Source organism: Pseudomonadota bacterium (assembly GCA_026388275.1).
In the GTDB taxonomy this organism is placed as follows: domain Bacteria; phylum Desulfobacterota; class Syntrophorhabdia; order Syntrophorhabdales; family Syntrophorhabdaceae; genus JAPLKB01.
In genome coordinates, this window is sequence record JAPLKB010000016.1 from 1 (window position 1) to 57,671 (window position 57,671).

The 57,671-nt window shown below is 43.4% G+C and carries 55 protein-coding genes and 2 tRNA genes (1 of these 57 running past the window's edge); 27 read left to right on the forward strand and 30 right to left on the reverse strand.

From position 1 onward, the window contains the following. Positions 1-393: 393 nt before the first annotated feature. Complete coding sequence (locus tag NT010_04230) at positions 394-708, forward strand: transposase (GenBank protein MCX5805264.1); 315 nt, start codon at positions 394-396, stop codon at positions 706-708. 253 nt (positions 709-961) lie between these two features. Here NT010_04230 and NT010_04235 read toward each other — a convergent pair. The 5 genes from NT010_04235 to galT form a co-directional block, all read right to left on the reverse strand. Beyond that, positions 962-1,036 (reverse strand) — tRNA-Ala (locus tag NT010_04235). A gap of 73 nt (positions 1,037-1,109) precedes the next feature. Beyond that, entirely contained in the window at positions 1,110-1,472 is a 363-nt protein-coding gene (locus NT010_04240) for a response regulator (GenBank protein ID MCX5805265.1), read from the reverse strand. After that, entirely contained in the window at positions 1,469-3,277 is a 1,809-nt protein-coding gene (locus NT010_04245) for an ATP-binding protein (protein MCX5805266.1), read from the reverse strand. The genes NT010_04240 and NT010_04245 overlap by 4 nt, the downstream gene beginning before the upstream one ends. Beyond that, the gene (gene glgA / locus NT010_04250; protein MCX5805267.1) at positions 3,195-4,652 is read right to left on the reverse strand and encodes a glycogen synthase GlgA; all 1,458 of its coding nucleotides are present in this window, start codon (positions 4,650-4,652) and stop codon (positions 3,195-3,197) included. Before glgA ends, NT010_04245 begins: the two co-directional genes overlap by 83 nt. 9 nt (positions 4,653-4,661) lie before the next feature. Beyond that, positions 4,662-5,663 carry a galactose-1-phosphate uridylyltransferase gene (gene galT, locus NT010_04255; protein MCX5805268.1) on the reverse strand — a complete coding sequence of 334 codons (1,002 nt, stop codon included), beginning with the start codon at positions 5,661-5,663 and terminating at the stop codon, positions 4,662-4,664. Positions 5,664-5,864: 201 nt separating this feature from the next. On the opposite strand from galT, the gene NT010_04260 reads away from it, so the two are divergent. The 5 genes from NT010_04260 (at position 5,865) to NT010_04280 (ending at position 11,010) form a co-directional block, all read left to right on the forward strand. Continuing rightward, positions 5,865-6,398, forward strand: coding sequence for a rhomboid family intramembrane serine protease (locus NT010_04260; protein MCX5805269.1), 534 nt, complete (start codon positions 5,865-5,867; stop codon positions 6,396-6,398). Further along, complete coding sequence (locus tag NT010_04265) at positions 6,395-7,738, forward strand: radical SAM protein (protein MCX5805270.1); 1,344 nt, start codon at positions 6,395-6,397, stop codon at positions 7,736-7,738. Before NT010_04260 ends, NT010_04265 begins: the two co-directional genes overlap by 4 nt. Before the next feature lie 25 nt (positions 7,739-7,763). Continuing rightward, a tRNA-Leu gene (locus NT010_04270) sits at positions 7,764-7,845 on the forward strand. A 449-nt stretch (positions 7,846-8,294) separates the two neighbouring features. After that, positions 8,295-9,089: a monofunctional biosynthetic peptidoglycan transglycosylase gene (gene mtgA, locus NT010_04275; protein MCX5805271.1), complete on the forward strand. Its 795-nt coding sequence runs from the start codon at positions 8,295-8,297 to the stop codon at positions 9,087-9,089. 22 nt (positions 9,090-9,111) lie between these two features. After that, on the forward strand, positions 9,112-11,010 hold the full coding sequence (locus tag NT010_04280; GenBank protein ID MCX5805272.1) for an ATP-binding cassette domain-containing protein: 1,899 nt from the start codon (positions 9,112-9,114) through the stop codon (positions 11,008-11,010). A 72-nt stretch (positions 11,011-11,082) separates the two neighbouring features. On the opposite strand, the gene NT010_04285 is transcribed toward NT010_04280, so the two are convergent. The 3 genes from NT010_04285 to yedF form a co-directional block, all read right to left on the reverse strand. Beyond that, entirely contained in the window at positions 11,083-11,712 is a 630-nt protein-coding gene (locus NT010_04285; GenBank protein ID MCX5805273.1) for a DJ-1/PfpI family protein, read from the reverse strand. A gap of 277 nt (positions 11,713-11,989) precedes the next feature. Continuing rightward, positions 11,990-12,223, reverse strand: coding sequence for a DUF3343 domain-containing protein (locus NT010_04290; protein MCX5805274.1), 234 nt, complete (start codon positions 12,221-12,223; stop codon positions 11,990-11,992). Next, on the reverse strand, positions 12,220-12,834 hold the full coding sequence (yedF, locus tag NT010_04295) for a sulfurtransferase-like selenium metabolism protein YedF (protein MCX5805275.1): 615 nt from the start codon (positions 12,832-12,834) through the stop codon (positions 12,220-12,222). Before yedF ends, NT010_04290 begins: the two co-directional genes overlap by 4 nt. A gap of 1,013 nt (positions 12,835-13,847) precedes the next feature. On the opposite strand from yedF, the gene NT010_04300 reads away from it, so the two are divergent. After that, on the forward strand, positions 13,848-14,045 hold the full coding sequence (locus tag NT010_04300) for a hypothetical protein (protein ID MCX5805276.1): 198 nt from the start codon (positions 13,848-13,850) through the stop codon (positions 14,043-14,045). A gap of 728 nt (positions 14,046-14,773) precedes the next feature. Then, on the forward strand, positions 14,774-16,132 hold the full coding sequence (locus NT010_04305; GenBank protein ID MCX5805277.1) for a hypothetical protein: 1,359 nt from the start codon (positions 14,774-14,776) through the stop codon (positions 16,130-16,132). Between the two features lie 249 nt (positions 16,133-16,381). Here the strand turns inward: NT010_04305 and NT010_04310 are convergent, their stop codons facing one another. The 3 genes from NT010_04310 to NT010_04320 all read right to left on the reverse strand — a co-directional run bounded on the left by NT010_04310 (position 16,382) and on the right by NT010_04320 (position 19,076). Then, the gene (locus tag NT010_04310; protein ID MCX5805278.1) at positions 16,382-17,569 is read right to left on the reverse strand and encodes an MFS transporter; all 1,188 of its coding nucleotides are present in this window, start codon (positions 17,567-17,569) and stop codon (positions 16,382-16,384) included. A 108-nt stretch (positions 17,570-17,677) separates the two neighbouring features. Further along, complete coding sequence (locus NT010_04315) at positions 17,678-18,025, reverse strand: hypothetical protein (protein MCX5805279.1); 348 nt, start codon at positions 18,023-18,025, stop codon at positions 17,678-17,680. Between the two features lie 247 nt (positions 18,026-18,272). Continuing rightward, complete coding sequence (locus tag NT010_04320; protein MCX5805280.1) at positions 18,273-19,076, reverse strand: methyltransferase domain-containing protein; 804 nt, start codon at positions 19,074-19,076, stop codon at positions 18,273-18,275. A gap of 108 nt (positions 19,077-19,184) precedes the next feature. Here NT010_04320 and NT010_04325 point away from each other — a divergent pair, with 108 nt between their 5' ends. Beyond that, the gene (locus NT010_04325; protein MCX5805281.1) at positions 19,185-20,021 is read left to right on the forward strand and encodes a zinc ribbon domain-containing protein; all 837 of its coding nucleotides are present in this window, start codon (positions 19,185-19,187) and stop codon (positions 20,019-20,021) included. 309 nt (positions 20,022-20,330) lie between these two features. Here the strand turns inward: NT010_04325 and NT010_04330 are convergent, their stop codons facing one another. Further along, entirely contained in the window at positions 20,331-20,804 is a 474-nt protein-coding gene (locus tag NT010_04330) for a VOC family protein (protein MCX5805282.1), read from the reverse strand. A gap of 395 nt (positions 20,805-21,199) precedes the next feature. Between NT010_04330 and NT010_04335 the strand changes: the two genes are divergently transcribed. The 4 genes from NT010_04335 to NT010_04350 all read left to right on the forward strand — a co-directional run bounded on the left by NT010_04335 (position 21,200) and on the right by NT010_04350 (position 26,523). Beyond that, positions 21,200-22,384 carry an MFS transporter gene (locus tag NT010_04335; protein MCX5805283.1) on the forward strand — a complete coding sequence of 395 codons (1,185 nt, stop codon included), beginning with the start codon at positions 21,200-21,202 and terminating at the stop codon, positions 22,382-22,384. 132 nt (positions 22,385-22,516) lie between these two features. Further along, the gene (locus NT010_04340) at positions 22,517-23,272 is read left to right on the forward strand and encodes an SDR family NAD(P)-dependent oxidoreductase (protein MCX5805284.1); all 756 of its coding nucleotides are present in this window, start codon (positions 22,517-22,519) and stop codon (positions 23,270-23,272) included. Between the two features lie 101 nt (positions 23,273-23,373). Further along, positions 23,374-25,815, forward strand: coding sequence for an ATP-binding protein (locus NT010_04345; GenBank protein MCX5805285.1), 2,442 nt, complete (start codon positions 23,374-23,376; stop codon positions 25,813-25,815). A gap of 207 nt (positions 25,816-26,022) precedes the next feature. Then, positions 26,023-26,523, forward strand: coding sequence for a pyridoxamine 5'-phosphate oxidase family protein (locus NT010_04350; protein MCX5805286.1), 501 nt, complete (start codon positions 26,023-26,025; stop codon positions 26,521-26,523). Positions 26,524-26,710: 187 nt separating this feature from the next. On the opposite strand, the gene NT010_04355 is transcribed toward NT010_04350, so the two are convergent. Beyond that, on the reverse strand, positions 26,711-27,298 hold the full coding sequence (locus NT010_04355) for a PIN domain-containing protein (GenBank protein MCX5805287.1): 588 nt from the start codon (positions 27,296-27,298) through the stop codon (positions 26,711-26,713). Positions 27,299-27,732: 434 nt separating this feature from the next. Between NT010_04355 and NT010_04360 the strand changes: the two genes are divergently transcribed. From NT010_04360 to NT010_04420, 13 genes are all read left to right on the forward strand, one after another. Further along, positions 27,733-29,343, forward strand: a complete 1,611-nt coding sequence (locus tag NT010_04360; protein ID MCX5805288.1) for an acyl CoA:acetate/3-ketoacid CoA transferase — start codon at positions 27,733-27,735, stop codon at positions 29,341-29,343. Positions 29,344-29,594: 251 nt separating this feature from the next. Then, the gene (locus tag NT010_04365) at positions 29,595-30,374 is read left to right on the forward strand and encodes an enoyl-CoA hydratase/isomerase family protein (GenBank protein ID MCX5805289.1); all 780 of its coding nucleotides are present in this window, start codon (positions 29,595-29,597) and stop codon (positions 30,372-30,374) included. A 306-nt stretch (positions 30,375-30,680) separates the two neighbouring features. After that, on the forward strand, positions 30,681-31,769 hold the full coding sequence (locus NT010_04370) for a phospholipase A (protein MCX5805290.1): 1,089 nt from the start codon (positions 30,681-30,683) through the stop codon (positions 31,767-31,769). Between the two features lie 63 nt (positions 31,770-31,832). Beyond that, positions 31,833-33,350 carry a PAS domain S-box protein gene (locus tag NT010_04375; protein ID MCX5805291.1) on the forward strand — a complete coding sequence of 506 codons (1,518 nt, stop codon included), beginning with the start codon at positions 31,833-31,835 and terminating at the stop codon, positions 33,348-33,350. Continuing rightward, a complete protein-coding gene (locus NT010_04380; GenBank protein MCX5805292.1) occupies positions 33,347-34,708 on the forward strand; it encodes a sigma-54 dependent transcriptional regulator in 1,362 nt (453 codons plus the stop codon). The genes NT010_04375 and NT010_04380 overlap by 4 nt, the downstream gene beginning before the upstream one ends. 325 nt (positions 34,709-35,033) lie before the next feature. Continuing rightward, entirely contained in the window at positions 35,034-36,293 is a 1,260-nt protein-coding gene (locus NT010_04385; protein ID MCX5805293.1) for an ABC transporter substrate-binding protein, read from the forward strand. 219 nt (positions 36,294-36,512) lie between these two features. Next, positions 36,513-37,382, forward strand: a complete 870-nt coding sequence (locus NT010_04390; protein MCX5805294.1) for a branched-chain amino acid ABC transporter permease — start codon at positions 36,513-36,515, stop codon at positions 37,380-37,382. A gap of 3 nt (positions 37,383-37,385) precedes the next feature. Beyond that, positions 37,386-38,402 carry a branched-chain amino acid ABC transporter permease gene (locus tag NT010_04395; protein ID MCX5805295.1) on the forward strand — a complete coding sequence of 339 codons (1,017 nt, stop codon included), beginning with the start codon at positions 37,386-37,388 and terminating at the stop codon, positions 38,400-38,402. Beyond that, positions 38,399-39,166, forward strand: a complete 768-nt coding sequence (locus tag NT010_04400; GenBank protein ID MCX5805296.1) for an ABC transporter ATP-binding protein — start codon at positions 38,399-38,401, stop codon at positions 39,164-39,166. Before NT010_04395 ends, NT010_04400 begins: the two co-directional genes overlap by 4 nt. Before the next feature lie 61 nt (positions 39,167-39,227). Next, positions 39,228-39,974 (forward strand): ATP-binding cassette domain-containing protein, encoded by a 747-nt coding sequence (locus tag NT010_04405; GenBank protein ID MCX5805297.1) that lies wholly within the window; start codon positions 39,228-39,230, stop codon positions 39,972-39,974. 11 nt (positions 39,975-39,985) lie between these two features. Then, positions 39,986-41,641, forward strand: a complete 1,656-nt coding sequence (locus tag NT010_04410) for a class I adenylate-forming enzyme family protein (GenBank protein ID MCX5805298.1) — start codon at positions 39,986-39,988, stop codon at positions 41,639-41,641. Positions 41,642-41,653: 12 nt separating this feature from the next. Continuing rightward, complete coding sequence (locus NT010_04415) at positions 41,654-42,001, forward strand: ATP-binding protein (GenBank protein MCX5805299.1); 348 nt, start codon at positions 41,654-41,656, stop codon at positions 41,999-42,001. Further along, complete coding sequence (locus NT010_04420; GenBank protein MCX5805300.1) at positions 41,998-42,363, forward strand: response regulator; 366 nt, start codon at positions 41,998-42,000, stop codon at positions 42,361-42,363. The genes NT010_04415 and NT010_04420 overlap by 4 nt, the downstream gene beginning before the upstream one ends. Positions 42,364-42,534: 171 nt before the next feature. On the opposite strand, the gene NT010_04425 is transcribed toward NT010_04420, so the two are convergent. The 9 genes from NT010_04425 to NT010_04465 all read right to left on the reverse strand — a co-directional run bounded on the left by NT010_04425 (position 42,535) and on the right by NT010_04465 (position 49,028). After that, the gene (locus tag NT010_04425) at positions 42,535-42,864 is read right to left on the reverse strand and encodes a Rieske 2Fe-2S domain-containing protein (GenBank protein MCX5805301.1); all 330 of its coding nucleotides are present in this window, start codon (positions 42,862-42,864) and stop codon (positions 42,535-42,537) included. 781 nt (positions 42,865-43,645) lie between these two features. Next, complete coding sequence (locus NT010_04430) at positions 43,646-44,905, reverse strand: hypothetical protein (GenBank protein MCX5805302.1); 1,260 nt, start codon at positions 44,903-44,905, stop codon at positions 43,646-43,648. 257 nt (positions 44,906-45,162) lie between these two features. After that, positions 45,163-45,312 (reverse strand): hypothetical protein, encoded by a 150-nt coding sequence (locus tag NT010_04435; protein MCX5805303.1) that lies wholly within the window; start codon positions 45,310-45,312, stop codon positions 45,163-45,165. Positions 45,313-45,354: 42 nt separating this feature from the next. Then, the gene (locus NT010_04440; GenBank protein ID MCX5805304.1) at positions 45,355-45,666 is read right to left on the reverse strand and encodes a type II toxin-antitoxin system RelE/ParE family toxin; all 312 of its coding nucleotides are present in this window, start codon (positions 45,664-45,666) and stop codon (positions 45,355-45,357) included. Continuing rightward, positions 45,663-45,887 (reverse strand): addiction module protein, encoded by a 225-nt coding sequence (locus NT010_04445; protein MCX5805305.1) that lies wholly within the window; start codon positions 45,885-45,887, stop codon positions 45,663-45,665. Before NT010_04445 ends, NT010_04440 begins: the two co-directional genes overlap by 4 nt. Before the next feature lie 125 nt (positions 45,888-46,012). Further along, positions 46,013-46,537 (reverse strand): hypothetical protein, encoded by a 525-nt coding sequence (locus NT010_04450; GenBank protein ID MCX5805306.1) that lies wholly within the window; start codon positions 46,535-46,537, stop codon positions 46,013-46,015. Positions 46,538-46,650: 113 nt separating this feature from the next. After that, positions 46,651-47,532 (reverse strand): hypothetical protein, encoded by an 882-nt coding sequence (locus tag NT010_04455; protein ID MCX5805307.1) that lies wholly within the window; start codon positions 47,530-47,532, stop codon positions 46,651-46,653. A gap of 196 nt (positions 47,533-47,728) precedes the next feature. Further along, positions 47,729-48,781 (reverse strand): endonuclease NucS, encoded by a 1,053-nt coding sequence (locus NT010_04460; protein MCX5805308.1) that lies wholly within the window; start codon positions 48,779-48,781, stop codon positions 47,729-47,731. Position 48,782: 1 nt separating this feature from the next. Further along, on the reverse strand, positions 48,783-49,028 hold the full coding sequence (locus tag NT010_04465; GenBank protein ID MCX5805309.1) for a hypothetical protein: 246 nt from the start codon (positions 49,026-49,028) through the stop codon (positions 48,783-48,785). Positions 49,029-49,472: 444 nt separating this feature from the next. Here NT010_04465 and NT010_04470 point away from each other — a divergent pair, with 444 nt between their 5' ends. Next, on the forward strand, positions 49,473-49,691 hold the full coding sequence (locus NT010_04470) for a hypothetical protein (GenBank protein ID MCX5805310.1): 219 nt from the start codon (positions 49,473-49,475) through the stop codon (positions 49,689-49,691). 404 nt (positions 49,692-50,095) lie between these two features. Here the strand turns inward: NT010_04470 and der are convergent, their stop codons facing one another. The 8 genes from der to prmC form a co-directional block, all read right to left on the reverse strand. Continuing rightward, on the reverse strand, positions 50,096-51,412 hold the full coding sequence (gene der / locus NT010_04475; GenBank protein ID MCX5805311.1) for a ribosome biogenesis GTPase Der: 1,317 nt from the start codon (positions 51,410-51,412) through the stop codon (positions 50,096-50,098). 73 nt (positions 51,413-51,485) lie between these two features. Continuing rightward, a complete protein-coding gene (locus NT010_04480) occupies positions 51,486-52,649 on the reverse strand; it encodes an MFS transporter (GenBank protein MCX5805312.1) in 1,164 nt (387 codons plus the stop codon). 3 nt (positions 52,650-52,652) lie between these two features. After that, positions 52,653-53,255 carry an imidazole glycerol phosphate synthase subunit HisH gene (gene hisH, locus NT010_04485; protein MCX5805313.1) on the reverse strand — a complete coding sequence of 201 codons (603 nt, stop codon included), beginning with the start codon at positions 53,253-53,255 and terminating at the stop codon, positions 52,653-52,655. Positions 53,256-53,302: 47 nt separating this feature from the next. After that, positions 53,303-53,887, reverse strand: coding sequence for an imidazoleglycerol-phosphate dehydratase HisB (gene hisB / locus NT010_04490; protein ID MCX5805314.1), 585 nt, complete (start codon positions 53,885-53,887; stop codon positions 53,303-53,305). A gap of 61 nt (positions 53,888-53,948) precedes the next feature. Next, on the reverse strand, positions 53,949-54,818 hold the full coding sequence (gene hisG, locus NT010_04495) for an ATP phosphoribosyltransferase (GenBank protein ID MCX5805315.1): 870 nt from the start codon (positions 54,816-54,818) through the stop codon (positions 53,949-53,951). A gap of 1 nt (position 54,819) precedes the next feature. Beyond that, complete coding sequence (gene hisD / locus NT010_04500; GenBank protein ID MCX5805316.1) at positions 54,820-56,094, reverse strand: histidinol dehydrogenase; 1,275 nt, start codon at positions 56,092-56,094, stop codon at positions 54,820-54,822. Continuing rightward, the gene (murA, locus tag NT010_04505) at positions 56,075-57,349 is read right to left on the reverse strand and encodes a UDP-N-acetylglucosamine 1-carboxyvinyltransferase (protein MCX5805317.1); all 1,275 of its coding nucleotides are present in this window, start codon (positions 57,347-57,349) and stop codon (positions 56,075-56,077) included. Before murA ends, hisD begins: the two co-directional genes overlap by 20 nt. After that, a protein-coding gene (prmC, locus tag NT010_04510; GenBank protein MCX5805318.1) for a peptide chain release factor N(5)-glutamine methyltransferase crosses the window boundary here: on the reverse strand, positions 57,346-57,671 show its end. It continues 496 nt past the right edge of the window; only the last 326 of its 822 coding nucleotides appear in the window; its start codon lies beyond the right edge, outside the window; it ends in the stop codon at positions 57,346-57,348. The genes murA and prmC overlap by 4 nt, the downstream gene beginning before the upstream one ends.

The window sequence follows — 57,671 nt, forward strand, 5'->3', positions numbered from 1 at the left end:
CTTCCAGTGCCACTTTTGCTTTAAATGCTGCTCCATGATTCCTTCTTGGTCTTTTTGTCATTTCACTGCTCCTTTTTATTTGTCGTATTATAGAGCAGCAAAACCACTTATGTCACTGTCTGAATTTATTGTACCATCTCTGAAGTCAATTTTAATTTATGTAGGATATTTAATACAATGTATGTAGGTTAAATACGATAATTATTGTAATACTATGAAAGGATACGTTACGTTATTTAGATTTTTACTTTTGACAATTCTCAAAACCCATGATCGTACTTGCTTTCAATCCATTATATATTCCCATGCATTCAAACCACGCCTCAAAGACTAACAGAGAAAAAAGTTTTTTATCAGTCTACCAAAAAGCAAGGCCTCCTGTTAAGTTGTTAAATGATGTCCCCACAGCAAAAACGCTTATGGGATATCTATACGAAGGCAAAAACATCCATAGGCTGTGAGGCAACCCCGGCTGCGTCTTTCAAGGGGGGACTCCTTGTCGAGGCATTGCGACAACCCGATGTCATGACTCAGGACACCGACAGTAAGATAGCGGGTGTATGCAAGAGATTCCCCGAGTATACCTATCTTTTAACTATTCCCGGATTCGGTCCCGATATCTCTGCAAAGATACTTGGGCCTATAGGTAATCACCATAGATTCGAGAACGAACAGCAGGTGCTCAAGATGACAGGAGGGGTTTTTTAAATTTCATGATCTCAGGCATACCTTTGCAGGTCAGCTTGTAATAGCAAGGATGGATTTAACTGCGGTTTAAAACTCCTTGGGCATAAAAGTTTGTAATGACTTTAAGATACGCTCATTTATCGCCTAAGCATATGACCCAGACCGTTGATATTCTCGACAGCGTTTTTAAGAATAATGTGAACTCCACTTCACATTTACTTCACAATCAGGAGGTTATTCAGGATGGATAAGATTCGTAACTTATTGAAAGGATTGGTGGAGGTGATGGGAATCGAACCCACGACCCTCTCGTTGCGAACGAGATGCTCTCCCGCTGAGCTACACCCCCATCCTTAACCGATAATGTGATTATATTATTTTATATATATTTCAATATCAAGATATTTATTGCCAGTATTCCATTAATTGATGCCCAGAAGCCTTTTTATTGTTTGCTTCATTTCACTCAAGTCTGCAGATTTAACCACATATGCATCCGAAACCCAGCTTGAAAAATCTTGTTTAAATTCTCCGTAGGCTGAACATAGAATTACAATTTGATCCTTGTTCATATTCTTAATTTCATTTAACGCTTGTATCCCGTCCATTCCGGGCATTTTTATATCCATCACAATTAAATCAAATTTTGAACTTTTTGCCTTTTCAATTGCTTCAAAACCGTTCGAGGCCATTTCTATCTGGTACCCCTCTTCCTCAAGCTCTTCCTTAAAAAGAAACCTTATATTGTCTTCATCATCCACAACCAAAATTTTTATCGCATTCATAAAAGCTCCTCTTTTATTATATTTTCTTTTAAAGGGAGATAAACAAAGAACGTGACGCCTTTTCCTGCCATATTTTTTACTTCAATTCTTCCAAAGTGGTTCATAATAATTCTGTTTGATATGGCAAGACCTAAGCCAGTGCCTTTTTCTTTTGTTGTAAAAAAAGGATTAAATATATTATCTATAGCTGCAGGATTTATTCCACCTCCAGTATCTGCTATAGAAACAACCAGACAGGGATTGTTATCCAACACAGTTTGTTCTGTTCGTATGGTTATTTTGCCGACACCATGCATTGCCTCGAAGGCATTCACTAATATGTTTATAAACACCTGTTTAATCTGTTGAACATCACACATTATTACTGGCAGGTTGCTGTCAGTTTCTTTCTCTATTTCAATTTTTTCCCATGTTGGAACAGATGAAAAGAGGTAAAGAATTTCATCAATACAGTCGTTCATGTTGCAAGTTTCTCTTGGGGCATGTGTTTCTTTTACATAATCAAGGATTTCGTTAAGAACAGCCTCAAGCCTTGAAACTTCTTTTATGATAATATCCACGTATCTGTTCTCTGTCCGGTCCAAATATACCTTCTTTGCAAGTCTTTTTGCAAAACCACCTATAATCACAAGTGGATTTTTTATTTCATGGGCAATATTTGCAGTCATTTCGCCAAGACTTCTGAATTTTTCCTGTTCTATCAATCTTTTTTGTGCATTATTTAATTCCTCAATTACGTCCCTTAACTTCGAATTCAGTAAGGTATTCTCGAAACCGTTTGTTATATAATTTACTATGGTATTAACAAGATATTGCCCGCTTTGTTCCAAGGTAAAATTTTGTTGTGACTTTGTCCCACCTATCGTTATTACCCCTATAACTCTATTTTTTGATATAATAGGTGTGGAATACATAGAAAGATCTGCGGGGGACATATCGTCCTGGTCTAATATATTATTTTTAAGAGTAACAGCGCTTTTTTTCTGCACTGCCTCTTTCTCAAGCCCATTGACATAATTTTCTGTTGCAGGATCTATTTCGCCATAGGTGATCCTGTGCAAATCAAACTTCAGGAAAGCATGCTCCATCCTGATCGTGACAAATGCTGCATTCAGGGCTTTTGCTACAATCAATCCGATGTTCTTAAAAAGTGTATGCGGTTCAATGTTCGACGTTAGAAGTTTTCCAAGCTCTGAAAGAGTGACAAGTTCGCTGATCCTTTTTTTAGAAGAAATAAACAAATCGTTTGCTTTTAAAATCCCTCCAATTTCTCTTGAAATTATGGATAAAAGGATTTTTTCCGAATCATGCATGGATTCTCTTATCGAAGAGCATGCCACAAGAACACCGTAAAGGTAACTGTCGTCAGTCAGAGGGAGAAAGGAAAATGTCTTATATTTCTCAATGCAACCATCAAGTTCAGGATAAAAAAGACAGCCAAACCTCAAGGGAATGTCTTTTTTTGAAAAAAATTGGGGTGTTCTTTTTTGAGCTATACCACCGATTACACCTTCGCCGATATGACACCTGTACATACAAAGTATCTTAAACAACAAACTTTTTTGGTTCATGTATCTGCATGTAAGTCTTCTGTCTTCGTCGTACGTAAAAACAACTACTTCATCAAAAGACATTTCCTTCGCTAAAATGTTAAGGATTGCGTTAGTCCTCGATGTTATTTCGAGGTTCGAGTGGGATATTTCAATAATTTTTCCAAGCAAATCAACTGGATTCATGCTTCTCAATAGCTTTTTTATATAGTCCCATATATTCCTTTGCAGACCTTTGCCACGAAAAATCCTCATCCATACATCTTCTTATAAGAGAAGCCCAAGTATCTTTATTTTTATAGACTTTTAACGCCCTTTTTATGGCATCGAGCATTGCTTTATCTGTGTAATCATAGAACTTGAACCCTGTACCACGTTTAGGTTCTTTCGTATAATCCATAATTGTGTCCTCAAGCCCACCCACGCCCCTTACGATGGGAATGGTACCATATCTGAGGCTGTATAACTGGTTTAAGCCACATGGTTCATATCTTGACGGCATTAGAAACATATCTGCTCCTGCTTCAATCAAGTGGGCAAGCTTATTATCATAAGCTATTTTCAGCGAAAACGATTTTGGAAATTTTTTAGATAATTCCGTAAAAAGGTCGTGATATTTTCTTTCCCCTGTTCCAAGAATTATATATTGCGTCCCGTATGAGAGTATTTCTTCAAGGGAAGATGCTATGAGATCAAAACCTTTCTGATCAGCAAGTCTCGATATGGTAACAATTAGCGGGATATCTCCCGCCAATGGAAGCCCGAATGCTTCCTGTAGTGATGCTTTACATATTTTCTTTTTTTTCGTATCCTTATTGTTATAATGTGCGGGGATAAAGGGATCTTTTTCAGGACTCCAATCTTCATAATCTATCCCGTTTATTATACCGTAAAGGTCTGATTTCCTTGTCCGTAATATACCATCAAGTCCACAACCAAATTCCGGAGTCTGTATCTCCTCGCTGTACTTTTTGCTTACCGTGTTAATAATGTCCGAAAAGACTATACCACCCTTTAAAAAATTGATATTGCCGAAAAATTCAAGGTAATCGGGCGCAAAATATTCCCAACCTATATTCAAAAGATGCATATCATATTGCCAGAAAATCCCTTGGTATCCAAGGTTATGGATCGTAAACAGGCTTGCAATATTTTTTAAAGCAGGCTCATCCTTATATAATGTCTTTAAAAACACTGGCGTAAGTGCAGTTTCCCAATCGTTACAATGCAATATATCAGGCACATACCCTGTTACCTTTATTGCCTCAAGGACGCTTTTAGAAAAAAAGATAAATCTTTCAGCGTTATCAAGGTAGTCTCCATCCGGTGTACTGTATAGATAATCTCTATAATAATATTCATCTTTCTCCACAAGGTATGCAGTAACACCATCATACTCGGTCAGAGCAATCTCCCCGTCAATATATCCTTGGGACATGGGGCATGAATATTTGTAGTTTTTATATTTAATTGGAAACCCTTGTTCTTCAATTCCTTTGTGTTTGGGTAGGATTATTCTAACATCAACGCCTGATTTTTTGAGAGCCTTTGGCAGCGAGCCTGTCACATCAGCAAGACCACCTGTTTTAATAAACGGGAAAACCTCAGGAGATACTATCAAAACATTCATGTTACCTCCTTAAACATTTATTTCTTTAAGGTATGCCGTAGCCTCTTCCGGTGGGGTAGGATTAATATAAAACCCAGTTCCCCACTCAAATCCTGCCATTTTCGTCAGTCTCGGTATGATCTCCATGTGCCAGTGATAGTAAGGCATATCACCACTGCCTGATGGCGCCGTGTGAATTATGTAATTGTATGGTGGCGAGTTAAGCGCTTTGTCATATTTTTTTAAAACAAAAGAGGTGATCTCTGAAATTGCAAAATAGTTATCCTCATTTTTGTGCTGTTCAAAATAAGCTTCATGCTCTTTCGGCAGTACCCATACTTCAAAAGGAAATCGGGCAGCATATGGCGAGAGAGCTATAAACTTTTCGTTTTCCATAACTACTCTTACATTGTCCTCTTTTTCCTGGGCGATAATGTCGCAAAAAATACATCTGTCTTTATATTTGAAGTATGCCAGTCCACCCTCAATTTCCTCTGAGACCTTTTTTGGAGCGATAGGGAGTGCTATGAGCTGTGAGTGTGAGTGGTCAAGAGAAGCTCCTGCAACAGAACCGTGGTTTTTAAACACCATTATATATTTGAACCGTTTGTCTTTGGAAAGATCCAACATTCTTTCCCTGTACGCTACAAAAACCCTTTGTATTTCGTGCGCGTCCATTTTTGATAATGTTTGCCCGTGTAACGGGGTCTCCACAATAACTTCGTGCGCTCCCACTCCATTCATCTTGTCGTAAAGTCCAATCCCTTCTTTGTTAAGCCCACCTTCTATTCTTAATGCGGGAAATTTGTTCGGAACAACCCGCAGTATCCAGTCCGGGCCATTAGGTTGCGATAAATGTGGTCTTATTGCATAGACTTCAGGGGGCGTCATGTTTTCATTGCCTGGACATAACGGGCACATCCCGGCTTTTTGGGGCGGAGTCTCTTCCGTAAAGAAAACAGGTCGTTTTCCTCTCTCTGTCGATATGATAACCCATCTACTGGTAATTGGGTCTTTTCTTAGTTCGGGCATATGTTAAACCTTTCCACTATATTTTTATACTGATGCTTTTGACTTGGTTTGCAACACGTGGTAAGAAATACATTAATGATACCCTTAAAGGATAATGTTCCAACACGCATAAAACCCATTATAACAACAAGTATTATCTTTGTAAATATATTAATTTTTGTTTGGCAAAGGCTTTCACTAACTTTTGTTGAAAGCAATGACATGTATAAGAATTATGGACTGGTTCCCTACGATTTTATTATGGCTTTCACGGATAAATACGAACTACTTCCCTACAATGTCTTAACTGTTTTCACATCTATGTTCCTTCATGGCGGTTTTATTCACTTGGGCGGAAATATGTTATATCTGTGGATTTTTGGAAACAACATTGAAGACTCCATGGGACATGGACGTTTTATTTTCTTTTATATTTGCTCAGGTATTGCTGCAGCTCTTTTTCAGCTTTTATATGATCCGTTTTCGGTTGTCCCGATGATTGGTGCGAGCGGTGCTTTATCGGGTATTCTCGGCGCATATTTGCTGCTTTTTCCTCACGCACGTATAAAAACTTTGATATTTATATTCATATTTATAAAGGTCGTTGAACTTCCTGCTGTTGTGCTTCTTACAATATGGTTTTTTATTCAGCTTCTTTTCTCCCAAGGGGATGGTGTCGCATGGTATGCTCATATAGGCGGATTTATTTTCGGACTCATAACAATTAAAATATTTACCTTAAAGCGTTTCACGTGAAACATTTAAAGGCGCTTATCATCAATCCATATATTTACGATTTTTCAGCATATAGCTACTGGTCAACCCCGATCGGACTTTTGTATGTTGGCAGTATACTGAGAAAAAATGGAATAGAAATAAACCTTATTGATTGCCTCAAAGTTGATGAAAATAAAAGGAAAGAAGACGGGAGGGCACCTTTTCTAAAGGAACAAGTTGAAAAACCTCAATCACTAAAGAACATAAGAAAAAGGCTTAAAAGATATGGTATTTCAAAAGAAGTCTTATTAAAGGAGCTTTCCCTTCTTGAGCCGCCGGATATTACCCTCATTACTTCAATTATGACATATTGGTATCCTGGTGCAAAGGAAGTAATGGATGCGACAAGGGATGCGTTTCCTAATACAAAAATCGTGATGGGTGGTATATACCCATCTCTATGTTATGAACACGCTTTAAAAGAAATGACAAAAGCTGACTTTATCGTCAAAAATAACGAAATAGATAACTTTTACAGTTTTTTAGAAAAAGAATTGCTTACCGTGCTTCCTTATAAGCCGGACTACTATGACTTTGACGCACTCCCCTATCCATGCTTTGATTTATATGATCATATACCATTTGTTCCTTTGCTCACGTCCTATGGGTGTATATACAAATGCACATACTGTGCAACACCGTATATGCATCCAAATATAGTGCGGAGGAAACCGGAAAGCACGGCAAATGAAATTTTGTTCTGGCATGATCGCGGTGTAAATAAGTTTGTGATTTATGATGACAACTTTCTATTTAAAAAGGATGCGTTTACAAAACCATTGCTTAAGCGTATTATTGCTTTCCCTTTTTCAATTAATTTATACAACCCTAATGCGATGAATGCAGCTCTGGTAGACGAAGAGTTGGCATTTCTTCTAATTGAGGCAGGGTTTAAGGAAGTAAGGATAGGGCTTGAAACTATAAATCCGCTTATTCAAAAATCAACAGGCGGAAAAACTGATCTTATGATCTTTGAAAAAGCTCTTAATTTCCTGCTTAAGGCAAGGTTCCCCGTTGAAACGATCAGTATCTACATTCTTGCTGGGCTTCCTTTTCAGAAATGGGAGGATGTTAAAAAAAGCATAGATTACATATCAAGCTTGGGCGTAAAAACACATATAGCAGAGTATACACCCATACCACATACACCGATGTTCGACGAGTTTAAATCCTTTGCCCGTTACCCAATAGCCGATAACCCTTTATATCAGAATAATGCCCTCTTTCCCTTTGCCTGGCAAGGCTTCACAGAAAATGATCTGAGTTTTTTAAAACAATATGCAAAAGAAAAGAACGGCAATGTTGATAAAACAGACTAAATGATGTTAAATTCTAGTCAAGCACGCGAGAGTGGCGGAACTGGCAGACGCACTGGACTTAGGATCCAGCGGGTTAAACCGTAGGGGTTCAAATCCCCTCTCTCGCAATTAATATATTTTTGTCTATTTATTTTTTTGTAATTCTTTCAATCCCGGGCCATAAAACTTTTCCATTTTTTATTCCGGCTTTTTTTAATTTTAGCTGGAATCACAGAATAAGTTCTGTGGAATTCATCGATTAAATCCATCAAAATAAAATCATTTTTAAGAAATTTTGCACCTTCATATTTCATCGCTATTGCAAATAAATGGCATCGTCCATATAAAACTATATCCAACCCTTAAAATCGACGTCACAGACAATTTTGGGGGTTAGATTATTCATTTAGTGAAATAAAATCACCGTCAGGTTAAACATCTCGCATGCCCGTTTATCAGTTGGATATACCGTAGGGCAACAAACATTGTTTTCAGTTATATTCACCATCACGGAATTATCTTTTCAAAGGGGGATTGTTTTTTACCTGACATTCATTTATGCTAATAGCGGTTTTCAATGAAAAGGCAAAATAAGATTTTTCCAAAGATAGTACGGGTTGTTCTGCTTATCGTCATTTTTGCTTTACTTTCCGTTACGGGTTATTATCTGGTTTTCCCTGATGTATCAAATATGAAAAAGGGAAACCCGAAGAAGACATCATTTATGGAGTACCGTGAAAAAGAATGTGAAAACAAAGGCAAAAAATTGAAGATTCAGAAGAAATGGGTTTCCCTGTCCAATGTCTCTCCCTATCTTATCAAGGCAGTAATTATTGCCGAAGATGACAAATTCTGGTCACACCATGGATTTGATGTAGAGGCTATGCAGAAAGCGCTTGAAAAGAATATTGAGAAGGGGGCATTTAAGGTCGGCGGAAGCACCATTAGCCAGCAGCTTGCAAAAAACCTCTACCTTACACCGGCAAAGAACCCAGTGCGGAAGCTAAAAGAGGCGGTTCTGACATGGAGAATAGAAAGGACTCTCTCTAAGCGGAGAATTCTCGAACTTTACCTTAATGTTGCAGAATGGGGCGAAGGCATATTCGGAGTTGAAGCGGCATCGCTACATTATTATGGTAAGCCCGCATCAGCCTTGAACCCCGAAGAAGCCGCCAAGCTTGCCGTTGTGCTCCCGAATCCAAGGAAACTGCGTGTTGTCGGAGAATCCCGCTATGTTGAAGGGCGTGCAAAAATCATCTACAACATTATGGTAAAGCGGGGCATAGTAATACCTGAATACGAAGATGTAATGCAAAATCTCCCTGAAGATAACTCGATAAATAGTGTTCCCGCTGTAAACGGTGTACCATGAATTGTGGACAGGTTTTATTATAATGCTTATAGTTACAGACCTTTCAAAGGCATACGGCAGACAGGTTCTCTTCGACAACATCTCTTTTTCAGTAAATCCTGGTGAACGAATCGGCTTCACCGGTAGAAACGGTTCGGGCAAGACAACGCTCTTCAGACTTATACTTGGTGAGGAGGAACCTGATTCAGGTAAAATTCGTATTCCCAACGGATATACGATCCAATACCTCTCCCAACACATTAATTTTACCAAAAGTTCTGTCCTGGAAGAAGCTTGTCTGGACTTGAAGACTGCGGAAGACGGTAGGGATGAGGCCTACAGGGTAAAGTCCATCCTCTCCGGACTTGGTTTTTCTCCGGTCGAATTTCATCGTAATCCACAACATTTATCAGGCGGTTTCCAGGTACGCTTGAATCTTGCAAAGATATTGGCATCGGGGCCAAACCTACTTCTTCTTGACGAACCGACAAACTACCTCGACATTGTGTCGGTTAGATGGCTCATACAATTCCTGCAGACATGGAAAGATGAACTCATTCTTATTACACATGACCGTGCATTTATGAATAGCGTTACTACTCACACGATGGGCATTCACCGCCAGAACATCCGTAAGATTGCAGGTTCAACAGAAAAGCTTTATCAGCAGATACTCCAGGATGAAGAGGTTTACGAAAAGACCCGGGCAAATGATGAGAGAAAAATGAAGGAGGTTGAGCTTTTTGTTAACCGGTTCAGGGCTCAGGCATCGAGGGCAAAGGCCGTCCAGTCAAGGGTAAGGATGCTTGAGAAAAAGGAAAAGCGTGAAAAACTAACAGAGATTCCTGAGCTTGATTTCAGTTTTAATTCAGCGCCCTTCCCTGGAAAATGGCTTATAGAGGCTCATAATGTATCATTTTCTTTTTCAGAAGATACTCCTCCCCTAATTCATAACTTCAGGGCGGCCATTAAAAAGAGTGACCGTATAGGTATTATCGGCAAGAACGGCAAGGGTAAGACAACCCTTCTCAACCTGCTTGCGGGCGAGCTTCAACCCGTGCAGGGCGAAATCAGATACAACCAGAATCTGAAGCTCGCCTATTTCGGACAGACTAATGTTGCAAGGCTTGATCCGGATAAAACAGTTCTCGAAGAGGTGCTTGATGCCCATCCAGCCCATAGTCTCGGCTCCGCCCGTGGTATATGCGGATCAATGATGTTTGATGGCGATAATGCGTTAAAAAAAGTCTCTGTATTGTCCGGCGGAGAAAAAAGCAGGGTACTGATAGGAAAACTCCTTGTAAGCCCTGCAAATCTGATTCTGCTGGATGAACCGGACAACCACCTTGATGCGGAATCAATAGACTCTCTCGTAGCGGCAATCGACATATTCACAGGTGCTGTCCTGTTTGTAACTCACAGCGAAATGATACTCAGGGCAATTGCGACCAAGTTAATAATCTTTGATAATGGAAAAATAAGTATCTTCGAGGGCTCGTATGACGATTTTCTCGAAAGGATAGGCTGGGAAGACGAAAAAACAATCACAAAGGTAAACAACGAAAACATGTTAGAATCTCAGAATAAAGGGGCCAGCAGAAAGGATATGCGGCGGGTTCGTGCCCGTTTGATTGAAAGCCGCTCAAGAGCGTTGGGGCCACTTCAGCAAGAGATTGAAGCGCTTGAAAAAGCAATAACAAAACTTGAAAACCGGATCGAAGACGACAACCAATCTCTTATCCGTGCGTCTAATGTGGGCGATGGAAAGACAATCACATCGCTTTCTATCTCTATCCACAGCTCAAAGATAGAGATAGAACATCTTTTTGATGAACTTGACAGGCTGACCGGCGAACATCACAGAAAATCTATGGAGTTTGAGGAGCAATTCGATGCCCTTGCAGACAGCTTACTGGGCCAAGATAGGAAGGGGCATTCTTGATAACTCTGATCTGCTTATTGTAAACCGGGACAAACCGGGGCCGGTGTTTTGCGTAATTGGGTACACCAAGCCTTAATCTTTCTCCTTCAAGTAAAGAGGTGCCATGGGACTTTTGTGTGAGGCACCGTACCGCTTTATTGATGGGTAATATTCGGCGGCAAACTGGACCTTCCCCGCAACCTCCTCACCGGCAACCTCCGCAATAAAGGTGAGCATGAGATCGATACCGGCAGACACTCCCGCCGATGTCCAAATATCTCCATCATGTACAAAACGCTCTTCAACTACCATGACATCCCCAAGGGTCTTCAAACGGCCAAGGGAGCTCCAATGGGTAGTGACCTTTTTTCCATATAGCAAACTGGCCTTGTGCAGCAGGAAAGTCCCGGTGCACACAGAAAATACAGCTTTGCACAGCCTTGCCTGTTCGGTGATAAAGTTAATAAGTACCGGATTGTCCACCTCCTGGCGAGCTCCCTGGCCGCCCGGTACAAGAAGGAAATCAAGTTGAGGGCACTGCTCGAAGGATACATGAGGATTTACAGAGAGACCCTTCGCACAGATGACCGGCTCAAGCGACTCGGCCACAATGAAGCGCTGCTCAGGTCCATCGGCGAATTTGCTCCACATGCCAATGATTTCCCATGGACCAACAAAATCAAGCTCTTCAACATCCGGAAAAACAAGAATACCAAAATTCATTACAGTCCTTTATGGAAGGTCTAATCCATACTTCCGAGAACGTACAGAACCGGGATTTTTCTGTGTGTACTCTGCGAATAACGGGCAGACCTGATTTTCTATTTTATGATAAATCATATCAATATTACAGTACCATTTAAAAATAAAAAAGGGTTTTATAACAAACAGCGACCAGCCTGCCGGGTTGGCGCTCCGTAGCAGAAGCGAGCCCCGGATAACTATCTTAGGTTTTCAACGTATTAGCACCTGGTAAATACACGAAAATAATGAAATAGCCTTATAGTAAAAGCTCATGCATCTCGCTTATGTGGATGGTAGATTCCAGTGCTTCAATAACTGCTTCCTTCTGTTCCGGGAGGAAGCGCAGGCAGACTCCACAATCGGAGCTTATGCTCCGCGGTACCGGGATGAGTTTGTGGGGTATGCCTGCTCCTTTGAGTATCTTCTCTGCCTTCATAACATGACTTACAGAGTCAAATAATGCAACGCAGTAATGCTGATCAGCTTTCACGGCTTGACAATCCTTCCTGCTGTTGACAGAGTTCCTGCAATATCATACATATTTGATATAGTCCCTGCGCCGATCCTGCCGGTAAGATTAAAATAGTTTGCGCAGGTGCCACATATAAGCAGCTTCACGCCCTTTTCCTGGAGTGCCTTCAGGTCGTCGATAACATCAGAGTAGGAAGCTGTAAGTTGCACGCCGGTATTATAAAAGATCATTATATCCGGCTTATGATCCAGATCAACAGCAGTGTGTATGAATGCCTTCATAAGAACTGCACCCAGTTCGTCGTTTCCGTGTCCCATGATACTTGATGCTATAACAAATATGGTAGGTCCCTGCGCAGACATCGGTACATCTTCAGAGCACATGCACGTCGATGCTGCATCTCCTCCGGTCTTTTTATCCTGTTTTTTAATATGCATCCTGAAAATACCGCCGGTCTCCTCTGTTATGTCAACGGCACATCCTGAACTTACAGCAAGGCGCTTAACGTTTTCCCTTGCAGTCTCATTGTCTACAATAACAGTCACATCATTGTGCGAATCCAAAGCCTTTTTTGTAAGAATAACCGGTTCAGGACATGCAAGTCCCTTTGCATTAACCAATTCCGACATGATTTCCTCCTTTTGGCTCTGTTATGCCTCAATTCATTAGTCATTTTGTTAATATATTCCATCTGTTCTCAAAACTGAAGTAATATTCTGATCCAACATTGTTTTTCTCAAGCGTATCCAGTAGACATCCCCGGATTCCCCGGTAACATCTACCAAAAATGTTACATGCACCCCTGAACAACCTGAGTTGCATCCCCAAAAGCTTGAGGCTTTCCAGGATTGATATTTCATCCACTATGATGGTAATTTCGTCGTACAATTCGAGTACGTTTTTTGCCAGAATAACTGTTGCACACAGCCAAGTCCTTTTGCGTTGAACTGTTAGACATTACCAGCCTCACAATAGTTCAATTGTAACAGTTTTTTATCTATAGCCCTGCCTTTTTGAGATATTAATATGTTCCCAAAGGAGCGCGTCATAGGCATTAAGATAAAGACCCAGATTCGACCACATTTGTGTGTAATTTGACATGTAAACCTCCTGTGAGATAAAAAAATCCGGCCGCAGGCATCTGCGCCGGATTCACAAGAGGCGTGATAATATGGTTAAGGCGGAGAAACTGCGGTAACGGTCATAAAGGGAAGCCGCACGGGCTCCCGATTAGTTTCTCAACTTAATGGAATAAATATATTTTCTATTCTGCACATATCTTATTAAACATCCTTATTTTTTGATTATACATATTACCCAAAAAATCTATAAAAAGTCAAGACTTAGACGCTCATACCAAGTCGCATTCAAATGCACATTGAGGCAGCGACGATGAGCCTACGCAGGCGTACAAGGATTTGCTTAGCTCACTCAGTGAGCGAGAGGGGGAGGCCGGGGTACCCACCACAGTGGGTCGAGATTTGCTGGCGGAGGGGGCGACCGGTTACCCGCTTGCGGGTGTCCCGGAAATAGGGGAGTGCAAGGAGGAGATATCAAAGATGTGCGATTGAATGCGACTTGGTATCAAACCCTCCCTGGTGCCCTCCGGTGTTTTTTAAAACAGAGTAAAAGATAAGAATTTATGAATTATCAGGAATATCATTGGAAGAGGTTTTTAGAACGGCGGGATGTAAAGGTCAAAAACATATCTCTCGCAGAGCCCGCGGAGTACGCAGAGAGAGGCAGGCTGTATCCGATGTCCGAAGACCTGCCGGAGGTAATGACGGAAACTGTTTCCGTCATTACGGAAATCCATGAAAACACCAATATCTACAATTAGTTGCATGATTTATATTTAAAACTTAGTTTTTTGTCGGCAAGGCGCTCTTTCTACCAAATCTATAAGTTGAGTTTGCAGTGGCACAGCGTGTAACACACTGTTTATATTGGCTTTTGAGGCTGATTGTAGATTTGCCGACACAGTGTCGGCAAATTGCTTGAATGAATTTTTCGGAATGACGTCATTGGCGGATTTTTTCCCTGTCGAAAATAATCTCCCCGTAGCAGAGCTGCGAGGTATCAGAGGAATGGGGAACATGATTATCCCCCCTCACACTGCCCTCTCCATCAAGGGGCGAGGGAATGTGGTCACCCCGAAGCAGAGCTTCGAGGAATCAATTGATTTAAAATCCAGGTGCGGATCTTTCTTTCTAAAAGCCCATGTCTTTTTTTAGGATCTCGTAGTCTGTCCGGGTTTTGTTTTTCCTTTTTACTGCCAGAGTGGACTGATAATCCTTGCTGTCCTGCTCAATCTCTTTGAGAGGTAATATTCTTCGGATATTTCCGGCATTTCGGCTTGCGACTCACCAAATAGTCGAAAGATGATTTGTGTCTCATATTGTTGTGATAATGATACAAAAAGCATCTCTTTACTAATATATGAGACTCAAAATTATTTCAACCTTAGCGCATACCTTTGTTGTACACAATCCTCCTTGTGGTATAATAAAAAAGGTTGGGAAAAAAACCATAAAAAATCCGGAGGATTTTTACAAAAGGAGGTAGCTTTTGAAAGGCATTCTTCTTTTTTCCATTTTCGGGTATGTTTGTCTGCTCTGGCTTACCGGCATATATGTGACGCGAAAGTCGAAATCCTCCGAGGCATACCTTGTGGCGTCACGGGGTCTTTCGGTGCCCTTTATTTCCGTGCTGATCGCCGGTACGTGGATTGGCGGCGTGTCTATTGTAGGGATGGCTCAGGGCGCTTTTATACATGGCATAAGCGCCCTCTGGTTCCAGGTCGGCATATGGATTGCTATGTTCGTCACGGCACTCCTTTTTGACAAGATTCTTGGCGGCAGAAAGACCTATTCTATTCTCGATGTCGTGGGAAACCTCTACGACAGCAAGACCGCAAAACTCGCCGGAATCCTGCAACTGATTTTCTCCATATGGGTAGTAACCATGCAGATCGTCGGAGGGGGCGCTATCCTTTCTGTTATTCTAAAAGGACAGGTGTCTTTTGTTGAAGGAATGATCCTCACTGCCTTTGTTTTTACTCTTTACAATGTAATGGGCGGATTTGTTGCAACCGCCTATACCAACCTCATCCACATATGTGCTATCTTTATCGGCATTTTTATGGGCGGCATTTATGTTATTGTAAACAGCGAGGCCCTGGGAAGAATGGCGATGCATACCCATTACCTTACCCCTTTCGGAGACCTCGGGATCGGTCAGGCCCTGAGTTGGGCTTATATAAACTTTACCCTTGGTGTGCTTGCCCAGCCGGTAATCAACACGGCATCGTCAGCCAGAAGTTCCGCTGAAGGCAGGATGGGGATTATCATAGGCAACCTCATCGCAATCCCTGTCGTTGTAATGGCGGCCCTCTGCGGCATTATCGCACGCGATATCTTCCCCGACACCCCTTCTCTTGCTGCCTTGCCGTCCTTGCTGACTGTAGTGCCTCCCGTCGTTGCCGTTTTTTTTCTCATAAGTATGTGGGCCCCCCTTATGAGTTCCGGGTCACCCTTCCTGATGGGTGCCACTACCCTGGCCGTGAAAGGATACATAGGCCCGGTTTTCAATATACAAAACGACCGGACATTACTTCTTGTATCCAGGGTCACAACACTTCTCATAGGCGCTGTGGCATTGCTTCTCGGGTTTTTTGTAAAAGAGATTCTCAGGGAAGTAACATGGCTTGCCGTTTTTCTAAGCGCCATAGTCTATATCGTCTTTATAGGCTGGTCCGGGAAGAAAGTGGGCAGCGGATATGCCTTTGCATCTTTGTTGGGTACCGCCATTATTGTTATCCTTTGTTTTTTCAGCGGGTTCCATAAGATCATCCATCCAATTTGGATCGTAACGGCATATATTATCATTGTTATGGGTACCGGTATGTTTTGCGGAAAGAAAGTATAATAATACCAATTAGGTTTCATGCATAGAACGAGGCGACGCAGGCATTAGCTCACACAGTGAGCGAGAAGGGGGGGCTCCGCGAGCTTTGCTTGTGGAGGGGGCGACGTGAGCCCCAGAAATAGCGGAGCGCGAAGAGGAGGCAACGAAGTTATATGATTGAAGGCGAATTGGTATAATATATTTCCTGTTAGGATAAGCATTCGGTGTCGGGCTATCTCTCGAAAAGTACAGAAATAGCTATAAACAACCTTAGGCATGTTTTTTATTTGGAATGCGGATCCACCAGGCAGCAAAGAAATTGCAGATCGCAATCAATGCTCCTAACAGAAAAACATATTGAAATCCCAGTACGTCCCAGATTACGCCGCCCAGCAGTCCAACGGCAATAGAAAAGATATGATCAATGCTAACAGAACTCGTCAGGGCCGCCTGAACGTGAGAATCGTGAAGGGCGATCTTTTTCATATACGTTGAGCGGGCCATATTGACTGACATAAGCATCTGATCCAAAAGGAAGCATATACAGGCAACAATAAAGGCAGGTCCTTCCGCCAAAAGAAACTTTGAAAATCCATAGCCGAGACAGACAAATACAAGCAGCACTGACTCTGACAAGAGTACTATTTTCTCACCGAGCTTGTCGATAGCCCAACCAAGAAAGGGCTGAAAAATAATGCCGATCCCACCTCCAAGCAGGACGAGTGTGGCGATTGTCTGCGTCGGTTGATGATAAATTGTCACCAGAACCCAGGGGCCGAAGGTTAGAAATATCTGTTTCCGCGAACCGAAGAGCACTGAGAGAAGATAGTACAACCGATATTCCTTGTACAGCTTCAAATACACTTTGGGCTTATGTGTCTCCTCAGGCTTCATAACAAACATAAGCACCGCTGCCACTATAAAAGCAAAACAAGACAGCGCAAATGTGTGATGAAATGTAAATCCCAGAAACTTAAATCCCAGCAGCACCAGAAGACTTCCTGCGATAACTGCGAAGTTTCTGATCGCGTTGAGTTGTCCCAGACGTTGTCCTATCCTGCCTTCTCTGGCAAGTTCCATACCAATAGCCGAAGACAGGGGTATAAAAAGATGCAGACCCGCACTATAGACGAACAGCCAGGCCACCATGATCATGTAGACAGGCGAAGCAAAACCGATAAGAAAGGCACCCGCGGCACACAAAAGCATTGCCACTGCGCTTTGCCGACGACTGCAGAGAAACCAGAGCGAAACGGACACAAAAACGACAAGAAGGCCTGGCAATTCACGCGGAAATTCAAGAAATGATCGTTGAAAGCCGGTTAGAGCAAAGCGTTCATTAAGAAAATTATTAAACGTAGAGTCAACAATGCTGAATGCTATACCCATGGCCAACGACGCCAGAATAAAGAGCTTCAGTTCCCGTGACATTTGGTTTATGCGTGAAAAATATTTCATCAATCGTTATGTTAATCCAAAATATTTTTTTACGGCCGTTTTTTAGAACAGAGGGTTTCCCTCTAATACCTGCTGCAAGCAGCAGTATATTTCACTGATGCTTGCAGATCATACCTTTTTAACCGGCTCCACATCCACCTCGCCCCCGAAGGTATCGAGAAGGGCATCGTTCAGCTTCTTTACATCCTCTTCGTTTTCCAACACGACGACCAGTTCTCTGTCATCCAGAACCTTTAATTTTCCATACTTTTTTACCACATCTATGACCTGCTGCGGGTCTGTGGTAACCCATCCCTTCATCCGGCGGACAAGTTCCTCACCGTTAAAAGCTCTTTCAATCGTAAGATCTACCCTTCTTTTTTTTGCTTCCCAGCCGACAAGTGCCGGCTGTGCAACCATGGGGGTAACAGGATCGTGCATTGCCGCGCATCTGAACCACAATTTAGCCCTGATCATATTAACTCCTTTTTTTATTCGATCGATGTTATTCTAATCCTAAATCAAAGATGAAATCAAGGCGGCAAGGAAGAAACGACGTAGACGTACATAAATAGTACGTCGAGGAGATGATGACGAAGCCAACGATGATAGCGCTTTGATTTAGAATAGAATTACACATAAAGTAATAGTTTGCCTCTATAATGTCAAGCTGCTGTATAGACTATTCGGGAGTTTCCTGCTGATCCGGTTCATAGCTGGTCATTCATTTCTTTCCAACAGCTTTGAAAAAGGTGTAGCAAAACACTCCATCCGGCTCTGTCGTTCGGTATAAGTCCTTTATTCCCTTGTCGAAAACATGCGGCTCAATTATTTCTGCCCTGATCGCCGATTCACGAACACCCTCTATCATGGCTGTAAATGTTTTTTTCGTGAAACCTTCGACCAGCCCAGGCTTGCTCGAATCAACATAGACCATCCTGGGAGATACATGGATTGAATTGTAGCCTGCGCCAAGTAAAAGCGGATAAAGTTCTCTCCCTATCATAGCATTTCCGCCGGCCCGGCGCTGCAATTCGACCTGACAATGAATCGCCTGGTGTGCGGCATCACTGTCAGGATGAAAATAGGCAGAACCATGGTCTCCTTCAATGACCGTGATTGTTCCACCAGGCCGCAGATAGTCGTTCAACGTCTGTAGTGCTATTATCGGCTTTACGAGATGCTCCAGGACAAAGCAGACAAAAACATGATCAAAGGAGTTTGGCCTATAGGGTAAATTGAAGATATCGCCCTGTTGGAATTGCACATTGTTCAAGCCTGCCATTGTGACTTTTTGCCTGGCTTCAGCAACAGAGACATTGGAAATATCTATGGAAGTAATCAAGGCGCCCGGGCTGTTTTTCGCCAGGGTAACTGTCTGCGCACCAATACCACAACCGGCTTCCAAAACACGGCTTCCTGCCGGATATGCAGTATCGGAATGCAACAAATCGACAAGGGTGGATGCCTGATCCTGTAATCTTATATTTTCCCGATGATCGTAGCCGTGAACATATACTTTACTCATTGTTCCTCTAAAAAATCATAGAAGTATATGCAATGTCAAGCTGCTGTATAAGAAAATCGTTTAAAAATTGGAGCGGATAGGATAAAATCACATTTGACAGGTTCCAACATGGATGACTTGATAAAAAACTGCTATCAAACACTCGGGCTTTCACCGGATGCATCAAGAGAAGAGATTGAAGAAGCCTTTGCAAAAATCAAGAATAAGTTTAGCACAAAAGAAGAAGGGTGGGAAAAGCTAAAGGAAATAAGCTGGGCATATGAGACCCTGATTGATTACATTACCGCTACTGCCGGAAAAGAAAATATTTCGGGGAGTAAGATAAAATCAAAGAAACGCAGAGACAGCAGCGAACCGGATACTACAACCTTTAAGGACTTCTTCTTTTCCGTTGGAGAAAAGATCAACCCCTTCGTTTTTGCCGGCAGGGTCTTTGTTTTTCTTATAACCATTATATGGGGCTTTAAATATATTACACATTCTGTTAATAGCAATTATGCCGGAGAGTCCTTTCTCCATAATGTAAGCCTCCCTTTCCATGAAGCCGGGCATATTATCCTTTCACCCTTTGGAGATTTTATGGGCGTGCTTGGTGGAAGTCTCTTTCAAATCCTTATCCCTGCAATTTGTATGGGAGCATTTTTAAAGCAGAGCGATGTATTCAGCGCCTCTATTTCTCTATGGTGGATTGGGCAGAACTTTATCGATTGCTCGCCCTATATAAACGATGCCCGCGCCCAGGTGCTAATGCTGCTGGGGGGTGTAACAGGCCAGGATGCACCCGGCTACCATGACTGGAATAACATCCTGGGAACACTCGGCTTATTAAAACTTGACCATGTAATAGCCAATATATCCCATTGGTTCGGGATATTATTGATGCTCATTTCTTTCCTATGGGGAGGATTATTACTCTGGCTCCAATGGAAAAATATAGATTCGTAATGTCCCGGATTGCTCGATAGCACGCACGGCGTGCGAGAGGGGAAGGCTCCACGAGCTTTGCTTGTGGAGGGGGCGACGCAAGCCCCGGTAATAGTCAGGGATATTATTGATGCTCATTTCTTTCCTATGGGGAGGATTATTACTCTGGCTCCAGTGGAAAAATATAGATTCCTGACAGGTAAACCCGTGGTTCCGGCTTACAGGTGTTACAGCAACAAAATCGTTAATAATAATTCTTTTTCACTTTGAGTGGGTAAACCGTTGGTTGTCCTGCTGTAGTGTGTGCCTGCTTGTTGAGTATACGGCCTTTTACTTTGATCGTAAATTACTGGAAGAAGTGTGGGACAGGGGGTATTCCTTCTCAAATTCGAATAATTCAAATCCTACTCCTCCCGGGCCTTCAAAAAAAATTAATCGGAGTAACCCCAGTTCTGTATGCGTAAAACCGGTTTTGGGAAACTCCTCAGAAACAGCGTATCCGTGGGTTTGAAGTTTCTGCCGCCAAGCCGGTACATCCGTTACCCTCAGGCATATATGAGGAATCCCAACCACATGGCCCATCGGGTGAACAGGGAAATCGGGACGCGGTGTAACGTTCGGTTCTGTCAGTAGTTCTATCACCTGCTGATCACCAGCATGAACAAGGGCTCGTTCCCCCGGCCCGATACTGCCTCGCGGGCCGCGTGTCAACAAACGAAACCCCATTATATCAGTGAAAAAAGAGATTGCCTCATCGATGTTGTCAACCCACATGCCCACATGATGGATATTGGTACATTTCATTATAACTCCCTTCATCAAATATATGCGCAGGAAACGTTCTTATGGAAGTCAATAAACTCTTCCGCCAAGATTTTACTCATGTTCCACCTTTATTCTATTTTCCTTCTATTTCAAATATTTTGCAAGGGAGAATCCAACGATTGTCAGTTAATATCTTTAATGCTTTGGAGAACATTGATTTCGCGGATAACAGGAAGACATTAGTAAAATTTCACGTTTTTTCTTATTAAAAATAAAAATAGCAAAATTATTGCATGCACTTATACAGTATATAGCCTTTTCTGTAAATCTGAGCATTATTTATTGAAAATGTACCACTGTGCAGAGATGTCGTAAAGATAGCCTATTTAGAACTTTTTATTGAATATTCAGATTTTTCCGGCTATATTGGAGCGATGATCAGGTTCGGTTCGTTAAAAGGTATATCATTCCTATATCTCCTATTCCTAAGCTCTCTCTGGTCTATCAATTTTATCGGCAGAACCATCCTCTCCCCTGTCTTACCGTTGATTGAAGATGAGTTCCTCATCAGTCATGCAAAGGCGAGTAGTATTTTTATATTTCTCTCTATCGGCTATGGGATATCGGTGTTTTTGTCCGGGCTGCTTTCCGGGGTATTTGGTTACAAAAAATCCATTATAGTCTCCTTGCTAGTAACAGCCCTTATGTTTTTCCTGATTCCCCTCGTCAAGACCTTTACTTTTCTTTACGTTGTCGCCTTCATTATCGGGATCGCAACAGGCATCTATATCCCGGCTGTTATTCCCCTTATTACCAGCTATTATGAAGAAAATATCTGGAGCAAGACGATTGCAATTCACGATTCGGCTGCTTCAATAGGGGTTTTTGCAGCCCCATTGATTGCCCTTTTTCTCCTTCGTTTTTTCTATTGGCGGGGAGTTTTAGGGATAATGGGTTTTGTTTTTGTGGCTGCTGCAATTACATTCTACTTTCTCTTTAATGAGCTTACAGTCGCCCGTGTTACCAGGGCTGCTTTCGGTAAATTCATCAGAAGGCGGGCACTGTGGATTCTGAGCATCATCTGGGTATTTGCCGCATCAACAAGCATCGGGGTTTATTATGTCACCCCTTTATTTCTTACCAAGGAGCTTCATCTTGATTTAGGATACGCCAACACTATTTTCGGCATATCAAGGCTTGGCGGATTTGTTGTAGCCATTAGTTCAGGTTTTCTGGTTAGTCGGTTCAGTATACGTGCAATCATGGTCTCCATTTTGATTATTTCCGGTGCCTCTACGGCATTTGTAGCATTAGCGGGCATTAAGTTTGTCGGAATAGCCCTTTTTCTCCAGGCAAGTTTCATTTATGGCTTTTTCCCAGCCGGGCTTATAGCGATTTCAAAGATTTTTGATTTAAATGTTCGAGGAATAGCCACCGGTTTTATATTTGGGTTTGGTGTAATCATCGGTTGGGGGGTTACCCCATACCTTCTCGGACTTTCAGGTGATCTGCTGAGCTTCCAGTTTGGCATATTGATACTTGGAATATTGGTTATTATGTCGAGCGGGCTTGTATTTTTTTTAGAAGAATTGAGCCCAAAAACTTCTCACAGGGCATGAATGCCAGCTGAAAGCTGCTATCCGCCTCAATACATACAATAACAATTTATCCTCATGAGACCGGGGGAGATACCTTGTTTGCACTTGAGTCATCATAACAATTTTTGCTATGATATTTACTGGAGGAATCACATGAAACTTGAAGGAAGAGTTGCTTTACTTACAGCAGCAGCCGGCGCAGGCATTGGCCAGGCAGTTGCCAGAACATTCGCCCGGGAAGGCGCCCGCGTTGTAGTGACCGATGCTCATAAAGACCGGTCGATTTCAGTTGCCGAAGCACTCAAGCAAGAATATGGTATTGAAGCCCTCGGCATCGGATGTGATGTAACAAGCCGTAATGATGTGGAACGTTCTGTAAATATTGTGCTTGAGAAATTCGGTCACATAGATATACTCTTCAACAATGCAGGGACAAACCGGCCTGTACAGATAGTGGACATGTCTGACGAGGAATGGGAACTGGTAATAAATGTATCACTGCGTGGAACATTCTATTGCTGCAGAGCAGTCCTGCCTGCCATGATGAAACAGAACTACGGGCGAATCGTGAGCGTCACATCTGTTGCAGCATTCAGGGGACTGAAGGCCGGACATGCCCACTATGCAGCTGCAAAAGCCGGGGTTATGGCATTTACACGATGCCTTGCCGCTGAAGCGGCACAATTCCATATAACTGCGAATACAATTGCGCCGAGTTTTATATATAATGAATTTATTCCCCATATATACCCTGAAGAAGAAATAGAACGGATGTACGAGGAAATACCCTATCCGAGAAAAGGGACGCCACAGGACATTGCGAATACAGCCCTGTTCCTTGTCACCGATGAGGGTGAATATGTTACCGGTCAGACAATATGCGTTACCGGCGGAAGCTGGATGAGATAACCATGCCGCTGACCGACCAGGAGAAAAGGGCTGAAATTGCTTAAGAAACAGAATAATATGATGAAAACCGGCAATACCGTAATAGCACAAAGGAGGCATAGATGATTAACAAATTAAGCCCGGAAGAACTTTACAAGCGTTGTGACCCAAATCTGTTTACATTCAACACAACAAATGAAATAAATGATTTTAAAGGAACTATCGGTCAGGAAAAGGCGCTGCGAGCCATGGATTTCGGGCTTACCATGGATAGTAAAGGATTTAATATCTTTGCCCTTGGGGAGAGCGGGACAGGAAAAATGTCAACCATCCTGGCCCTGCTGAAAGAGAAAGCTTCACAAGAAAAGGTGCCGGATGACTGGTGCTATGTGTTCAATTTCAAAAACCCGGATGCGCCTATAGTCATCCCTCTCAGCTCAGGCATGGGACTTTCCTTTCAAAAAGAAATGGATGGCTTTGTTAAGATACTAAGGATTGAGATACCAAAGGCTTTCGAATCAAAGGAATATGAAGAACAGAAGGGTAAAATCATTGAACAGTTTCAGCAAAAGCAATCGGAATATTTTTCAAAACTTGACGAAGAAGCAAAGACAAGAGGCTTTGCTGTAAAGAGGGGACCGACAGGCGTTATTATTGTGCCCTTGAATGAAAAGGGCGAGATGTTCTCAAAAGAAGAATTCGAGGCCCTTGATGAAACGATTCGAAGACAGATGGAGGAAACAGGCAGGATGCTCCAGGGACAACTGAATGATGCCGTCAGAATTCTCAAGGAAACGGACAAAATAGTAAGAGATATGCTGGCTAAACTTGAAAAGATGATAGCTCTCGATATTGTGGGGCCTCTTGTTGAGGCAATGAAAAAGAAGTATAGCAAAAACGAGAAAATGCTTGCATACCTTGAGGATTTGAAAGAGGAAATATTATCACACCTTGATGAGTTCAAGTCTGTTGGTGAAGAACAACAGCCAACGCCCCTGTCCTTTTTAAAGATGCCGCAGCAGGAAGTCTCCGTTACAAAGTATGCGGTAAACATGTTCGTAAATAACGGTGAAAACAAAGGTGCTCCTGTTGTTTTTGAAAGCAACCCCACATATCTGAACCTCTTCGGCAGGATAGAATACAAGGTGACCTACGGGATGGCAACAACGGATTTTACTCTCATTAAGGCGGGTTCTGTCCATAAGGCAAACGGTGGTTATCTTGTAATCAATGCCACAGACCTTTTAAAGAACCCGTTCTCTTATGATGCACTGAAGAGAGCGCTTAAGAACAGGGAAATAAAAGTAGAGGATATTCTGGAGCAGTACAGAATGATTAGCACCTCTACCCTGAAACCTGAAGCGATACCTCTTAACGTAAAGGTCATCCTCATGGGTAATCCCCAGTTGTACTACCTCCTTTATGCATATGATGAAGAATCGAGGGAGCTTTTCAAGGTTAAGGCCGACTTTGACAGCAGGATTGACAGAACAACGGAAAATATAAATAAGTATGCTGCATTTATTGCACACTGCCAGAAAGAAGAAGCGCTTCTTCCTCTGGACAGGAGTGGGGTTGCAAAGATTATTGAATTCGGCTCCCGTTTTGCCGACCACCAGAACAAGCTGTCTGTGAAGTTCAGCGATATTCTGGATCTGCTCAGGGAATCACATTACTGGGCTCTTAAAGCAGGCAGCAGCATTATCGCAGCAGAACATGTATCCCTTGCAGTAGTGGAAGGTATTTACCGGGTAAACAGGGTTGAGGAAAGACTACGGGAAATGATGCTTGAAGGAACACTTATCGTGGATACGGAAGGCACCAGGATTGGACAGGTGAATGGTCTTGCCGTGCTTGATCTGGGAGATTACAGTTTCGGAAAACCTTCAAGGATAACTGCCAAGACATTTGCCGGAAGAGCCGGGGTTGTAAACATCGAGCGCGAAACAAAGATGAGCGGCAAAATCCACGAAAAAGCAATCATGATTATATCAAGTTATCTCGGTAGTAAATATGCAGTAAAAAAACCTATCAGTCTTTCGGCATCCATTACTTTTGAGCAGCTCTATGAAATGATAGAAGGCGACAGCGCCACCTGCGCCGAATTATATACCCTTCTTAGCAGTATATCCGGGGCACCCCTGAAACAATGTTTTGCCGTAACCGGCTCAATGGATCAGAATGGTGATGTTCAACCGATAGGCGGCGTAAATCAGAAAATTGAAGGCTTTTTTGAGCTTTGCAGGATGCGCGGGCTTGATGGAAGCCATGGCGTGATAATACCGAAGAAAAATGCTTTAAATCTCTTTCTCAAGGAAGAAGTGGTAAATGCAGTAAGGGACGGGAAATTCGCTGTATACACAATTGATAAAATGGAAGAGGGGCTTGAGATACTTACCGGCATATCTGCCGGTGAAATTAACGAATCCGGGGAATATCCGGAAGGCACTATTAATTACCTTGTTGCAAAGAGACTTCTGGAAATATCTGAGGCACTTGAGAAGAAAAAAGACAAGGAGAAAGAAGGGGAAACGGCTGCTTCGAAGGACGGAAATGATAGTTAGGGAGAAGGACAAAAATAGAATTGAGGGTATTGTATGTTTTCTTTGAAAATGAAAGGCATGTTTTTATGCATCCTTTTGGAAAGCCTCTTATTTTTAAACGGTTGCAGTTCTATAAGACTTTTTTTTACAGGAGACTTGATATTAAAGAAATGGAAAAATACGATGGTTATATATTAATTGTTATCAATCAAATAAGAGGAGGTCATAATGACATATAGAATCAAACCCACAGAAACAAACAATGAAGAGTGTGAAGGCATTATCAAAGGGACATATCACGGAGTGTTGTCATTTAGCCATGAAAGCGAGCCCTATGCCGTACCGATTAACCACGCATATGAAGATGGATGCTTTTACTTTCACTGCGCTGTCGGCGGAAAAAAGATTGATTTCATAAAAAGAAACCCATCTGTTGTGTATACCATTATGAAATATTATGGAACTCCGGAGGATTTTAAAAGCAGGAATAATTGTCATGGGAAATGGGAGAGCATAATAGCCTACGGTAATGCAAGGTATGTTGAGGATGAACAGGAACTTCAGGAAATATTAAATAATAAATTCCTGAAATATTACGGGAAAGACAAACGTGAGATATCGCGTTCGTCCCTCCTGGAAACGAGAGTAATAGTGATGGAAGTAAAGAAGATGACAGCAAAAAGAGAATTGGAACCACATCAAAATGAATTTTATGAATGGGAAAAATAGTGACCGAACGGGGACAGTTGTTTTCTTTGCGTTGTCTCCTATGTAAGTCGCTTTTATTTGCTAATTCGTAACTCTGCACAAAAAGTCATATACTCGATTAGTAGGCGCTAAGCGGGCAGTCAACAGCGAATTCTCCTGTTTCATTTTTATCAAAAGTACGCATCAACCGGTTGAACTATAAATGAATTCAAATATCATATTTTAAACGATTATTGCTTTCCGATATCTTACCTTCAATAAAAAGCTGCTCCATTATTGTCTCAATATCTTTTTCATCCATGCGGCCGGAGAACGTATTTTTAAGGTGCGTTGCCAGCGATGATTTTGTTCTGGGCCTTCTGGCAGCAGGTATTTTTGAAAGATTTATTACAACTGCATCTGTGTGGGTAGACTTCGGAGAGCCCTGATCAGAGGCAGGCATCTGTGAAAGATTGACTATACGCTTTACTTTCAAACCCAGGCGGTTTGCATACTGTACTACCGGATCAAAGCCTTTATCTTTCGAGAGAAGGTATATCTCTCCTGCTTTTTCTTTTTCCATACTAAGCCTGCCGAGTTCGAAGATCATATGGAAATCGAGATTATTCTTTCCGTTACCCTCGATCTTGATCCACCTTAAAGCACTGCCAAAAGACTGTGTTGATTCAACAAGTTCAAAAGGTATTTTATTTTGTGATTTGCCGACAAAAAACCAGACTTCCACAATACCCGGGTCTAAGCTGTTTAATGTAAGACCCTGGACATTTTCATAGTCAATCATAAGTATAATTCTCATAGACGCCCCCCCCTTCAGGAATGATTGTATATTATTATAGTTCTCGTGTTAATCAAAAAACTCATCTGCTTTAATTATAGACCCATAGCCTAATGTAATCAACAAAAGAAAAACCTGTGAAACCAATATATTATCAAATAAATCTTACTCCGGGGCCGCGAAGTACGCATGACCCATATTCCGACATCCGGAGATGAAGCCGGGCCAAGAAGGCTTGGAGTAAATCTGACCAGTGACCCTAATTTCTCAACAAAAGACCTCTTTATATCTTAACGGTTTGTGTTACCCGAATGGGCTGATGATCTGTCTTTTCCTATAGACAAATTTGGAATTTGGTAGTAAAATATCCTGTGTTAACAAGCAAGTTGTTATCCTGAATATCATAATAACTTTGTTATCCAATATATCATAAATAACCTTTGGAGGATTTTACCATGGACAAGCTCATGTCAGCTGAACAAGCAGTAAAATTAATAAAGAACGGTGACACCATCAATATTGTGGCGTCCGGTGGTGGTTTTCAGGATGCCGATATGGTTTATGCGGCTCTTGAAAAGAGGTTCCTGGAAACAGGTGAGCCCAAAGACTGTACTTTCGTACATATCACAGGCGTCGGCGGTCGGAATTTTTTACACGGCGAGGGCCGCGAATCAGGCATGGGCTATTTCGCCCACGAAGGTCTGGTTAAAAGGATTGTCGGCGGCCATTGGCGCTGGTCAAGGGTAATGGGTAAACTGGCACTGGATGAAAAAATCGAAGCATACAACCTTCCCCAGGGTGTTCTGTCGCTTCTTATGCGCGAAATTGCCGCACACCGGGTTGGACTCATCACACCTGTAGGACTGAGGACCTGCGTGGATCCTCGAGTTGAAGGCGGAAAATTGAACAAGAGGGCCCAGTCAGAAGACCTCGTCGAACTGATCAATATACACGGCCGCGATATGCTTCTTTACAAGGCTTTCCCAATCAATGTTTGTATTGTCCGTGGTACTACTGCTGATGAAGACGGGAACATATCCGTTGAACTGGAAGCGCTCGACCTGCACATGTTGCAGGCAGCACAGGCAACATTCAACAGCGGCGGAATCATCATTGCCCAGGTAAAGCGTATCGCCAAGAGAGGAACCCTGAATCCCCGCATGGTTCGCGTACCGGCTCACATGGTTACTGCAGTTGTTCAGGATCCCAATCAGTGGCAGACATATAATGCGGAATATGATCCGGGCCTCTGCGGTCATATTAAAGTTCCTGTTAGCGCCATTGCCCCCCTTGAATTCGGACTTCGGAAACTGGTTGCACGTAGGGCTGCCCTGGAACTGAAAGCTGGCGCTGTTGTAAATCTGGGAATCGGTATAGCAGACGGTATCGGAAATGTGGCAAGTGAAGAAGGGGTTATCGATGATTTTATCTTCAGTATCGAGATGGGCATCGTCGGCGGAGTGCCGACCAAAGGTGTACAATTCGGTGGAGCATGGAATCCTGAGTGCATTATGAGCATGCCTTCCCAGTTTGATTTCTATCACGGCGGCGGTTTGGATTTTGGATGTCTGGGCATGGGCCAGATGGACGAAGAAGGAAACGTCAATGTGAGCAGGCTCGGCACGGATATTACCGGCACCGGCGGTTTTATTGACATCTCACAAAATGCGAAAAACGTGGTTTTTTGCGCCCCCTTTATGAACGGTAAGCCACAGATCGAGATGAAGGACGGGAAACTTAGCATCATCAAAGATGGCGCCGGTAGAAAATTCCTGAAAAAGGTAGATCAGATTACCTTCAGCGGCAAATATGCCACTGAAACAAATCAGAACGTAGTTTATGTTACCGAGCGGGCTGTCTTCAAACTGGAGAACGGCAAGGTGGTTCTGAAGGAAATCGCTCCGGGCATAGATTTGCAGAAAGATGTTCTTGCACAAATGGATTTTGCCCCTGTAATTGCCGATGATTTGAAGACCATGGATGCTGCCATTTTCAAACCGGAAAAAATGTTGAAAAACAATCCGGACATCTTCACTGGTTTTCCTAAAAAGCATAAAAAGTATTAAATCAAGAACTTAGACTTGCCGTTAGGGGATATGGGATATTCCCATCCCTTGGCAAGTCCTATTCTTCACAACGTATCATCAACCATGATTTTAACCTGCAAGTTTGTATAGCAAGATTTTTCTTGAAATGCACGGTTACAAGTGATAATCCAATAAAAAGATTGCTTTTACATGAGTGAATCTGTGGCTAACTACCGACTTAGCAACATGATTAACGAATGGAATACGTCTTAATTGAAGGAGGCTCGCTAATGTACGATACGCTTCATTTTGACCTGGACGGGACAATAGGAACACTGACATTGGACGTTCCCGGAAAACTGAACGCCCACACGAAAAAAATGCGGCAGGAACTGCTCCATTTCTGGCGCGAACGTCAAAATAATCAGGACGAGTGTCGTGTCGTGATTATGACCGGAAAAGGAAAGGCCTTTTGCTCCGGTTCGGATATCGACGAGATGGACGACGAGCATCGCCCATTCTACAAACAGAATGTGGAGGAACTCTACGCCTTCCAGAACCAGATCGCAGAGGTAATCCTTATGATGCGGCGCGCCCCGCAACCGATTGTCGGTGCCATACACGGATGGGCTGCAGGCGGAGGATTCAGTTTCGCGCTGGCATGTGACGTCAGGGTTGCCGACCCGACAACCAAATTCCTTGCCGCCTATATCAATATCGGATTAACAGCCGCTGATATGGGCAGCAGCTTCCACTTTCCTCGACAGGTACCCCTTGGAATCGCTGCCGAATACCTTCTGACCGGTGAGACGATGGACGCGGAGACTGCCTACCGTTACGGCCTGGTGAATTACATCGTGCCCGAGGGGCAGGTCATAAAGAAAGCACGGGAGCTGGCGGACAAGATGGTTGCCAAGTCGGTCCTGGGTTTACGGATGACCAAAGAGGCGATCAATCAGAATATCTCGGCCAGCCTGGAGGCGGCGCTTTATCTGGAAAACAGGAACCAGGTGCTCTGTCTCGGCTCGAAACCGATCCAGAACCCGTTCAAGAAGCGGGACGAGAAGTAAAAGTATCGCATAAGGGGCCCTTCTCAGGAATGCCGTATATGCCCCTCATCGTGTCTTGCCAGGCGGCTTTTATGCAAAGGGCTCCTTTTTATTATGATAATTATAGCAATGCAATATAAATTTGAATATCGGCATGTTGATGAATTCGCTGTAGGCCATTTACCTACAAACCATCGGCGCCATCCTTACGGTGTCGGTGGTTACCCGCATTTTCACTCGAAAATCAATAACATGCAATTGATTTAATTAATTTTCTTATTGATTTTTCGCACTGATGGGATTACTTTTCACAAAAAGGGGGTGTCTATGAAAATGTTGCAAGGTGCAATCCAATGCCGGAGATACTTTTCGTGGAGCCCCGTATGCAGCCCGATTCTTTTCCTCACAAGCCTCTTTCTTCTATGCGGCACCGCAATGGCTGACATTACCGACCGCATGGCTGAATGTACAAAAATACCGGATGATGCTGCAAGGTTGAAATGTTTCGATGATCTGACCGGGAGGAATATCCCGGTAAAAACAGCAGTCCCTGCAACAAAAACAGAAGATAAGTCGTCTCAAAAGATTGCCCGGCCTTCGGTAATGTCCGAACATTGGGAATTGGATACCTTGAGCCGGAAAACCTCATCAATTATCAGAATTCATCGGCCTAATTATATTCTGCCGCTTGCATACAATGGATCACCGAATCGTGAGCCTACTCTCGATATGGATAGGCAGGCAAGATCCGAACATACCGAGGCAAAATTTCAGATAAGCTTTAAGATAAAGCTTTGGGAAGATGTGATGAATAAGGATGTGGATCTTTGGTTTGCCTATACCCAGCTTTCTTTCTGGCAGCTATATAACTCAACATTTTCATCCCCTTTTCGTGAAACAGATTATGAACCCGAACTCTTCCTGAATTTCCGTACAGATTACAATCCTTTCGGCCTTGATCTTTTCGGACTGAAGGGGCGTACAGTCAACATAGGCATTGACCATCAATCAAACGGCCGTTCCAGACCGCTTTCACGGAGCTGGAATCGTATTTTTACAAATCTTGGATTTGAGAAAGATAATTTTAATTTATATGTAAAAGCCTGGCACAGACTGCCTGAGAGCTCCCGTGATGACGACAATCCTAATATTGAAAAATATCTGGGGTACGGTGAGATCTTGGGAGCATATTATTGGAATAAACACAAATTCGGCATAATGCTGCGCAACAATCTGCGAACCGCTGACAATAAAGGCGCTATACAGCTTGATTGGGGGTTCCCTTTCCCCTTTATAAAGAACGACCGTTTTTGCGGTTATATACAGTATTTTAACGGCTACGGCGAGAGTCTTCTTGATTATAACGCAAATTCAAATCGCATAAGTATCGGCGTCATACTGGCAGACTGGAATTAAACTGCATCCGGCATTTCAATAATACTCTTGACCGATAACTATATATAAGGCTACAATTTTTACATGGACCTTCCCCGGATCCTGAAGAAATATCGGAAACAGATTATCGAGGAGTGGGTGCATTCCCTGCACACAGCCACCAGTGAGCGCTACAGGGAAAGACCCCTTGAGGAACTGTTTATCACCGTATCCGCAGCCTATGATGCATCCTGTACTGTATTGACAATTAATGATTTTTCCATGATAGACTGCCATATCCAATGGATCACCAATATCCGCCTACGGGGCAGTTTTTCCCTTTCAGAGGTTCAGAATGCCTATGAGTATTTCAGGACAGGTCTTCTCCCTGTGCTTGTAAGGGAACTGAAAGGGCCTATGTTGCAGGATGTTCTCCGGAAATTAAATGGATGTCTGTTTTATACCATAACGAAGTTCAGCGACTATTTTCAATCTTTGCACGAGAGGCAGATAAAGAATTATGCCCAGAACCTTGAAAGAGAGGTGGAGAAAAGGACAAAGGAGCTTGCCGAGTCCGAATCAAAATACCGTGTCCTTGTGGAAGACATAAATGACGGGTATTTTGTAAATCAAAACGGAAAAATAGTGTTTGCAAATCAGGCTTATTGCGATCTGCACGGTTTTACATCTCGTGAAATGATAGGAAAGCCATATACTGAACTGGTAACGCCTAAATCATTGCCTGTGGTGCGGCAACTGTACGAGAGGAGAATGTTAGGCGAAGATTCTGATGAGATGTATATCTATTTCAGACGCCATAAGGACGGAAGCAGTCTGCCGACAGAAAACATGGTAAAGCGCATTATTTATCGGGGTGAACATGCTGTTGCAGGAATCTGCCGGGATATTACCGAACGCATGGAAACAGAAAAAAGGATACGTGAATCAGAACGCCTTGCCCACATCGGAAAACTCACCACTTCACTTGCCCATGAGATAAGGAACCCTCTGTCATCGGTAAAGATGAATATCCAGATAATCTTGAAAAACACGGTATTTAGCGGTAATGACAAGAGACGTATGGAGATAATAGCTAATGAGATATCAAGGCTTGAAGGGATTCTCAATGAAATGCTCGATTTTGCAAGACCGGTCCGGTTGAATCTTGAACCTGCTTCGATAAACGAAGTAATTGACTCCTGTCTTGAAATGATGGAGGCAAAAATCAGGGAAAAAAATATAACTGTTGTTAAAAAATATTCGAAAAAGATTCCTCTTGTTTCAGTGGATCATGAAAAAATGGAACAGGCAATCATTAACATATTGCTTAACTCTGTTGAGGTATTGCAGGAAAAAGGCAGCATAGAAGTCGTGACAAAACAGACGCTGAGAAACAATAAGGCTATAAAAGTAGAAATCTCCGACAACGGACCGGGAATAAGCACATCGGATCTCCCGTATATCTTTGACCCCTTTTTCAGCAACAAGAAGAAGGGTACCGGTCTCGGTCTCTCGAACGTGAAAAAGATAATAGAGGCTCACGGAGGGGTGGAAAGCGTTAATTTGCGAAAACCGCAGGGCATACGCTTCTCCTTCACTGTACCCTTCAGGGAGATTAATTGAAAAGAAAAAAAATCCTCATCATAGATGATGAACATTCTTTGCTTGAATCTCTGGATATGTTTCTTACCGAAAAAGGTTATGCAATAGAATGCGCCACTACAGCGGCAGAGGGTTTTGAAAAAAGCGATTCCTTCAACCCGGACGTGACCATTCTGGATATCCATCTCCCTGATATGGACGGCCTCGAGGTGCTGGAAAAGCTGAGGCGTAATGATAAGAAAAATATAATTATTATAACGGCATTCCATGATATGGATACGACAATAAAAGCGGTAAAATCAGGTGCCTTCGAATATATCCCAAAACCTATAGATGTGGAAGAACTCGAAAAAGCTATCGCCAGGGCAATGAAATGTTCGAGTACTGCTCACAGCGCCGATGCCACACCAGTTCCTCCTTTTGTTTATCAAGAGGGAAAGATCATCGGTAAAAGCAGGGTGATGAAGGAGATTTTTAAAACCATCGGTGTACTCTCAGAAAACAGGGTTACGGTTCTCATAGAGGGTGAGACAGGCACTGGAAAGGAGCTAATAGCACGAGCAGTCCATTACCATAGTCCATTCAGAAATCATCCTCTCCGCATTATTAACTGCTCGGCCATAGTGGGTACGCTACTGGAAAGCGAACTTTTCGGTCATGAGCAGGGGTCTTTTACCGGTGCCTCTTATACCAAAAAGGGGAAATTTGAGCTTGCCGGAGAAGGAACTATCTTTCTCGATGAGGTAGGGGAGATACCCCTTGAACTCCAATCGAAACTCTTACGTTTTCTTCAGGAGAAAGAATTTGAACGTATAGGCGGTGAAAAGAAGATTAAATCGAATGCACGGGTGATTGCGGCAACAAACAGGGATTTATGGAAAATGGTTCAGGACGGCAATTTCAGAGAGGATCTGTATTACAGGCTCAGCGTTGCAACAATAAAGCTCCCTCCTCTGAGAGAACGAAAACCGGATATCCCTCTCTTAATGGAATATATATTGAAGAAGATAAATCATGAGTTAAAGAAGGGTATTAAGAAAGTCGAACAGGAAGCTGCCCGGCAGATGCTGGAATATGACTGGCCCGGCAATGTGAGAGAACTGGAAAATGTCCTTACCCATGCTGCAATAAATACTCAGGGAGAGGTTATCCTGGAGGAGCTTATAACCCCTCTTCTTGGTAAAAGAGTGGTGAAAGAAACAAATGAAAAGGAAACATCACACGAACAAAGCCTTCAGAACATAGAAAAAGAATATATTATAAAAATATTGGACCGCACACACTGGCATCTTGGAAAAACATGCAAACTGCTTGATATGTCCCGTCCGACTCTACGCAACAAGCTCAAAACCTATGGCATCTCCCCCAATGGGAAATGATCTACCCCGCTGTAGTTTGCGGGGCAATGAATCACCCCTCGGCAAAACTCTTAAGATATTGGTAAGAAATGCTGAATAGATTCGTTTTTCAAAGCAATCTTCGAGCTATGAACCAGCGGGGCAAAACCATTTGAAAATTTTTTTCAAAAAGTAAAATAATATTTCAGTAGATTGAAAATTTGTATACATTTATATTAAATGCTATATTGATATAATTGGATATTTTAATAAAATTTCCTGGCATAGTTATTGCTTGTTGATATAACAGCCAGATAACATAAATATTTAAACAGGGTTTTACTGAAAAAATTAAAAGGGGGTTCAAATGAAGAAGCTGATGTATTTTTCTATCTTTTTCCTGTTTATAATTTCTTGTTTTATCGGCCCATCAATTGCCGCAGAAAAACCGGTAATAATAGGGGCACCTCTTTCTACGGCCTTTCTCTATGGATGGGATGCCGAGAGGGGAATTAAACTTGCCGTCGATGAAATAAATGCTAAGGGCGGTGTAGTCGTTGGCGGGAAGAAAAGGCCCTTTCAGGTTGAAGTAATCGATACAAGGGACCTTGAGGCTGGCGTTCCGGTGAGCGAGGCACTTCTTGCCCTTGAAAAGCTTATCCTTGAGAAAAAAGCGGATTTTATCATCGGAGGGCCTGTCCGTTCCGAAGCAGCCCTGGCAGCTATGGATCTTTTGAACAAGCACAAAAAGGTAAGCATCCTCACTACAGGGGTTCTCACGCCCGCCTACACCAAAAGAGTGGAAGAGAACTACGGGAAATATAAATACTGCTTCAGAAATACAAGCCATGTGCCTGTGATGATGAAGGAGTTTATCGCGTTGCTCGAAGACCTTAAAAAGGGACATAATTTTACCAAAGCATATATCATGGTACAGGACGTGGCCCATGCGCGTGGCGGCGGAGAATTTATGAAAAAGGCGCTGGCTGAGAAAGGCTGGGAAGTGATCGACATGAAGATATACCCCACAGGGACCAATGATTATTCTGTCGGCCTTTCAGACGCAAACAAAAAGGGCGCACAGATACTTTTCCTATGGATGGATATGCCTGAAAGCGCTGTGCTGCTAAAACAGTGGAGCGATATGAAGTTAAAATGCCTCCCCATAGGGTTTGTGAATGCGGCCGAGCAGCCGGGGTTCTGGAAGGCAACCGGTGGAAAGGGCGAGTATCTTATCGTAAACCTTGTCAATGGCGGCAACGCCCCGGCAAAGATCACTCCCTGGACTATGAAATTTTCTGATGCATATAAGAAAAAATGGGGACTTGAACCTGAAGGATACGGGACATCATCGAGCTATATGGCAGTATACCAGCTTAAGGATGCCATCGAAAAAGCAAACAGCACAGATTCTGAGGCTGTCATAACAGCATTGGAAAACCTCGATATCATGGGAGTATACGGAAGAATGCGCTTTGATAAAAAATCACACCAGATTATACCATCTTTTGACGCTAAAGAAGGAGCAGTAACAGGTATCATACAATGGCAGGCAGGCAAAAGGATCCAGATATTCCCTCCGAAATATGCTGAGGGAAAGGTTTTATTACCGCCCTGGATGAAGTAATATCAATAAAAGAGTGGTAGAGACGCGATTTTGCGTCTCTACCATACAGGGGTCGACCCCCTACGGGGGGGATATTGTGAGCCCCGGTGGATTAAAGTGTCAGAGCGATAAATAGCTCACACGGTGAGCGAGAAAGGGTGGCCGGGGTACCCACCACAGTGGGTCGAGATTTGCTGGTGGAGGGGGCAACGTGAGCCCCATAAAATAAAAGGAGCAGATGTGGAAATACTCATTTATGGCATTATAAACAGCATTACTCTGTCTCTTCTGTCTTTGGGATTTGCGCTGGTATACAGTATAAGCAGGGTACCTAATTTTGCCCACGGCGCCCTCTATATTATGGCAGGTTATATAACATGGCTGTTTCTCAACAAATTTATCGCCTTTCCTTATCCCCTTGCCATCATCCTGGCAATTGGCCTGACAAGTCTCGTAGGCGCTCTGATCTACCGTTTTGTACTAATCAGGATAAGAGGCATGGAAATCTCCGAGATCATTGCCACATACGCAATAGGTCTTGCTATCCTGGAAGGCCTGCGGTGGGGAGGGCTAAGAGGCATGACATTTACTCTTCCTCCTTTTATTCCAGGCTCTATGCAGATCTTCGGAGCCAATATTGATTATCAGAGAATCATCATTGTCGGATCAGGCATCCTCATCTTTGCCCTGCTTTACCTGTTTACACATTTCAACAAGATCGGCCTTGCATTAAGGGGGATTGCCCAGGATGAAAGGGCGGCCATGATGCTCGGTATAGATTCCGATATGACAGCCATAATCTCCCTTGCAATCGGTTCGGGGCTTGCCGGTTTTGCAGCAATACTCCTTCTGCCACTTGGGAGCATCATCGTAGAAGCGGGATACAATGTCCTTATCTTTGCAATAGCGGTCTGTGTTATCGGAGGACTGGGGAGCTGGGGAGGGACTGTAGTTGCTTCATTTATCATAGGCTTTGCCCAGATTCTTACAGAAGCCTTTCTTTCTTCACACTACCAGATGGTCGTGGCCCTGCTTGCTATCATCATCACCCTGTTGATCAAGCCTTCAGGGATATTCGGAAAGCAGAAAGAACTGGAGGAGAGGGTATAGTCTATGGATAAACAATCGATGAGAAAAGAAAGAATTGACAGAGGATTGAAGGTAAGAACCGAAGGGATATATGCGATCTCATCGGCACGGGAAATCCTTTATCTTCTGGGCCCGAGGCTGTTATTGATTGGAGGGATTATTCTGCTTCCCTTTGTGCTTGAACTTGCTCCGTATTGGAAAAGAGTTATAAATATTATGTGCGTTTATGCGCTGCTTGCCCTGTCTTTTGACTTTCTTTCAAATTATGTCGGGCTTGTCTGCCTTGGCGGGGCCTTTTTCACCGGCGTTGGAGGATATCTATCAGCCATATTTAATGTTTACCTGGGTTTGCCCATATATCTTTCCATTCCCCTTGCAACAGTTGTCGGCGCCGCACTGTGCACAGTGCTCCTGCTGCCCTGCCTGCCCTTACGTGGGGTCTATTTTGCAATAATTACCCTGATGTATCCCCTCCTGCTTACCCGTGTCATAGAAGCACTAAATATCCTCGGAGGAACAAACGGGATAACCGGTCTGGACAGTTTTCCAAACGCGTATGTCGAACAATATGCAATCATCATCATGATGCTGGTTTTTCTCTTCGGGATGAGGCGGTTTGTCAATCAGGATATAGGGCTTGTATTAAGAGGTGTAAAAGACAACGACCAGTCAGTCAGGGCATCGGGAATAAATGTTACCCATATGAAGCTGCTTGCAGTATTTGTGGCATCATTTATCGGGTGCTTCAGCGGGGCTTATGTGGCTCATCTGTATATGTGGGCAGGTCTTTCTCTGTTTGCCCTTGATTTTTCAATTATACCGATAGCTTCTGTTGTTATCGGCGGAGGGGGAACGTTAGTAGGTGCTCTTATAGGAAGTTTTATTCTTGTCCCTCTCAGCGAAATTTTAAGGGCCTTCGGCTCCTTCAGAATTGTTATTTACTGTGCTATATTAACAGGTTTTATCGTTTTTAAGAGTGAGGGTATAATGGTTTATCTCCAGAGGAAATATCATCAATTTGAAAGATGGGTGAAAGTATGAGCGCCGAACCTGTCCTGTCAATTAAAGGCATCTCAAAGACTTTCGGAGGACTAACGGCGCTCTCTGATGTGAGCTTTGATATTCAGCAGGGAGATGTTTTCGGGATTATCGGGCCGAACGGGTCCGGCAAGACCACCCTTATAAATTGTATAACCGGTTTCATAAAGCCTGGGTCGGGTCATGTATTTTTTAAAGGAAAAGAGATTACAGCATGGCAGCCCCATAAGATAGCACACGTCGGCATTGCGAGGACGTTTCAGATTATGAGACCATACTATTCGCTCCCTGCATATAAGAATCTTATCATACCCCTGTGGTCTCCGAGGGCGCGAAAGACGGGCGGATGGCGAGGCGGAGGAAAACACGGCGACAGGGATACCGTTGCCGTTGACATCCTTGAAGAAATCGGATTTGAAAGGGACTCGAGAGTTCCATACAAGCTTGCATCAGCCCTGCCTACAGGCTACCTGAAGCGCCTTGAACTCGCACGGTGTATGGCATTGAGACCTGAGATCATATTTTGCGACGAGGTTTTTTCAGGCTTAAGCATGAGCGAGATTGCCGGAATGCTACCCCTGATCGAAAAGATGAAAACAGAGGGCATAACCCTTATCATGGTCGAGCATAGATTAAGAGAGCTTTTCCGGGTTGCCAACAGGGTCATGGCACTGAATTTCGGTGAGAAGATAGTTGAGGGTGAGCCTAATTTTGTTATTGAGGACAAGCGGGTAAGAGAGGCATACCTTGGTAGTGAAGAGGTATAGATCGAAAATGAAAGGTGAAAAGTGAAAAGTAAAACAGAAAAAACAAAGAGGAAATCGAGAAATGCTTGAAGCCTTTGAATTGATGGTTTTTTATGAGAATATGATTGCCCTCAACAATGTAAGCATCAAATGCGATGAGGGTAGTATTATCGGGATATTCGGTTCCAACAGTGCCGGCAAAAGCACGCTTATGTATGCTTTATCAGGCATTATTCTGGATATTAAAAAGAAAGAGGAAATGCGGGGTGGAGAACGAATATCTGTATATGGGAGAATCTTTCTCGACGGAAAAGATGTTACGACGCTCAAGCCACACCAGAGGGCAAAGGCCGGGATTGTCCTGTGCCCGGAGCGCAGGCGCATATTCGCTGAAAGCTCGGTTTTGGAGAACCTGAAAATTGGTGCCTATCTTGCCAATGCAAGAGAAACTAAATCGAATCTCGAGTATGTCCTGAACCTCTTTCCCAGGTTAAAGGACCACCTGCATCGGCAGGGGGGCTTTTTAAGCGGTGGAGAACAACAGATGCTCGCTATCGGAAGGGCGCTTATGGCTAATCCGAAGATCCTGCTGCTTGACGAACCCCTCCTCGGTTTAAGTCCGGCATATCAGGAAATTGTTATCAATGGCACAAAAGAGATTCGTGATACAAAAGGCATCAGTGTAATTATAACGGAGCAGTATGCAAGGCCTGTTATACCTATTATTGATCAAGGATATATACTTGAAAACGGTTCGAGCGTCCTTTCCGGGTCTGGAGAAGAACTTATGGATAACCCGGACGTAAAATCTGCATACTTTGGTGTGTGAGGGGTCTATCTATGGGATCATTTGATGAGGAAAAAACATTTACCCGTTTTAGTGAAAATTGCAAGAAATATGCTTCCAAAATAGCCATTGTTTATCTTGGGCAGGAGTTTACCTATGGATATCTGGAGACACTCATAGATAAATTTGCAACAGGACTTGCCGATCTTGGGGTAAAAAAACAGGATAAGATAATGCTTTACATCTCCAACTGTCCCCAATGGATCATTGCAAATTTTGCCATCAATAAGATCGGGGCTGTAGTTGTGCCGGTATCTCCCATATACACGACTTTTGAGATTGAATATATGATAAGAGATGCGGGCATAGAGACAGTCATATGTCTCGATACAAATTTCGTATATGTAAAAGAGATAATGGAGAAAACAGATCTCAAGCGGGTGATTGTTACAAACCTTGTTGATTTTGTATCCCCGGTGAAGCGGCTTATCGGTTTTATGTTCGATAAAATTCCCCATGGAAATGTCCAAAAGGGTGATAAAATCTACTTTTTTAAAGATATCGTAAGGAAAAGCTGGCCAAGACCGCCGCAAGTCGAGATTGATCCGATGAATGACCTTTCTTATATAATGTACACTGGCGGTACTACCGGTTTTCCGAAAGGCGTGCCGGGTAACCACATCGGAGAAGTCTCATATATCAACGACATTATGGAAGATGTTATTAAGGATTATGTTGATGAAGGAAACGATGCCGTGCTGATGGTAAACCCCCTATTCCATATCATGGCAAAAGGCTTCTCTATAGCCTTCGGGTTCAATTTCGGGAATACGGTTATATTGATGCCGTTACCCGAGGTTGATCCTGTGCTTTCTGCAATTGAGAGGTACAGAGTAAAATGGATGCTCGGGGTTCCGGCACTATACCGAATGATGCTTGAGAACGACAGGATTGACCAGTATGACCTGGGTTCGCTCCGCTACTGTTATTGCGGCGGCGATGTCCTGCCTGCCGAGGTATTTAAGTCCTGGAAAGAAAAATACAATATACCGCTTTACCAGGTGTACGGTTCTACGGAAATAGGCCATGTTGCCTACAGTCCACTTAACAAAGAACCGTCCGCTACAACGATCGGAATACCTTTAAAAACAAGAAAATCCATTGTTTGTGACAGGGAAACCCTCGAAAAAGTCCAGCCAGGCGAACTGGGGGAACTCCTTGTTACTTCCCCCTACACAATCAAGCAATATATAAACAAACCGGAAGAAACAGAATATTGCTATATCAACATTGATGGAGACACCTACTACCGGATGGGCGATTTTGTAAAGATGAACGAAGGTGGTGAGCTTGAATTCGTCGAAAGGACTGCCGACATCATCAAATATAAGGCTTACAGGGTCTCGGCATCAGAGGTTGAAGCTGCCCTGCAGGATCATCCGACGGTAATCGGCGCCTGTGTTATTGGTATCCCTGACCCGAAAGTAGGTGAGAGGATAAAAGCCATTGTTGTGCTGAAAGATGATGCCAAGGGCATCGGGAGCACTGAGCTGATAAAATGGTGCAGGGATAGGCTTGCTCCTTACAAGGTCCCCGGCTACATAGAGTTCAGAGATATGCTCCCGAAATCAAAGGTTGGGAAACTGCTCCGTCGTGAGATCAGGGACGAAGAAAAGCGAAAAATGGAGAAAGAAAAGAAGCGGGTATAATGCAACTTTGCAATGGCTTGCATCCATTCGGCAACCTGTTGCTTAAACATCTTTACTAAATATTCGCTGCTCACGGGAATATTTTCTTATAGGGGCAGGATAGAGGTTGTGACAAAACAGACACTAAGAAGCAACAAGGCAATAAAGATCGAAATCTCCGATAATGGACTTGGAATAAGCACATCGGATCTCCCATACATTTTTGACCCCTTTTTCAGCAACAAGAAGAAGGGTACCGGCCTCGGCCTCTCAAACGTGAAAAAAATAATAGAGGCGCATGGCGTGGTAGAAAAGGTGACTTTACGAAAACCTCAGGTCATACGTTTTTCTTTTATAGTGCCCTTCAGGGAGATTAATTGAAAAGAAAAAAAATACTTATCATAGACGATGAACGTTCTTTGCTTGAATCCCTGGACATGTTCCTCACTGAAAAGGGTTATACAGTGCAATGCGCTACCACAGCGGCAGAAGGGTTTAAAAAAAGTGATTCCTTTAACCCGGATGCAACTATTCTTGATATACGGCTTCCTGATATGGACGGCCTTGAGGTGCTGGAAAAGCTGAGGAGTAATGATAAGAAAAATATAATTATTATCACAGCATTCCATGATACGGATACAAAGAAAAAAGCGGTGAAATCAGGCGCCTTCGAATATATCCCAAAACCTATAGATGTGGAAGAACTCGAAAAGGCAATAGACAGAGCCATGAAGTGCCGGTAAAAATGATATCTGTTTAATCCCGGATTTATCATTAGGGTGTACCTCTATGTCATTATTGACTGCTAACACCGAGTTCACCGGGAGCGTAAGCGATCCCTTGCATGACATGGTTGGGCATTTGTTTTATCGTTCTATTTGTCTCTTGTCAGCGGCTGGCCCCTTAGCTCTGCTTTAGGGTATTCCTACCAGAATATCTGTTCCTTCAACCTTGACAGCATAACACTCTTCATCCTCGGTTTTTATTTTTCCAAACCCAATTTTGGTCTCCCCGACAGCTTCTCCTGTCTTCACGCTGAATCGAGCGCCATGGTTTGGACATGTGACAATGCCTCCTTTAAGAACACCTCCGGCCAGTGAGCCTCCGGCGTGAGTACACCTGCTGGCGATGGCATAGTAGGAACCATCCACATTCACCAGGAGAACTTCCTTACCGTTTACAACAACGGTTATCATCGTGTTTATAGGTAATTCACCTGTTGCGGCAACTCTTGTGTATTCCATTCTCATCTCCTTTCAAGGCATCGAGTAATAAGCTATATTATATAATAATTGAGTTGAGACTACTATGCTTGTTTATACTGCCAAACAATGAAATCAGCGCGACGCTTCGGGGATATACTCCATCAATTTGTTGGAACTTTTTGCCTCTATCGGCTTTTCCATATTTTTGTTTTATTATATCTTCTATTCCGTTTTTTGTCTTTATTCTTATCTCAACTTTCAATAAGATAGAAAACCCACCATTTTCAAAAACCTTCTTTCTTTGCTGTTATGTACTCCATAAAATACAATTTGAAATAGGTTTCCATGTTTGCATTCACAGTGAATGCAAAATATACTTAATTGTTCAAACCAAAGCCTGTATTGACTTTGCTGGGATTTTTAATTTTGTAGAAACATTTTCTGCAATTGTTGCAGACACGTTGTCTGCAAAGTCTCATTATTGAAGATTTAGGCTTAATACGATTTTTGAGGGCTTTTTTATCTCCTTAATGGCCTCTTTAAGTATTTTACTCTTCAGCATTTATAGGCTTTCACATCTGATGGATAAACCACAGGACGTTATTTGTTCACCCATTTTCTCAGCCTCTTGAGCTTTTGATAGTGTAGATCATTGGTAATATAGCATGTAGAGGCTATTTTCGGCCCTCAAAAATCGTATTAACCCAAGATTTATGACTTTTCATTTTACTTCCCGCCGCCAGTTTAATTGAAATAATGAAGGATGTCCTCTTATCGTCCTTGTCCTGTGACAAGGACTGAACCCTTTGTTTCCCTTTTGCTATCCCAGCGCGGCGTTCCAAACTTCGAAGTTGTAAGGGCCATTTTCCGATGGTTTGAAGATTGCCACATAAGTGAGAACATGCCAGCCGATGAATTCGCGATTCGCAGGATCGAATTTCACCTTGTTCCATGTCTTTCGCCAGGTTCCCGTATTAAAATAGATTTTGTCCTGATTCGATCCGTCCGGCAGGGGCGTTTGATCCATGGGGATCATCAGGTAGTCATGGGTATGGCCATATACAATGAAACTGGCCTCGCCGGACCTGAACCTCGGTTCTGCGTAGGCATGCCGGTCATATCCTCCGGCCGCATCCTCCGGAAACCACTTTTCTTTAAGACCGGCGATCTTTTCCAGGGTCTTTTTTGATGTGTGCGACGAAAGCTGCAGGGCAATTTGCAAAAAGTCGACTATGTCAGGCCACAGAAACTTGTCCTGTTCCTTGATAAAAGGCACTTCGAAAAAGGCGTCCACACAGGCGTCCCAAGCCTGTTCAATAACCCCACGGGCAGCCTCGTTTTCCGTTTTATTGGCCACCATGAGCACCCAGGAAGGTGCGTCGAGAAGCGGCCGAATGTTGTCCAATTCCTTGAGCTGTGCGGCAATCCGGTCTGCTTCCGCCTGTGTAACTGAACCCGTGGTAACCTGCTCATTCAGGCTCCTAATCACCTGCTCGGGATACTTGTTGAGCAATTCGATAACAATGGCGTCGCCAATCGAGGAAGCGTCGCGTTTACCCATGTAATTGAAGTCATCATAAACATCGCCGTGCCGTGCAAAAACCTTGTAATCCGGCTCAAACAACTGGGAGGGAAAGGGATCGCTCCCGGCAATTCCCAGGGCCGCTGCCGCTGCCTTCCTGCAGGCGGGGTAGCGGTTGATCAGCCAATCGTGATTGCCGATAACATAGGTGATGTCGAAGGGGATCTTTTTCTTCTGGGCCCATTCCCGAAGGCCGAGAAGTTCCGCCACGGAATCCTCGTTGTTGCTAAGAATTCCATTAAGAATTTGTTGAACGATCGCCTCCTGTTTGGGCCCGGCGTCGTCCCATGGTCTGTCACTAGTGGAAAGCCATTTCGTGGATCGGATGATGTCAAAAATATCACCCAGTAGGACCAGCCGCATTTCTTCGGGAGGTTGAGGCTTCAAGGTATCCGCGAGTTTTCGAATATTTTCCGCAAAAATCCTGAATGCCGCGGGTTTGATGGTCTCTCCGGAACTGCCGTCAGTCATGTGGACATCACTCAAAAACACTAACATGGTTTTCCTCCTTTGAATATTGAAGGTTTATCCGCATCATTGCCACTCTTTCCGATACATCCATGACCTTATTCATTCCTTACTCGCAACACAGGTTTCAGCCGGAACAATACACGATCCGCCGCAAGTAATGATTAGAGCAGTGTTATGCTGTTCCTTTTGTACATTGTCAGCGCCCGACCCCTTTGTTTTCCTGTACTCCAATAAAGACATTTTTCAAAAGGGTTATATGCTTTCGTTCACTGTGAACGAAAAATTTACTTAATTGGCCAAACCAAAGCCTGTATTGGCTTTACAGAGATTTTACTTTTTGCTACAACATTTGTAGCAAACGCAACGGACACGTTGTCTGTAATCACACGAAATGATATAAAATCGATATTTTCGATCATCTTGTTCCAACCCATAGACACCTCCTTTCTGTGTGTCTATGAATTAATACTAAAGTGTTATCTGTGTCCCCGTTCGGTCATTTCTCTTGTTTTCCAATAATCAGGCGCTCTGTTTAGATGCATGACGGCAATTATAAATATTTCCTCATTGGTGGTTTGATATATAACACCGTATGGGAAGCGCTTCATCAAGCACCTTCTGGTATTTGCTGACAGAGGCGGCCATGCATTTGGAAATGATATAATATTTTGAATTGCCAAATGAATCTCTTTCGCAAATGATAGACCAAGACCACCCTGGCATTCATTGTAGTAGTCCACAGCTTGATTCAACTCTTTTTCCGCTGTTGGATGAAAAGAATACTTCAAGAACCGGTCCTGTCGAGTATTTTTCTAAATACCTGATCTCCTGGTATCGTTTCTGCCTTGCCTTTTCTTATTTCTTCAACCCGCTTCTCTGCCTCTTTTGCCCACAGTTTGTCTATCTCAGTCCGAGTGGGATTTAAACTTTGCAGAAGCTTGTCTACAAGTAATGTTCTTGTTTCTACAGGCAATGAAATAGCCTCATCAAAAAGCTCTTCGGTTTTAATCATGTTACCTCCTTGTCGAATCTATTCTTCTATTATATCATGTTTCCCCGATGTGCGGTGATATCATTCTTTTGGTTACATAACACAAAGGTGCAGCGAACGTGGGCTGGGTTTTGGTTTCATATCTATTTCTCAATTGAAATATTGAAGGACGTCCCCATGTCCCCTTTCCTGTATTCAAACCTTTTTGCTTCTATCTCCATTATTTCTTCCAGCTTCTGAGTATTGAATACTAAAACAAAGCCGCCTCCAGATCCATAACCACGCCACTGACTCAATAGCCCATTGTTGTTGATGTGAGGATTTTTGTGCTGCCCGCAGAATGAAAGAATATAGATTTCATGACCAGTCGCGCGGTATTGTGCACCAACGACTACTTCCGCGTCGTGCTGAATAATTTGGCCCAGGCCACCTTTCCGGCTAATTTTCTCTTCTATGTGTGGAGATTGCTTAACAAATTTCTCGTATGCTTCACGCACATAGGGAAGAATCAAGGATACCAGTTTGTCCCTGAAAAAAACGATCTCTGAATAATCGTTAAGAAATTTGTAGTGAGTTGCCCACAGAGTTTGGGTTTTCAGGATTCCGAGTAACCCATCCCAAGTGGTGTAGTGATACAGTTTCTCATAGATGTCAGATGTCTTTTCCATCTCTTTCCTCTTTTATTGGGCACTTAACGCCACGCATCACCGGCGGCAAAAAGCAGAGCGACTAAAGGAGCGGCGCTTTTTGCTGTCCGGGTGTATGCAATTGTTAGCACTTTTCATTGCAGCTCAGCCCAACGAAACAGCGCCATCTCGATTTCTGATAGTCTCCAAAGACCTGAATTCGATAAGTTGTCATAAGGTTTCTTAATTTGTTGCTTTTCTAACCGGCCCTTCAGATTATTTAAAAGCTTCAAGAATTCGAGATAGCCATCTACCATACTGTTGATATGTCCGTCATTTATCTTGCGCAGTAGGTTCCGCTTTAATAGAGCGCCGCGAATTCTTGAATCAAGCGCGCCATATTTTTCCGGTGCCATAAAGCGCAAAAATTTTGATGCGTAAGTTAAACCAAGACCTGGCAGCGAAAGCGAGCTTGTGATTGCCCTTTGTGGAGCATCCAGGTTGGCAATAATCTCTTGAACCAGTTGGAGGAGATTTATCTCTCCACTTCCATCATTGAATTTCTGTAACACTCCGTTCTGGCTTCCACCCCACTCAATCATTTCTTGAATCAGGTACTTGGAAGCGGTGTTCTGCTCCAATGAGTTATTACGCAACCAGATAAACCTTTTTTCGAGAGAATCTATCCAATGAAAGTCTGGATATGAATCGGCTGGATACCCGAATAATTTATGTTTTCCATTCCAAGAATATTGTTGGTAATAATCTGGAAATCTTGTTAATTTCAATGACTGTTTCATTTGCAGGCCAATAGAGATTTCCGGCTTTTTTTCTTTTTGGGGTTTGGATACGTTGACATCAACTGCAACACCTCCAGCCACAACAAATTTCCAATCATTAATGACGCTTTTTATGTCGGGATATTTCCTCGGGTCACCATCTCCGGAACCTGACACACTTGAGACATTTTCGGGGATGCAATATTTCTGCAAAAACTTCAATGTGGCGTAATACTTACCCGAATCTGTGGCATCCAAAATATCATCGGCTATTTTATATACAGCATGATATCCGAATACCTCTTCCAGACAATCTGGATATTTCCTTATATATATTCATTTATTTTTTCTTGATTAGTCATGTTTTTATCCAACTGCTTATGTGTTCGTGCTAACACCCTTGTCAGCCAGAGCTCGCTTTATGGGCGATTGGCTGCACCAAGTGGTTCGGCGGTCATTCCTTCAAGCCATGCTTTTTGATCGCTTCCACAACATCTTCAATCCAATCCAGCACAGCCGAGACTTCAGCTTCAGAAAAGCTTCGATTAATCGGACATTTCAGTTCTCGACCTGCCGGGCTGAACAGACGCGTTGCCTGGGCCTTTCTTCGAAGCTCTTTGATGACGTCTTCAGGTACTGCCGTCTTGCTTGTCATGCTGCCTTGACCGGCCATGCTAGTGTAAACCGACTGTTTGTAAACGGCTCCAATTGGATAGCCGTAGCAGACGGCAACGTGGGTACCGTCAAGATCGACATTGAGGGAGAAACCCTTGGTTCCCCAATGAATGGGCATGAATTTGTCTTTTGCGAGTGCCAGTATTCGCGAAAAGACGGCTTTGCCGTTGTCGTCGAGTGAGGATAGAAAAGCCCCCTCGGTAACCGTTGGCAAGGAACCCGAAGCCACTTGGGAGGGTTTGTCAGCTTCATTGCCGACGACAATCTCCTGCGACAGAAGGCGTGTCCCGCCTTCGCCTTGAAAAAAGGTGAACTCGACACAGGTAACCTTAATTCCCTTAGACCGAAGAAAAGAAGCCGTTTGTCTTATCTCAGGCGTGACCCGCTGGCCTACAATCACCACCCGTTGGTCCTTATTGAAGGCGATGGCTTCGTCAAGGCCAAGCTCGAAATATGCCCGGTGGTGTTCTGCCAGGTTCAATGACTCGTCATTAAGGTACAAGCGGAGTATACCCTCAAGCTGTCCGGTATCAAGACGCGCAGCGAAGGACGCATATTCAAGCGCCTGCGCGAGCGTGTCGCGCGGTGTTCTATTCCTCTTCAATTCGACAACGACAACTGTTCCCTGCCTGTCAACGCCTACGAGGTCAATAAAACCTCCGAAATTCGTGACGACCTGACGACCGATGATAAGGATTTTGCCATCTTCGACAATGCCGTCGGGATTGGTCTCAAGCCAGCCTTCTAGCACGGCCTCTTCATGGTCTACGTGGAAAGGTGTCTGTACGTATTCGCCAAACTTGCCGTTGCTATGTATGCCGAAGAGTCTCATGTCATTTCCTCAATTCGTTAAGCTTTGCGACGTTCCATTGTCCTAGGATTCTCAGGAGTTCGCCGGCATCATTGAATTTCTTCACCTCACCTGTATCGGCATGGGTAGCTTGCCCCTTGATCCATAAACGAGCCGATTCAGAGTCGAATTCGTCTTTTACCTTTTCCAATGACCAAAGATTGATCTTAACGGTGAGGCCTGAATTGCCTTTTCGCATTGTCACATGTGAATCTTCAGTTTTTCTCATGATTTTCCTCCGTCCCAACAATTAATATACGAATATCGTTTTTATTTCAATACTACATGAATTGATTAAGGAAATACAAGCAATAAATGTGTAATTTTCTTTCTTTTTATTACATGGTATTCCCTTTTAGTGATAATAAATACCAAAAACTAATATCGTAATTTACGGTGATTGTGGCAAAGGAGAGTCTATAGCGGATTTTGCTATAACTTCGGATATTATTAAATAATTTCTGTTGGTAATGAACCTCCCCGCAGCAAGCTGCGGGATATCATCGGAAAGAGGCTCATATCCCCCTCACCCCGCCCTCTCCCCCGGAGGGGCGAGGGAAAGTAGTAACCCTGCAACAAGCTGCAGGGAATCGTTTGGATTGAAAAAAGCCATGAATCGCAGGAAAATAAGTAACTGCTTTATATTTTCCCCTTATCTGCCGATAAGTCTTTTATGGCAACAACAATCCGCATCGAAGCAAAGTCGGTAACCATTTCAAACGACTTCAAGCTTTTCAGGGGAAAGGTGTGGGAAGGTACAATAGAAGAGGCGATAAGCAACTGGGTAGGAAAAAGATTCACCCGTCTTGATTCCAGGTGTATTGTACGAAGGGACTTTCTGAATGCCCAGGGCACTTTCAAACAGGGTATAAAGCAAACAGTTATTCAATAAACAAATATCTTATTCCAACGCTGAATCAATCCTTAATTGATTCAGGAAGATTCTTTCCTCACAAAAACAAATGGTAGTGTATAAATTGCGACAGACGCTTTTTGCCTATTAGCATATATTTCTAAAAATCTGGAAAGCTTGCTGAAACCTATTTAAGAAAAAACCGAAATATACCAAAAGAACTATATTTTACTTCCGGTTTCACATAAGCGCTTATGTGAAACCGGATTGAGTGGGCACCAGCATGGAAGCAATACAGCAGATGTGGATGGGCTGTAAGCCTTGCAGGCCGGAGGCGTACTCAATGTACGTCGAAGGATCGCAAGGCGAAGCAGATCGCCGCAGATGGGTATTGCAATCATGCTGGTGCCCGTTCAAAGAAAAAACCCGAAACAGCAATGTCGCTATTTCTTCCTGAACACCAACCGTATAGGCGCACCCATGAAGCTGAATTTATCGCGGAGTGAGTTCTCAAGATATCTCTTGTAATGTTCGGGTATGAACTTGGGATAATTTGAGAAAAGCATGAAGGTCGGCGGCGAGGTCTTGGTCTGGCTTGCATAGAATATCTTTAGCTGTTTACCCTGGACATGCGGGAGACTTACCCTTTGGATAGATTCTTCAATGGCTTTATTCAGCTTTGGCGTGCCTATCTCTTTTTCCATCTGGCCATGTATCCTCAAATCCGTATCAATAATACCCCCTATGTTCAATCCGGTTACAGCAGATACGAAAATCACCGGAGAAAATGAGGCATGGGGAAGTTTTTCTAAGACCATCTTTTTATAGACTTTTGTGTCCATTTCTCCCTTTACAAGGTCCCATTTATTGACAACAATGCACAGACCCTTGCCCCGCGATACAACTGTATGGGCAATGCCTGCGTCCTGATGGGTTACCCCCTCCTGGGCATCTATGATCAGATTTATTATGTTTGCCCTGTCTATGCTGTGAATGGCGCTTGATACGGAATGTTCTTCAACCTTTACGGAGACCTTGCTTTTTCTCCGTAGCCCTGCAGTATCAATAAGTATGACCTCATTGTCTTTATAAAGTATCTTAGAATCGATGGAATCCCTTGTAGTTCCGGGTATGTCGCTTACGATCATCCGCTGAGACCCGAGCAGTTTGTTCGTAATGGAGGATTTTCCTGTATTCGGCTTCCCCACAATAGCAATGCGAATTCCCGACGTCGGTTCAGCCTCCGGCGAAGGCTGAAATCCCTGATTGTTGACTACATCGCATATTTCATCCAGCAGCTCCCCGATCCCTATGCCGTGGAGGGCGCTGATCGTAAAAATCTTTTCTACGCCCAGCTCGTAAAATTCGGCTGAAGCGGTCTCTGTTTTGTTGGAATCAACCTTGTTTATCACATAAATAACCGGTTTATCATGTTTTCTCAAATCCGTTGCAATTTCTTTGTCCTGCGGAAGAAGGCCGTCCTTGCCGTCCAGAATAAAGATAATGGCCGTAGATTCTTCCATAGACACATGTATCTGTTCCTTTACCAACCGGAAAATGCTGTCTTCCGAGGAAGGTTCGAAGCCTCCGGTATCAACAAGGATAAAATTGTTCCCGTCAAACTCGAACTCCCCGTAATTTCTGTCCCTTGTAACACCAGGTGAATCTTCTATTATTGCCTTCCTGTAACCGATAATCCTGTTGAAGAAGGTGGATTTGCCTACGTTCGGCCTGCCGACGATACTTATAATAGGTTTCATATGCTCCTTTTATACTAAATTTATTAGCATTATAACATTGACAAAGCATGTATAATGGAAATTTCTTTACTGTTCATCCTTTATACCTTACTATCAAACTTAAAATAAAGCCGATAAAAGGCAGGATCATTATGGACTCAAGAGCAAAGGGCACGCCGAAATTGTCTGCTACAACGCCGAGCAGTGTTACCCCTATGCCGCCCGTCCCTATAGCAAAACCTACCATGAGGCCGGAAGCAACGCCAAGCCTGTTCGGGAGGAGCTTTTGCGCCATAACAATAGTTACGGAAAATGTTGAGATCATCAACATGCCTTGCAGTCCAAGAACTACAAAGAGAAGATAGCTTTTCTGGACAAAGGGCACGAATATAAGCGGGAGTGTAACGGCTCCAAGCAGCATGGATACTGTCAGGAATAATTTATGTCCCCACCTGTCGGCAAAAGGCGCGCCGATGAGTGTCCCTGCCGCACCGCAGAAGAGGTATGTAAATACAAGCTTGCCTGCAAACAGCGGATCACCCTTCAGATAATTTATGTAATAAAAGGGAATGTATGTTACAAGGCCCATTTGTGTCCATGTCCTCATCACAACAATTCCAATAATAATGAAAAGAGAGATATAAGCGCCCGCGGGTGCTTTAGTGGCTGTTTTTTGTTGTTCTGCATGTTCGAGCACAGGAACGGCAATGGCCTTTCTGTAGTAGATGATTATTGCCGTACATACAAGCGCCGGCAGTATAATCAGAGGGAGAGAAGAAAACCCGAGGTATTGGATAATAAGAATAGAAAGGAGGGGTCCCAATGAAAAACCGATGTTCCCGCCGACAGAGAATATGGACATGCCGGTAACACTCTTTTCTCCAGTAAAAAAATGGGCAGTCTTGTACCCCTCCGGGTGGTAGGACGCAGCGCCAAGTCCGCTTATTATAACAAGCACAAGGACAACGGTGTAGCTCGAAAATACCGGGAGAAGGGATAGGCCGACACCTGCACACAGCAAGCCGACGGGAAGAAGAACCGCTCTTCCCTTTTTGTCCGAATAAAAACCGAATAGCGGCTGGAGTATAGAAGAGCTGAAGTTTGATACCATCATTATAAGGCCTGTCATGGTATACGAAAGCCCGAGGCTCTCCTTCAGAAAGGGGAGTGTGGCCGGGAGCGCACCCTGATAAATATCGACGGTAAGGTGGCCGAGTGAAAGTATGAGAAGCACTTTCAGGTTGAATTTTTTATTCATTTTTTATCTGCAGATATCTATAAAGTTTTGCAGGAGTTTAAGACCGGCTCTCTGGCTTTTCTCCGGGTGAAATTGACATGCAAAAAGGCGGCCTCTTTGAATAGATGATGCAAACTCAACATCATATACGGTTTTTGTTGCTGTTACATCTTCTACGGGCCTGCAATAATATGAATGAACAAAATAAAAAAACTCTCCGCTGTTTATGCCTTTAAAGATATCGTTCTCCCCTTGAATCTCTATGCTGTTCCATCCCATGTGCGGCACCTTCATTGAACCACTGAATCTCGGCACATCGCCCTTTATCACACCCATCCCCTCGATACCCGGCGCTTCCTCGCTTGATTCGAACAATGTCTGCATGCCCAGGCATATCCCGAAATATCGTTTATCATTCATTATCAGATCTTTTATCAGATCAAAGAGTTCAAATTTCTTCAGGTTCTCAATACACCTTCCAAAGGCGCCGACACCGGGCAGTATGATGGCATCTGATGACTTGATTGTTTCTTTTTTCCTTGTTACAACAACGTCGCCGCCGAGCTTCCTGAAAGCGTTTGTTACACTTCTTAAGTTGCCCATGCCGTAATCAACAATTGCTATCATGGCCTGTCCGTTCCTGTTTTTAATGATTAATTCTTGCTGTTATTGCCTTACAGCGTGCCCTTTGTTGAAAGCACTCCCTTTATGTTTTCGTCTTTTTTTGTTGCATCTTTCAATGCCCTGCCGAAAGACTTGAAGATAGCCTCTATTTTGTGATGGAGATTCTCACCATAAAACAGATTCATGTGCAGGGTTATCTTTGCTTCGTTTACAAAGGCCTGGAAAAATTCTTTAACAACCCCTGCATCAAAAGTCCCCGTTGTGCCCTGCACCTTGCCTTTCCACACAAGGGCCGGCCTGCCGCTGATATCTATAGCCATCATACACAGGGATTCGTCCATAGGTGTCACAGCATATCCGTAACGTTTCAATCCTTCAAGATCAGCTATGGCTTTCCTGAATGCTTTGCCCATAGCAATGCCTATATCTTCTACTGTATGGTGGCAATCTACGTCCGTATCTCCCTTTGCTTCAATTTCAAGGTCAAAGAGACCGTGCTTTGAAAACAGGTGAAGCATGTGGTCAAAGAAGGGGATGCCTGTCGATACGACATATTTTCCTTCTCCGTCGATGACCCAGTTAATTTTAATAGCCGTTTCCTTTGTTTTTCTGCTTACCCTTGCTTCTCTTTTCATGGCTCCCCCTCTTGTTTGGTGTTTTAACTTAACATTTAACACTCAAAACTCAAAACTGTCTTCATGGGATTACCTTGTTCAGCGGATATTCAACAATATCAACTGCTCCTGCCCTTTTTAAGTTAGGTATAATATCTCTTACAACCTTTTCATCTATAACAACCTCAATTGCCACCCAGTCGCTATCGGAAAGGGTAGAAACTGTGGGTGTGCGCAGGCACGGGAGCGTCTTTACCACTTCATCCAATCTGCCCTTGGGCAAATTCATCTTGAGCCCCACCTTTTCCTCTGCGAGAAGCGCTCCCCTCAACAATATGACGATGTTTTCCATCTTCCTTCTTTTCCACTCATCCTTCCATGAGTTTTTGTTCGCGATGAGCACTGTCTCCGATTCAAGGATGGTTTCCACAATCCTCAGATTGTTTGCTTTAAGTGATGCCCCTGTTTCCGTAACCTCTATTATGGCATCGGCCAGAAGCGGCGGTTTTACTTCTGTGGCACCCCAGGAGAATTCTACAGCAGCACTTATTCCCCTCTCTTTCAGGTATCTTTTGGTAAACCCCACAAGCTCTGTTGCAATCTTCTTGCCTTGCAGGTCCTCCACTTTCTGTATGGGTGAGTCCATCGGCACTGCAACAACCCACTTAACCCCTCGAAAACCAATTTTCCCGTATCTTAATCTTACAAGTTCTTCAACTTTTGCATTCTGCTCAAGGACCCAGTCATAGCCTGTAATCCCCAGGTCAAGTATGCCGTCTTCAACATATCTTGCCATTTCCTGCGCCCTGATAACAAGCCCTTCCAACTCAGGGTCATCTATTGTAGGCACATAGGCTCTGTCATGAAGTTTTATATTATAGCCTGCGTTTTTAAAAAGCCTGAATGTTGTTTCCTGCAGACTTCCCTTGGGTAAACCGATCTTTAATTTCATTTTACAACCCCTTTCTTGCTTTTATAGATTCTCCGTGCGCAAAAAGTCCTTCAATCCTTGACAGTCTTATTGCATTGTCGGCGTATTTTTCTAAAAACTCTTTTTCTATCCTGACCGTTATCTTTCTTCTTGTAAACCTGTCCACGGAAAGTCCTCCTGTAAACCTGCCCGCACCTCCTGTGGGCAGAACATGGTTCGTTCCGATATAGTAATCACCCATAGCAACCGGGGTGTTCGGGCCAACATATATGATGCCGGGATACCGTATATCAGAGGCAATACTCTCTTCTCCCAATAACTCCATATGTTCAGGCGCAATAGTATTTATGGCACGGACTGCTTTATTCACATCCTTATAATGAACAAAAAAACTGTTTCCTGTTAAAGCTTTCTCGATAATTTCCTTTCTCTCATTTATATTCATAAGCTTTTCCACACTCTTTAAGACATCCTCTATGTGTTCTTTTGAGTGTGAAAAAATACCCACTGTGGCCATTGCATCATGTTCAGCCTGCGAGAAAAGATCCCAGGCTACTGCATCCGGTGAAAATGCTTCAGTACATAGGACAATAAGCTCTGTGGGTCCGGCCAGCATATCAATGCCAACCATTCCGTAAACATCTCTCTTTGCCTCATCTACATAGGCATTGCCCGGCCCCACAATCATATCCACTTTTGGTATGCTCCCGATTCCATATGCAAAGGCATACACCGCCTGAGCCCCGCCAATGCGATAGACATCTTTTATTCCCAGAAGCAAAGCTGCGGCAGACACATAGGAGTCCAAACGCCCGTCAATAGTCGGGGTTGCAGCATATATCCTGTCGACTCCTGCAATCTGAGCAGGCACAACTCCCATAATCAGAGACGAGGGGTACGTCGCTCTTCCCCCGGGCACATAAACCATCACCCGTTCAACGGGCATAGAGGTTTCGTATGCAACAACACCTTTTCTCCTGTATGTCCTTTTGCGCCCACCCTGTGTTTTGTGGTAATGGGCAACATTTTTTATCATCCCCTTGAGCACTGCAAGGTCTTTTTTATTTACCCTGGACGCCGTTTCCTTTAGTTCGTCATCGCTTACTTTCAGCGGATAATCCCTTGTCCATCCATCCCATCTTTTTGAAAATGACGTTAACGCCTCTTCTCCTGATTTGAGCAATTCCTTTTTTATATCTTCAACGGAAGTTCTTATATCTTTCTTATTCTTTTCTCTTCCTTCAATGACAAAGGAGAGCAGTTCGTCATATTCCTTTTCAAGATCCCAGATCTTCATCCTTTTTCCTTTCTATCTTTGCACCGAGCTTTTTCAGTTTTTCTTCTATAGATTCATAACCTCTGTCAATATGGTAAATTCTTGATATTTCAGTAATGCCGTAGGCGGCAAGCCCTGCAAGCACAAGGGAAGCGCTTGCACGCAAATCTGATGCCATAACCCTTGCCCCGGAAAGCATCTTAACGCCTTTGATTATTGCAGTATTTCCTATTACCTTAACATCAGCGCCCATCCTCCTGAGTTCCGCCGCATGCATCATCCTGTTTTCGAAAATAGTTTCTGTTATTGCGCTAACACCCCTTGAGATACTCATAAGCGCCATAAACTGAGCCTGCATATCCGTGGGAAAACCTGGATAAGGGGCTGTTTTTATGTCCGCTGCCACCGGTTGTTTTCTTGACATGGAAGCTTTTATTGTGCTGCCGTCCTCTGTAATATCCATGCCTGCTTCTCTTAATTTTTCAACAATCGGCATTACGTGCATCGGGGTGCACCCTTCAATAACTATGCTGCCCCTTGTGATGCCGCAGGCAACAAGGAACGTGCCTGTTTCTATCCTGTCCGGTATAACTGTATAATCGCAGGGGGTCAGTTCATCAACCCCTTTAATTCTGATAATCTCTGTTCCCTCGCCTTCTATTTTGGCCCCCATTTTTTTCAACATATTTGCAAGATCAACCACTTCGGGTTCACGGGCAGCGTTTTCTATAATCGTCTCTCCCTTTGCTTTAACCGCCGCCATCAGGATATTTTCCGTACCGCCTACCGTAGTTGTGTCAAAGTGCACCGTTGCACCTTTCATTTTTTTTGCTGTCACATCCACGTAACCTTTTTTAACCTTCACTTTACAACCAAGAGCTGAAAGCCCCTTCAGGTGCAGATTTATAGGCCTTTCACCTATTGCACATCCACCGGGATATGATACCGTTGCCCTCTGTAATCCGCCGATTAGCGAACCAAGGACAAGCACGGAGGCTCTCATCTCCTTTACAAGCTCATAGGGGGCAACATGATTATCGACACCGCGCGTATCTATCTCCAGCGTATCATTGCCGGACCAGACTGCGTTGCTGCCCAGCAGATTAATAAGCCGCATCATTGTATCCACATCTTTCAGGCGCGGCACATTGCTGATATTATAAATACCTTTTTGCAGAATGGTGGCGGCAAGCAACGGCAAAACGGCATTCTTTGATCCGCTGATTTTTACCGTTCCCCTAAGTCTTTCCCCGCCTTCTATAACAAATTTATTCATGATCCTGTAATTACCCTTTCCCTGCCGGATAAGTCTGTTTTTAGTGTTGTTTTGAGACCCAGAGATTCTAACATATTTCTCATTTTCCGGCTCTGTAAATCGCTGCCGATTTCACACAAAACATGTCCGTTTTTTTTCAGATAATACGGCAGCCCGGCTACAAATCTTGCATAAATCTCCACGCCGTCTTCCCCGCCGTAAAGCGCGCTTCTCGGTTCAAAGGCTTTTACATCTTCAGCCAGATCATCCCACTCCTGTTGAGAAATATACGGCAGGTTAGCCAGAATTAAATCAAATTTTCTGTCCTCTTTTATGCCCTCAA

What these genes read in the sequence shown, in the direction of transcription:
- hisD (MCX5805316.1), bottom strand. Translation starts at nt 56,094, where the DNA reads ATGAAGATCTGGGATCTTGAAAAGGAATATGACGAACTGCTCTCCTTT.
- NT010_04450 (MCX5805306.1), bottom strand. Translation starts at nt 46,537, where the DNA reads ATGGAAAAGACATCTGACATCTATGAGAAACTGTATCACTACACCACT.
- NT010_04395 (MCX5805295.1), top strand. Translation starts at nt 37,386, where the DNA reads ATGGATAAACAATCGATGAGAAAAGAAAGAATTGACAGAGGATTGAAG.
- NT010_04310 (MCX5805278.1), bottom strand. Translation starts at nt 17,569, where the DNA reads ATGAAATATTTTTCACGCATAAACCAAATGTCACGGGAACTGAAGCTC.
- NT010_04465 (MCX5805309.1), bottom strand. Translation starts at nt 49,028, where the DNA reads ATGAGAAAAACTGAAGATTCACATGTGACAATGCGAAAAGGCAATTCA.
- NT010_04345 (MCX5805285.1), top strand. Translation starts at nt 23,374, where the DNA reads ATGATTAACAAATTAAGCCCGGAAGAACTTTACAAGCGTTGTGACCCA.
- NT010_04260 (MCX5805269.1), top strand. Translation starts at nt 5,865, where the DNA reads ATGTATAAGAATTATGGACTGGTTCCCTACGATTTTATTATGGCTTTC.
- NT010_04300 (MCX5805276.1), top strand. Translation starts at nt 13,848, where the DNA reads ATGAATTATCAGGAATATCATTGGAAGAGGTTTTTAGAACGGCGGGAT.
- NT010_04385 (MCX5805293.1), top strand. Translation starts at nt 35,034, where the DNA reads ATGAAGAAGCTGATGTATTTTTCTATCTTTTTCCTGTTTATAATTTCT.
- NT010_04375 (MCX5805291.1), top strand. Translation starts at nt 31,833, where the DNA reads ATGGACCTTCCCCGGATCCTGAAGAAATATCGGAAACAGATTATCGAG.
- NT010_04365 (MCX5805289.1), top strand. Translation starts at nt 29,595, where the DNA reads ATGTACGATACGCTTCATTTTGACCTGGACGGGACAATAGGAACACTG.
- NT010_04240 (MCX5805265.1), bottom strand. Translation starts at nt 1,472, where the DNA reads ATGAATGCGATAAAAATTTTGGTTGTGGATGATGAAGACAATATAAGG.
- NT010_04425 (MCX5805301.1), bottom strand. Translation starts at nt 42,864, where the DNA reads ATGGAATACACAAGAGTTGCCGCAACAGGTGAATTACCTATAAACACG.
- NT010_04315 (MCX5805279.1), bottom strand. Translation starts at nt 18,025, where the DNA reads ATGATCAGGGCTAAATTGTGGTTCAGATGCGCGGCAATGCACGATCCT.
- NT010_04460 (MCX5805308.1), bottom strand. Translation starts at nt 48,781, where the DNA reads ATGAGACTCTTCGGCATACATAGCAACGGCAAGTTTGGCGAATACGTA.
- NT010_04400 (MCX5805296.1), top strand. Translation starts at nt 38,399, where the DNA reads ATGAGCGCCGAACCTGTCCTGTCAATTAAAGGCATCTCAAAGACTTTC.
- NT010_04410 (MCX5805298.1), top strand. Translation starts at nt 39,986, where the DNA reads ATGGGATCATTTGATGAGGAAAAAACATTTACCCGTTTTAGTGAAAAT.
- NT010_04355 (MCX5805287.1), bottom strand. Translation starts at nt 27,298, where the DNA reads ATGAGAATTATACTTATGATTGACTATGAAAATGTCCAGGGTCTTACA.
- der (MCX5805311.1), bottom strand. Translation starts at nt 51,412, where the DNA reads ATGAAACCTATTATAAGTATCGTCGGCAGGCCGAACGTAGGCAAATCC.
- glgA (MCX5805267.1), bottom strand. Translation starts at nt 4,652, where the DNA reads ATGAATGTTTTGATAGTATCTCCTGAGGTTTTCCCGTTTATTAAAACA.
- yedF (MCX5805275.1), bottom strand. Translation starts at nt 12,834, where the DNA reads ATGTCGGAATTGGTTAATGCAAAGGGACTTGCATGTCCTGAACCGGTT.
- murA (MCX5805317.1), bottom strand. Translation starts at nt 57,349, where the DNA reads ATGAATAAATTTGTTATAGAAGGCGGGGAAAGACTTAGGGGAACGGTA.
- NT010_04280 (MCX5805272.1), top strand. Translation starts at nt 9,112, where the DNA reads ATGCTTATAGTTACAGACCTTTCAAAGGCATACGGCAGACAGGTTCTC.
- NT010_04370 (MCX5805290.1), top strand. Translation starts at nt 30,681, where the DNA reads ATGAAAATGTTGCAAGGTGCAATCCAATGCCGGAGATACTTTTCGTGG.
- galT (MCX5805268.1), bottom strand. Translation starts at nt 5,663, where the DNA reads ATGCCCGAACTAAGAAAAGACCCAATTACCAGTAGATGGGTTATCATA.
- NT010_04325 (MCX5805281.1), top strand. Translation starts at nt 19,185, where the DNA reads ATGGATGACTTGATAAAAAACTGCTATCAAACACTCGGGCTTTCACCG.
- NT010_04415 (MCX5805299.1), top strand. Translation starts at nt 41,654, where the DNA reads ATGGCTTGCATCCATTCGGCAACCTGTTGCTTAAACATCTTTACTAAA.
- NT010_04335 (MCX5805283.1), top strand. Translation starts at nt 21,200, where the DNA reads ATGATCAGGTTCGGTTCGTTAAAAGGTATATCATTCCTATATCTCCTA.
- NT010_04405 (MCX5805297.1), top strand. Translation starts at nt 39,228, where the DNA reads ATGCTTGAAGCCTTTGAATTGATGGTTTTTTATGAGAATATGATTGCC.
- NT010_04430 (MCX5805302.1), bottom strand. Translation starts at nt 44,905, where the DNA reads ATGTTAGTGTTTTTGAGTGATGTCCACATGACTGACGGCAGTTCCGGA.
- NT010_04435 (MCX5805303.1), bottom strand. Translation starts at nt 45,312, where the DNA reads ATGGGTTGGAACAAGATGATCGAAAATATCGATTTTATATCATTTCGT.
- NT010_04320 (MCX5805280.1), bottom strand. Translation starts at nt 19,076, where the DNA reads ATGAGTAAAGTATATGTTCACGGCTACGATCATCGGGAAAATATAAGA.
- NT010_04340 (MCX5805284.1), top strand. Translation starts at nt 22,517, where the DNA reads ATGAAACTTGAAGGAAGAGTTGCTTTACTTACAGCAGCAGCCGGCGCA.
- hisH (MCX5805313.1), bottom strand. Translation starts at nt 53,255, where the DNA reads ATGATAGCAATTGTTGATTACGGCATGGGCAACTTAAGAAGTGTAACA.
- NT010_04480 (MCX5805312.1), bottom strand. Translation starts at nt 52,649, where the DNA reads ATGAATAAAAAATTCAACCTGAAAGTGCTTCTCATACTTTCACTCGGC.
- NT010_04350 (MCX5805286.1), top strand. Translation starts at nt 26,023, where the DNA reads ATGACATATAGAATCAAACCCACAGAAACAAACAATGAAGAGTGTGAA.
- NT010_04230 (MCX5805264.1), top strand. Translation starts at nt 394, where the DNA reads ATGATGTCCCCACAGCAAAAACGCTTATGGGATATCTATACGAAGGCA.
- mtgA (MCX5805271.1), top strand. Translation starts at nt 8,295, where the DNA reads ATGAAAAGGCAAAATAAGATTTTTCCAAAGATAGTACGGGTTGTTCTG.
- NT010_04330 (MCX5805282.1), bottom strand. Translation starts at nt 20,804, where the DNA reads ATGAAATGTACCAATATCCATCATGTGGGCATGTGGGTTGACAACATC.
- NT010_04245 (MCX5805266.1), bottom strand. Translation starts at nt 3,277, where the DNA reads ATGAGGATTTTTCGTGGCAAAGGTCTGCAAAGGAATATATGGGACTAT.
- NT010_04470 (MCX5805310.1), top strand. Translation starts at nt 49,473, where the DNA reads ATGGCAACAACAATCCGCATCGAAGCAAAGTCGGTAACCATTTCAAAC.
- NT010_04360 (MCX5805288.1), top strand. Translation starts at nt 27,733, where the DNA reads ATGGACAAGCTCATGTCAGCTGAACAAGCAGTAAAATTAATAAAGAAC.
- hisB (MCX5805314.1), bottom strand. Translation starts at nt 53,887, where the DNA reads ATGAAAAGAGAAGCAAGGGTAAGCAGAAAAACAAAGGAAACGGCTATT.
- hisG (MCX5805315.1), bottom strand. Translation starts at nt 54,818, where the DNA reads ATGAAATTAAAGATCGGTTTACCCAAGGGAAGTCTGCAGGAAACAACA.
- NT010_04285 (MCX5805273.1), bottom strand. Translation starts at nt 11,712, where the DNA reads ATGAATTTTGGTATTCTTGTTTTTCCGGATGTTGAAGAGCTTGATTTT.